This window comes from Nonomuraea sp. NPDC052116 (assembly GCF_040680035.1).
GTDB classification, from domain to species: Bacteria; Actinomycetota; Actinomycetes; order Streptosporangiales; family Streptosporangiaceae; genus Nonomuraea; species Nonomuraea angiospora_A.
This window is the reverse complement of sequence record NZ_JBFAWA010000010.1, coordinates 161032-216545: the sequence shown is the minus strand read 5'-3', so window position 1 is coordinate 216545 and position 55514 is coordinate 161032. Positions and strand designations below refer to the sequence as shown.

Below are 55514 nucleotides of genomic sequence, written 5' to 3'. Positions count from 1 at the left end.
GACCTGGTGCCGGACAACGTGTTCCGGCAGAGCGGCCGGATCAACTCGACCTGGGGCGGCGGCCTGGTGGACATGGTGCGCAGCCGGGGCATCCTGGAGATCGTCGAACGCGACGGCCTGATCGCCCGCGCCGGCGCCCTCGGCAACGTGCTGCTCGAAAGCCTCACCAAGCTGGAGGCCGAGCGCCCCGAGTCGATCTCGAACGTCCGCGGCCGGGGCCTCATGTGCGCGTTCGACCTGCCCGACCAGGCCGAGCGCGACGCGCTGGTGACCCGCCTCAGGGAGGAGCACGGGGTGCTGGTGCTGTCCTGCGGGCCCCGTTCGGTCCGCCTGAGGCCCGCGCTGAACATCCCGGAGGCCGACGTCGACCACGGCCTCCGGGCCCTGTCGGCGGCTCTTACTGCGTGACGCTGGTGGCCGCGCGGCGCGGCCCGAAGTAGCGCCAGAAGAAGTTCAGCAGAACGGTCATGCGGTTGCGCCCGCCCAGCAGGTACGCCACGTGGATGAAGATCCACGCCAGCCAGGCGGGCAGCCCGTACATGATCAGCCCGTTGGACAGCTGCAACACGGCCTCCGCCTTGCCGACGGTGGCCATGATGCCCGGATCGTGATACTTGAACGCCGCGGGTGACCGCCCCCGGTGCACCGCGACGATCTGCCGCCCCACGTGCTCGCCCATCTGGATCGCCGGCTGGGCGAGCTGGGGGAGCAGGTCGGGCGGCCCCGCCAGGTCGCCCGCCACGAAGATCTCGGGATGGTCCGGTACGTTCAGCGCCTGCGTGACCGTGATCCGCCCGCCCTTGCCCTGCGGCAGGCCCCAGTCGCCCGCCTGCGTGGGCGCGGTGACGCCGAGCGCCCACACGGTCACGTCGGACGGCAGCCGCGTGCCGTCGGACAGCACCACGGCGTCCGGCTCGACGGACGCCACCGTGGCGCCCAGCCGCAGGTTCACCCCTCGCTTGCGCAGCGCGGCCGCCGCTCTGTCGCGCAGCCGCGGCTTGTACGGCGCCAGCACGTAGTCGAACCGCTCCACCAGCGTCACGCTGGTCTGCTCCGGCTTGATCTCGGGATGCGTCAGCGGCAGCGTGCGCCGCCGCAGCTCGGCCAGCGTGCCCGCCATCTCGACCCCGGTCGCGCCCGCGCCGACCACCACGACGTGCACACTCTCGCGGCGGCCCGCCGCGGTGTCCTCCAGGTAGTGCTGGAACCGGCGGCGCAGCACCGCCGCGTCGCCGAGCGAGTAGATGGGCAGCGCGTTCTCCTGCGCGCCCTCGATGCCGAGCCAGTTGGTGGTGACGCCGGTGCCCAGCACGAGGTAGTCGTACTCGATCCCGCTGCCGTCGTCGAGCTCCACCCGCCGCTCGCCCGGCAGGATCTTGCTCAGTGCGGCCCGGCGCGTCCGCACGTTGGGCCACCTGGCGGCGAACGTGCGGATCGGGTACGACACGTCCGCGCTGCCCATGCTGGCGGTGGCCACCTGGTAGAGGAGGGGTTGGAAAGTCGCGTACGGGTTGCGGTCGATGAGCGTCACCAGCGCTCCGGCCTTGGCCAACTCCTTGGTGGCGGCCAGCCCGGCGAATCCGCCGCCCACCACCACGACTCGCGGTCTCTGAACCATGCCATGGGGTCTGCCCCTGAATGTGCTCACGGAACCGGCGGCTCAGGCCTGTAGGCGGCCCGCCGGATCGGGAGGCGGGTCGCTCGTGACGGGGTCGCGGAAAGCGGGCTACTCCTGGCGGGACCGCCACAGGCCGATGGCGGTGACCCGGGAGTCCACCCCTAGCTTGGCGTAGATGCGATTGACGTGGTTCTTGACCGTCTTCTCGCTGAGGAACAGCCGTTGAGCGATCTGCCCGTTGGACTGACCGGTGGCGATCAGGTCCATGACCTCGGCTTCACGCTTGCTCAGGGACGTGAACACGCTATCGAACGCTGCGTCGTCGACTCTCATCCGGCCTCCGGGTGGCGCGCAGACGGTCAGATCGCCGATGGCCCCCGTGCTTCCGGCGTTAGCGGTAGACAGCGAGCATAACTCGCAATGTCATGATTTGGGGCCGTTGTTGGGAGAAAACGACAACGGCCGGCCCCGAAGGACCGGCCGTGTCTCGTTGGGGTGAGTGAAGGGACTTGAACCCTCGACATCCAGGACCACAACCTGGCGCTCTGCCAACTGAGCTACACCCACCATGGCCACCGCTGTGTGGTGGCACAGGAAAAGTGTAGCGGGGTTCGGGAGTCTTTACGCCACTCCTTTAGCCGCTGACACGCTCAGCCAGGGATCTCGCGGTCGCCGAATCGGGCCCCGGCTGGGCGACGAAGATCGCCGCGCGGTAGTAGCGAAGCTCCCTGATGCTCTCCGTGATGTCCGCCAGAGCCCGGTGTCCGCCCTGCTTCTCGGGTGCCGCGAAGTAGACGCGGGGGTACCAGCGGCGCACCAGCTCCTTGATCGACGAGACGTCGACCATCCGGTAGTGCAGATAGCCATCGACCCCGGGCATGTCGCGCGCGATGAACGTGCGGTCGGTGCCGATCGAGTTGCCGCACAACGGCGCCTTCTTCGGCTCGGGGACGTGCCGCCGGATGTAGTCGAACACGACCGACTCGGCCTCCGCCAGCGTCACACCGCCCGCCAGCTCGGGCAGGAGCCCCGAGGCGGTGTGCATCTCGCGTACGACCTGCGACATCTGCTCCAGCGACTCCGGCGGCGGCTTGATGACCACGTCGACGCCCTCGTCCAGCTGATTGAGCTCGCTGTCGGTGATGACGCACGCCACCTCGATCAGCGCGTCGCGACCCAGGTCGAGCCCGGTCATCTCGCAGTCGATCCAGACCAGCAAGTCACTCATTCGATCTCCTCGCCCAGCGGCTCGGAGCAATCCGCCCGCTTGTTACCCCACCAGCCTAGTGCCACTGATTAGGCGGGCTTGAGCGAGCCGAGAACCTTGGCCAGCACGTCGGTGCCCAGATTGTCGGGAACGGAGGCGTACATGATGGCCGGACGCTGCCCGTCGCCACGGTCCATGAGCACGATCGCGCCGTTCTCCTTCTTCCATTTGTAGCCCTTCTCCTCGGAGACCTTGGAGAAGTCGAGCTGGAACTGCAGCACCCAGGCGTCCTTGTCGCCGATCTTCATCGCCTTGTCCTCCACCACCTTGGTCTCGTGAGCGACCTGGTAGAACCTGGTGGAGAAGTCGACGAAGACCGCCTTGGCCGTGTCGCCCATGCCGGAGGCGCCGGAATAGGGATAGAGCTCGTTGAGCAGGCCCGTGTAGATGTTGCCGATCCAGTCGCCCTCGCCGTCGTACTTCGCCTGCGAGACGGCCTGCACCCCGCCCGACCACAGCTGCTGGGTCGGGGTCGGGTTGGGGCCGTTGACCTCGGCGGGCTTGGGCACCGTCCAGCTGTCGGGCACCTGGAAGGACAGGCCGGCCTGCGGGTCGGTGATGCGGCCGCCGACCGGCTGGGGCAGCTCGGTGGCGCCCTGGGAGGGCGGCTCGTTGGACGGGGGCTCCTGGCTCGGCGGGTCCTCCTGCTCGAACGTGTCGGCCGGTGTCGGCAGCGACGCCGTCGGGCTGGTGCTCCGGTTGACGAAGAAGATGCCGGCCACCACGATCAGCGCGACCACCACCAGGGCCGCCAGCCCCCCGAACACCCAGGGCAGCGGGTTGGACTGCTTGGGCGGCGGGCCGTAGGTCACGCCGGGCAGGGGCGGGCCGCCCCACTGGGTGGGCGCCGTGGGCTGGCCGTAGGTCCCCTGGCCGTACGTCGGCTGGCCGAACTGGAGCGTGGGGTTCGCGGGCGTCGCCGACCAGTCGGGGCTCGACTGGGGCTGCGGCTGGGGTTGAGACGGGGGTTGTGACTGGGGCTGTGACTGGGGCTGGGGCTGCGACGGGGGCTGCGGCTGCGGCCCGGAGGGCTGCTGCGGGAGTCCGCCCGGCCCGGGCTGCTGCGCATGGAGGGCGTCGGTCCACTGGGTGCCGTCCCACCAGCGGAGCTGGGGCTCTCCGTACGGGTCCGGGTACCAGCCCGCGGGGGTCTGCGTGGTCATGTTCGCCAGATTAGTAAGAACCTCATTGATATGCATTGTCGCGAGGGCATCAGCACTTGTACGTGAAGCTCGCCTTGTCGCTGCGGACCGGGCCGGGCGTCAGGATCCGCAGCGTGGCGGTGGCCTTGACGTTGCTCCTGCCCTGGAGCGTCCACCGGAGCGGCACCTCGTACGTCGTCTGGTCCGCCTTCGTGCGCAGCGTCCCCTTGACGACCTCCTTGTCCAGGTTCTTGCGCCACTCGTAGGTGATCTCGCCAGGAGCCCCGTTGGTGACGACCGTCCCGGTGATCAGGACGGCCTTGTCGCAGCCCTGGGTCTTCTTCGGCGCCACCACGTCGATCGACTCGACCGCCAGCTCCGGCGTCTTCCCCACGTAGAACCAGGCCAGGACCGCCCCCGCCATGATCACCGCGAAGAGGGCAGCGGAGGTGATCGTGCGCCGCCGCCGCGCCCGCGAGGCCTTGGCCAGCCTGACGCCGGGACGATGCTCGGTGGCGGCCTGGTCGCGCCCGGCCCGCCAGATCCGCTCGGCCGTCGTCTCCGGCCGCTGCTCCTGCGTGCCGATCCCCGGCCCGAACTGCACCGGCCCCGACGACCGGCCCGGGACGTGCAGCAGCGTGACGATGTCGCCCTCGTCCCTGGGCGGCAGGACCGGCGGCGGCGCGTAGGCCCGCGCCTGGGCGAACGCCGACCTCCCGCGGGCGGCCTGCGCCAGCTCCTCCCGGCCGGTGGCCTGGCCGGCGAGCAGGTCGCGGGCGGCGGCCAGGCCCAGGGTCCCGGCCGTGGCCGCGGCGCGTTCGAACAGCTCGGCCTCCGGCCGGCCCTGCCCGAACGAGGCGGCCAGCCCGCGCGCCAGCGACGCCCACCCGGCCGCGTCCCGCTCGCGAGGCGCGACCCGGCCGCGGATGGCGTCGGACAGCCCGCGCTCGGACAGCAGCGGGGCGCCCTCCGCCGTGATCACCACGGTGCCCGGGTGCACGGACCCGTGCGTGACCCCGGCCGCGTGCAGCGCGATCAGCGTCTGGGCGGTCTCCACGAGTACGGACGCCGCACCCGCCGGGCCGATCGGCCCGGCGGCGAGCAGATCGGACAGAGTGGGGCTGACCGCCTGCGCGGTGAGCAGCCACACCTGGTCGCCCGCCGCCACCACGTCGGCCACCGGGATCAGCCCGGTCAGCCCGCCCAGCACCAGCCGCTGGTCGGTCATGACCGCGTGCACCACCCGGTCGCGCACGCCGGGCAGAGCGATGATCTTCGGGTCGAACAGCAGCGCCCCCGCCCTGCGGCCATCGGGTGAGATCGCGTCGATCCAGTTGCCGAGCTCGGTCATCCAGGTGTGTTCAGTGAGCCGGAAACCGGCGATCCCGTGTCCAGGGTTGTTCATCCGCCGTCCCCCCGGCGCGTCTCAGCGCTTCCTTCTGTGGCGTCCCGCCATACGGCGTCTCACCGCAAGTGTGACCGGAACCGCGCCGGACGTCATCAGGCCGAAGGCGATCAGCGCGGCCTGCGCGTCGCTCCCGCGATCGATCCGGGGCTGTTCCGGCGACGGCTCCCCTTCGCCTCCGCTTCCGCCCTCACCGCCCTCGCCGGGCGGCGAGCTGGGCGTCGGGGCGGGCCGGGTCGGCGGGGCCGTGGTGGCGGGAGGAGGCGTCGGGGTGGGCGCGGCCGTGGTCGGCGGGGTGTCGCCCTCGGGGTCGTGGGGCGTGCCGGTGATCTGGGGCTGCTCCGGAGACGGGGTCGGGGTCGGCTTCTTGATCTTGGGAGGCGTCTTGACGGGGGTGGCGACGGCCTTGGGCGTGGGCTTGCGCGTCGGCCGCCGCGTGGGGCGCGTGGTGGCGGTCGGCTGTACGGGCGGCGGCGCGGCGCTCTGCGTCGGCGTCGCCTCCGGGGTGGTCGCCTCGGCCGAAGGAGTGGGCGTCGGCTCCTCGTCGGTCTCCACGGGCTCCGGCGTCGCGGGCACGGCCGTGGTCGGGGAGACCGTACTGGTCTGCGCCCGCAGCACCGGCGTGTCCGACGAGGCGTTGGCGATGACCACGACCACCGCCACCAGCACGCCGACGGCGGTCGCGCCGATGGCGATCTTCGCGGGCAGCTTGCCGAGGAGGCGCGACGGGTCGCGGAACCGGGTCTCGGCCAGCGAGGTCTGCGTCTGGGCCGGCTCGTCGAGGGCGGTCGGGAAGAGCAGGACCAGCAGGCCGGCGAGCGCGGCCAGGCGGCGGCGTCCGCGCTCCTCCCAGTCGGGCCCGTACCCCTCGGCCGCGACCGCCTCCAGTTCGTTCAGGAACGCCTCCGCGGACGGCGGCCGCTGGGCCGGGTCCTTGGCCAGGCCGCGCTCGACGAGGCTCTGCAACGGCGCGGGCACCTCGTCCACCGGAGGCGGCGAGCTCTGGTGCTGGCGGGCCAGGGCGGCGACGTTGGGGGCGCGGAAGGGCCGGGTGCCGGTCAGGCACTCGAAGAACACGACGGTCGCCGCGTACACGTCGGTCGGGGGCCCGGAAGGACCGCCCGCCCACTGCTCGGGCGCCATGTACGGCGGCGTGCCCGCGGCGCTCGCGCCCTCGCCCGCCTTGACCGCGATGCCGAAGTCCACGAGCTTGCTGGTGCCGTCGCCCTGGACCATGACGTTCTCGGGCTTGAAGTCGCGGTGGACGACGCCGAGCGCGTGCGCCGAGGCCAGACCCTGGAGCGAGCCCTTGAGGACGGTCAGCGCCGCCTCAGGGCCGGTCGGGCCCTCGGACCTGAGGATCTCGCGCAGCGACACCCCGCTGATCAGCTCCATGACGATCGCCGCGCCCCGGCCGGACTCGACGTAGTCGATCAGCCGGGCGTGGTACTGGCTCTGGAGCGTGCCGAGCAGCCGGGCCTCGTGCCGGAAGCGCGCGACGAACCCCACGTCGTTCCTCAGTTCGTCGCTGAGGTACTTGATCGCGACCTCGACGCCGTCGAGGTCGCGCCTGGCCAGGACCACGCGCCCGGACGCACCCGAGCCCAGCTCGCGGATCTCGGTGTAGCCGGGGACCCCCCACTGGCCTTCACCGTGCATAACGGTCTCCTCTGGAGTCTGCCGGGCCCCCACCCTCATCAAACGGCCGTAGCTTAACCAGAGGGAACCGCTTTCCCGCTACCGATATCCCTATTAGTCAACAATGTCACCCAATGTTGTCGTCTGTGCCGGGGCTAGGTGTCTTGCTTGGCTCCTCCTCTTTGGGAGGTTCCTCCTCGCTTGGACACTCCTGTGTGGCCCCGCTCGCGCTGTCGCTCCCGTTGCCGGCCGCCGGGTCGGTGGAGGCCGTCACGGACCACTTCGTGCCGCAGGGGAGCTTCACGGAGTGGCTCAACGTCCTGGTGTACGACGTGTCGCCGGACAGGGTGACCGACTCCGTGCCCCCGCCCTCACCGGCCGAGAACGACACGACGAGGCGTACCGGCTCGGTGCTCGACGTGGTCACCGAGACGGTCGCGACGAGCCCGCCCTCACCTTGACCGGCCCTGACGATCGAGACCCGCTCCACCCGCGGCGGGCAGGGCACCGAGGCCCGCGCGGTGGCGGTCCGGTCACCGGCGCGCACCCGTACCGACAGGGTCGCGCCGCACGGGCGGGACCTGAAGGTGTGGGCGAACGAGCGCGCGTAGGAGGTCCGGCCGGACAGGGTCGCGGAACGGGTGCCGACCGGATCGCCGTTGACCGCGAACTGGGCCTCGACGGGGATCTCCCCGGTGCCGCTCGCGGTCACCCGCACCGCCGCTTCCGCGGTGCGGCCCGGCGCGTCCGGCAGGTCCAGGGAGACGCGCAGGCCGGTCACCCTCGTCGGGCAGGGCGGCACGGCCAGCGAGGCCGTCCTGGCGCCTCCTGGGGCCGCAGGGGAGGTGGCGACGGTCAGCGTCACCGTGCTGCCGCACGGGCGCTCGCCGATGGACCAGGAGAGCGTGCGGGTGTAGGACCTGGCGCCGGCCAGGCGCAGGCGCTGGGTGCGGCCGCCCGTGCCGGGGGCCGACCAGGTCGCGGTGGCGATGACGGCGTCGGTGCCGTCGGTGCGCACGGTGACCGTGGCGGTGGCGTCGCCGTCCTCGTCGACCGTGAGGCCGCCCACGTTCACCCCGAGCACCTCGGTCACGGGCTCCGGGGTGGGAGTGGGGGTGGGCGTCGGCGTCGGGGTGGGCGTCGGGGTGGGGGTCGGCGTGGGGGTCGGCGTCCGCTTGGGGGTGGGGGTCGGGGTGGCCTTCTTGGTGGGCTTGGGCGTCTTGACCGGTTTCGTCGCCGTCGGTGTGTTGACCGGGGTCTTTGCCGGGGTCTTCACAGGGGTCTTTATGGGGGTCTTTATGGGGGTCTTTATGGGGACGACCGCCTTGGGGGTGCTCGCGGGCGTCGCCTTCGGGGTGACCTCAGGTGTGGTTTCGGGCGTCGGCTCCGGCGTGGTCGGGGGATCGGCCGCCGGCTCCGTCGTGAACTGCGAGGGCGGGACGGCCGCTGCCGCGCCCAGTTCCTCCGTGGGCGGCGACTGGCGGTTGGCCAGCACGACCACCACCGCGACGGCGGTCGCCACGGCCACGGCGCCGGCCATGGCCATGCGGGCCGCGTTCGAGCGCAGGCCGCGGAAGACCGTCCGGGCCAGTGAGGTCGTCACCTCGGGGACGGGCGTCTGCGCCGTGGGCAGCAGCAGGGCCAGCAGGGCCACGAGCGCGGCCAGGCGGCGCTTTCCGCGCTCCTCCCAGTCCTCGCCGTACGCGGCCCTGGCCATGGCCTCCAGCTCCGCCACGAACGCGTGCGCGCTCGCCGGCCGCCGCGCCGGGTCCTTGGCCAGCCCGCGCCTGACCAGCTCGCGCACCGGCTGCGGCGCGTCGTGGAACGGCACAGGGGCGTGCACGTGCTGGTAGCCGAGCACGCTCGGCTCGGTGGAGCGGTAGGGCCGGTGCCCCGTCAGGCACTCGAAGAAGACGGCGGTGGCCGCGTACACGTCGGTCGCGGGCGAGGCGGGCAGCCCCTCCCACAGCTCGGGCGCCATGTACGGCGGCGTGCCCTCGGGGTGCGTGAGCGTGCCCTGCCGCACCGCGATGCCGAAGTCGACGAGCTTGCTGACGCCGTCGTCCCTGACGATCACGTTCTCGGGCTTGTAGTCCCTGTGCACCAGCCCGAGGTCGTGCGCCCTGGCCAGCCCGAGCAGCGACCCCTTCAGCACCACCAGCGCCGCCTCGGGCTCGGTCGCGCCGTTCTCGCGCAGCAGGGCCCGCAACGAGACGCCGTTGACCAGCTCCATCACGATGGCCGCGCCACCGGTGTCCTGGACGTACTCCCACATCGTGGCGATGTTCGGGTCGCGCAGGGTGGTCAGCAGCCGCGCCTCGGCCTGGAACCTGCCCAGCGCGGCGGGATCGCGCAGCAGTCCCTCGGAGAGGTACTTGATGGCGACCTTGACGCCGGTCTCGTCGTGGACGGCCATCGCCACGCGCCCGCTGGCGCCCGCGCCGAGTTGCTTGACTTCCGTATAGCCGGGAGCGCTCCACTCCATCGCCGTCTCCCATCACCATCAGGTGCAGGTGTTGCCTGCTCAATGGAACTACTCCCGATGGAGGATGTGAACAGGCGCGTCGATACCTTCTGGGAGCATCGGATCTGGCTCGGGTTCGCCCCAGGTGGTGACCAGGGGCAGCACCCCGGCCCAGACCGGCAGGTCGTAGTCCTCTTCCTCGTCCTTGGGCGCCCCGCGCCTGATCTTGACCGACGCCTCCTCCAGCGACAGGGCCAGCACGGCGGTGGCGGCGAGCTCCTTGCGGTTGGGCTGCCTGACGTAGTCCCACTGGCCGGGCGCGAGCTGCTCCGACAGGGCCCGCAGCCCCGCCATCCGCTCCTCCGGGTCCGTCACGAGCCTGGCGCGGCCGTAGATGACCGCCGAACGGTAGTTGACCGAGTGGTGGAAGACGGAGCGGGCCAGCACGATCCCGTCCACGTGCGTGACCGTGACGCACACCTCGCCTCCGTCGGCGGCGCGCAGCGTCGTGGCCCCGGTGGAGCCGTGCAGGTAGAGGGTCTCGCCGATGCGGCCGTAGCCCGTGGGGACGACCATGGGGTGGCCGTTCACGACCACGCCGAGGTGGCAGACCAGGCCGGTGTCGAGCACCTCGTGGAGATCGTTCCTGTCGGTGCTGCCCCGCTCCTTCGAGCGGCCGAGCGTGGTACGGGAAGTGGTGGAGAGCATGATTCGACCGTAACCAGGAAGTGGACCTATCCTGTAGGGCCACTATCGAGCCCTTCGCAGAGACCACTTCCGTGCGTACCCATGTTGACCTGCCCGTTTCCCTTTCCCGTGACTCGGACGCGCCGCTGACCGCGCAGCTCGCCGACTGGCTGCGGCGCGCCATGCTGGACGGCACGCTGGCGCCCGGCGAGCGGCTGCCGTCCACGCGTTCCCTGGCGACCCAGCTCGCGGTGAGCAGGACCGTGATCACGGAGGCGTACCAGCAGCTGTACGCGGAGGGGTGGCTGGACGGGCGGCACGGCTCCGGGACGTTCGTGGCCGACATGGAGGTGGCCCCGCCGCCGCGCGAGCAGACGCCGTACGTGCCCGCGCCGCCGCCCGCCCCCGCCGACTGGATCGACCTCACACCCGGCCAGCCCTGGGTGCGCGACTACGACCTGGCGGCGTGGAAGCGGGCCTGGCGCAAGGCCGCCGACCTGCCGCCGGGCGCCGATCCCACCCCGTACGGCCTGCCGCGCCTCAGGGAGCTGCTCGCCGACCACCTGAGACGGGCCAGAGGCATGGCCGTCGGCCCCGAGAACATCCTGGTCACCCGGGGCACCGGCAACGGGCTCGACCTGTGCGCGCTGGCCCTGCTCGGCAACGGCACGCGGGCCGGCGTCGAGGACCCGGGCTACCACGTGGCGCGGACGGTCTTCGAGGCCAGGGGCGCCCAGGTGGTGCCGTGCCCGGTGGACGAGGACGGCGTGATCGTGGACGGGCTGCCCGGCGACCTCCGCGTGCTCTACACCACGCCCGCGCACCAGTACCCCCTCGGCGGGCGGCTCCCGATCCCGCGCAGGGAGCGGCTGCTGGCCTGGGCCAGGAGCACAGGTGCGACGATCGTCGAGGACGACTACGACGCGGAGTTCCGTTACGACGTCGCCCCGCTGCCCGCCCTCTACGGCCTGGACCCCTCGCGGGTCGTGCTCCTCGGCACGCTCTCCAAGACGCTCGCGCCCGACGTGGGCGTCGGCTGGCTCGTCGGCGATCCCGAGCTGGTCGCCGCCATCGCCCGCCTGCGGCGCAGCGTCGGCGACCGTACCAGCGGGCCCGTCCAGCAGGCCGTGATCAACCTGCTGGAGTGCGGCGACCTCGACCGGCACCTGCGCAGGATGCGCCTGGAGTACGCCCGCCGCCGCGCCGCGGTCGTCGAGCTCCTCGGGCCCGTCTGCCGCCTGCGCGGCGACACGGCCGGGCTGCACGTGGTGGCCGAGCTGCCGTCGTCGGTCGAGCCGTACGTGGTCGAGCGGGCCAGGGAGCGCGGGGTCCTGCTCGACTCCATCGGCCGCCACCACCACGGGCGGGCGCGGCTGCACGGCGTGGTGATCGGCTACGGCTCCGCCTCGCTCGCGGACGTCCGCCGCGGCTGCCGCATCCTCGCCGACCTCATCCGCTCCACCCACCCCCACTGACCCCCGCCCACTCCTCAAGCGACCCGGAGTACGTCGGGTGCTCAGGGTGGATTTGAGTAGCCGAGCTCTCGCCCCCCACCCCACCCCCGAAGCATGCTGAACCCCATGAAATGGTGGCTACTCCTCGCGTCCTTGATCGTCACCCTGCTCACCGCCTGGCTGATCCTCTACGCGGGCGTGGCGCCGTCCACGCTCCTCTCGCTGGGCGCCGGCGCGATCAGCCTGCTCTGGCTGGTCGTCGTCCTGACCGTCCCGTGGAACCTGTGCCTGGCCGCCCGCCACGTCCTCCACGAGATCCAGGTGTCCAGGGAGGCCGGCATCGAGGTGGCCCGGCACCGCGAGGACGAGGCGCGGCGCATCGCCCGGCGCATGCTCGTGCTCGCGATCTCCGGCCACGTCGTCTCCGCCGCCGTGATCGCGGTCGTCACGTTCTTCGCGGGAGCCCAGCTCGGCTACTACTTCTCCGGGTTCTACCTGCTCGCCACCAGTTTCCGGCCGATCGCGGCGTACACGAAGCACCTGCGCGACCGGGTCAGGACGCTCGGGCAGGAGGTGCGCTACCCGCGCGCGGACGTGATCTCCCTGCGCGACCGGGTGTCGGAGCTGGAGACGGTCATGAAGGGCCTCAAAAGGGACATCGACGACCTGAACGCCGCCCGCCAGGGCCTGGAGCTGGCCGACCACGATCTGGGGCGCCGGATGACGCTCATGGCCCGCCGGTTCGACGAGACCGTGGACGGGCTGAACGACAATCAGGAGGTGATCACGGGGCTGAAGGCGTTCCTGCGGCTGATCAGGGCGGACCTTGCGTAGGGGGCTCGAGGTCGCGCAGGACGGGCAGGGCGCGGGCGGCGTACACGGGGTCCACGGGCAGCACGTGCCGCGCCCACCAGCGCGCGGGGCCGGGGTCGGGGGAGGGCTCGGTGAAGGCGGGGGCGTAGTCGTCGTACGGCGGGTCGTACAGGTAGCCCGTGGCCACCCCGCGCCGCTCCAGCTCGGCGATGGCCGCGTCCCTGTCGCGCACCAGGAGCGGCACGCGGAACAGCGGCCGGCGCACGTCGTCGCGCACGGCGGGCGCGACCGTGGGCAGCTCGGCCAGGGCCGCGACGCCCGCCAGCCGCCGTCCGCGGTCGGCGGAGACCTTGGCCAGGCGCCTGGACTGGTACCAGCGGGCCACCCGGCCGCGGCGGGCGCGGTAGTCGTGCAGGTCGGCGCGTACCCAGGGGTCGAAGGGCGGCAGCTCGGGGATCCGCTCGAGTGCCTGCTTCAGGGCCTCGGGCTCCAGGGCGATGCGGTAGCCCTCGCGGTCCTCCTGCATGCCGAGTGCTCGCATGAGCCTGAGCGCGGGGCGTACGAGGTCGAGCCTGAGCGCCACCTGGCGGGCCATCGAGGTCGCCACGCCGGTCAGGTCGGCCCGCAGGGAGCCGGGGGCCAGCAGGGCGTCACGGGCACGCTGGAGCGCGCGCAGGTCGGACTCGTGCTCGACGACCAGGACGCCGCCCGAGCCCGCCCCCGGATGCTTGGAGAGGCTGAACACCCCGGCCTGGCCGAAGGTCCCCAGCGGCCGGCCGCCGATGCTCGTCTCCATGGCGTGCGCCACATCCTCGATCAGGATTTTTCCGGACATTTCTCCGGACAAGGAAGGGGCGTCGTCGGGCAGGCCGTACAGGTTGGTCGTCAGGACGGCGTCCACCGCGGCGAGGTCGACGCGGGAGACGTCGATGTTGCCGTCGCGCGGGGACAGCGGCGCGATCACCGGGCGCAGGCCGGCAGCGAGCACCAGGAACAGGATCTCGTCGGCCGAGATCGGCGACATGAGCAGCCGCTGGCCCGGCTCGCACCAGTGGCGTAAGGCCAGGTAGAGGCCGAGGCGGTTGGAGGGGAGCGCCAGGCAGCGACGGCCTGTGCGCTCCTCGACGAGCCTCACCCCTGCAGGACGGTACGGAGCCGTCCGTAGGTCTTCAGCGCCCTGTCGGCGGTCTTGAGCAGGAACGGGTTGGCCATCACCGTGGCGCGCGTCTTGCGCACCGGCACCCGCATCATCCAGTGGACCCCGGCGGCGGCCCCGAGCCTGGCCACCCGCCCCTCGGCCACTTCGAGCTGGCCCGTCTTGAGCTTGTCCTTGTACTCCTTCTCGCCCCGGCCCATGTCGATCACCTCGATGCCGTTGGCCGCGGCCTGCTCGGCCATCGCCAGGTGGTGGATGAGGCCGGGGGAGTACTTGGCGAAGTGGGTGTCGTAGGCGGGGAACCAGCCGGCGAGCGTCGTACGCGTGCGGAGACCGAAATGCCCGGCCACCGGCCGCCCGTCCACGGAGACCATGTCGAGCACCCCGGCGAAGCTGTCCGACTGGGTGGCCAGCAGCCGCTCGACCAGCTCCACGATCCACCGGTGCGCGAACCTGTCGGTGCGCCCGGTGCGGCGATATTGGTCGGTCTTCCAGCCGAGCAGCGTGTGCAGGGGCGTCAGGTCGGTGGTCGCGTAGTCGTGACGCATCGTCCCGGCCTCGCGCTGCAGCTTGCGGGACTTGGCCAGGGTGGTCTTGTACGTCTTGCCGGAGTGCTCCCGGAGGATGTCGGTGTAGTGCTCGTAGCCTCCGCGCAGGTCGATGATCGGCGACGGATGCCTTTCGTGCCGCTCGTTCAGCAGCGGCTGGCCGGAGACCAGATGGTCGAACTCGTACACCGCCAGCCCGCACTCCTTGAGGAGGCGGCGCGGATCGATGGGGAGATCTTTGGCACGTACCATCCCCTGCGCGTCGGTCAGCCCCGCGGCGACCGGTTTGCCGATGCCCAGGGGATGTCGTTCGAAGGGGAAGAAACCGACGATGTCCGGGCCGTCGTAAAGGACCGCGACCCGTACGACATTTCGGAGTTCGCCTACCGCGATGGTGAATTCCGGGGACAAGAAGGGGCTGTCGAGCGCGGGGTCCGCCTCCTGCAGCTCTCTCCAGCGGCTCACTTCGGATTGTCCCAGCTCACGGGGCAGGGCAAGGGTGACGCGCATGGGCTCCTACCGTCGGCATGCCACTGTGTTTCAAGCTTGAGGGGGGACCTGTACAGCCAGGGTAAAGGTTATTACCAGAGCAGTCGTAACCGCAGGTCCCGAACGTTACCGAACTCTCAGGTGGTGTTCAGGACAGAGTGGCGTTCTAATGTGTGTTCATGACCGTACCTGGCATCGACTGGCCTGCACTGATCACGTGGATGGGCCGGAACGTGCCCGATGCGGGCGAGCCGCTGTCCGTCTCGCTGATCTCGGGCGGCAGGTCCAATCTCACCTACCTGATCGAGGCCCGCGACCGCCGCCTGGTGCTGCGCCGGCCGCCGCTCGGCCACGTGCTGCCCACCGCCCACGACATGCGGCGCGAGTGGCGGGTCATCTCGGCCCTGTCGGGCACGCCCGTGCCGGTGCCCTCGCCGATCGCGTTCTGTGCCGACGAGTCCGTCATCGGGGCGCCGTTCTATCTCATGGGGTACGTGGAGGGCGCCGCCGTACGGACCCGGGAGGAGCTCAGTTCGCCGTCGCCGGCGCAGACGCGGCGGCTGTCGGAGCGGCTGGCCGAGGTGCTGGCGGCCATCCACGCGGTGGACTACCGCGAGGTGGGGCTCGGGGACTTCGGGCGGCCCGAGGGCTACCTGGCCAGGCAGCTCGAACGGTGGGGGCAGCAGTGGGAGCGGTCGAAGACGGCCGACCTGCCCGAGTACGACCGGCTGGTGGAGCGGCTGCGGGAGCGGCTGCCCGCCGCCTCCGACAGCACGCTGGTGCACGGCGACTACCGGCTGGACAACACGTTGATCCGGTTCGGGGAGCCGATCGAGATCATGGCCGTGGTGGACTGGGAGATGTCCACGCTGGGCGATCCGCTGGCCGACCTGGGGCTGACGCTGACGTACTGGCACGATCAGGGGGACGAGGAACGGGCGCGGATCCCCGTGGCGGGGGACGTGACGGTGGCGCCGGGGTTCATGAACGCGGCGGAGTTCGCCGCGCACTACGCCAAGGTCTCCGGCCGGGATATTTCGGATCTTGGGTTTTATGTGGCTTTCGGCAACTTCAAGCTCGCTGTCATCGTGGAGGGTATCCACGCCCGGTTCCGGCAAGGTAAGACCGTTGGGGAGGGATTCGACCGCATCGGGTCCGCGGTGCCCACGCTGATCTCCCGTGCGCATCGCATGCTCGACCAGCCCTGACGGTCGGCCTTCGCGAGGACACCCCCGACGCAAGGAGCACGTCATGAGCACAGTTGCACTCATCACCGGAGCGGCCAGCGGCATCGGGGCGGCGGTGGCGCGGCGGCTGTCGGCGGGCGGCGTCAAGTGCGTCCTCGTCGACCTCGACGGTGAGGGCGCCGAGAGGCTGGCCAAGGAGGTGGACGGCGCGTGGCTGGCCGCCGACGTCAGCCGCGAGGAGGCCTCGCTGGAGGCGGTGGCGCTGGCCGAGCAGCGCTACGGACGGCTCGACCTGGTCCACCTGAACGCGGGGATCTCGGGCCGGGTGGACCTGGCGGACTTCGACCTGACGCGTTACCGCCAGGTGGTCGGGGTGAACGTGGACGGCGTCGTCTTCGGCGTGCGGGCCAGTGTCCCGCTGCTCCAGCGGTCGGGCGGGGGCGCCATCGTGGCCACCTCGTCGCTGGCCGGGCTCGTGGGCTTCGCCGGCGACCCGATCTACACGATGACCAAGCACGCCGTCGTCGGCCTGGTCAGGGCGCTCGCCGAGCCGCTGGCCGCCCAGAACATCCGCATCAGCGCCGTCTGTCCCGGATTCACGGACACGCCGCTGGTGGCGGAGTCGCGGGAGATGTTCGTCAACGCCGGGTTCCCCCTGCTCACAGCCGAGGACGTGGCCGCCGCCGTCGAGTCCGCCTTCTACGCCGACACCCCCGGCACGCTCCTGGTCGTGCAGCCCGGCCGGCCGCCGGTCCCGTACCGCTACGCAGGGGTTCCGGGCCCCGTGGGAGGCCAGCGTCCGCCTGTCTCCTGAACGGAAACGGCAAGTGCCTTGCAAGTGGGGCGATTAGCCTATTAAGGGTCAGGCTCTAGTACGTTTGCACTCTCTTGGAACGTTCGCAGCCCTCGCAGAATCCAGAGCCCTTGTAGGTTCGTGAGTCCTTGTACCTTTGCCGCAGCATGAGGAGCATTCGGTGATTCCGACTGACGGCCGGCACGCACGAAGACGATCACCGTGGCCGCTCGCGCTGGGAGCGGGCGTCCTCGCCGTCGTACTGGTGGCGGGCATCATGGTCTACGCGTCGATGCGCAGCCAGTCACGCAGCGTGTTCAAGGGTGAGGACGTCGCCACGACGCTCCCCAGCGAGCCCGCGCCGCAGTTGGAGCAGCCGCCCGCGCTCGACAACTGGCCGCGCTGGGGTGTCACCCACACCCAGTACAGCGCGGACAACGAGCCGCCGCAGGTCGTGGAGGAGGCCAGGGGTGTGCTCGGCCGGGTCCCGATGCTGCAGAACCAGCACATCATGGGCTGGGGCGTCGGCAACCCGGAGCCCAGCCCCGGGCAGTTCAACTTCCGTGACCTGGACCGGCGGCTGAAGTTCATGGCGTCGTCGCGGGCGGTGCCGGTCATCACGCTGTGCTGCGCGCCGGACTGGATGAAGGGCGGGCAGGCCGGGCGTACGGACTGGAGCAAGAACCACACGGTCGCGCCCAAGCGCGAGCATTTCGACGACTACGCCAAACTGGCCGCCACGGTCGCCAAGCAGTATCCGACGGTCAAGCACTACATGGTGTGGAACGAGTTCAAGGGCTTCTGGGACCCGTCCACGAACCGCTGGGACGCCGAGGGGTACACCGAGCTGTACAACAAGGTCTACGCGGCCTTGAAGAAGGTGAACAAGGACATCCAGGTCGGCGGCCCGTACATCCCCATCGAGAGCAACTCCAAGGGCGGCCCCTCGGAGTTGAGCGGCCCGTGGGGCACGGTGGACCAGCGGGCGCTGGACGCGATCACGTACTGGCTGGAGCACAATAAGGGCGCCGACTTCGTCGTGGTGGACGGCGCGTCCATGACGAACGACCGGGGCAACGTCCCCGACGATTTCGCCGCCCAGGCCAAGTTCGCCGCCATCACGACGTGGCTGCGGCAGAAGAGCAAGGACCTGCCCGTGTGGTGGGCCGAATGGTACGTCGAGCCGGAGAACTCCGGCTGGTCGGAGGAGAAGCGCACGGCGGTGCAGGCGACGGCGCTGATGGAATTCGCCAAGAGCGGCGTGACGACGGCCCTTTACTGGAACCCGCAGCAGAAGAGCCGAGGCGACTGCGCCGGCTGCCTCTGGAGCCCCAAGGTGGGCGGGGAGATGCCGATGGCGGGCCTGCTCAGCGGCTTCACCAAATGGTTTCCGGCCGGCGTACGCGTCGGACCCGTGACAACCTCGGACCCCAAGATCAAGGCGATCGGCCAGGAACGCCAGGTGGTCATGGTGAACACCTCGGACCGCGAGGTCACGGCCACGGTCGACGGCCGCCAGGTAACCCTGAAACCCCACGAAATCAAATGGTCGGGCCGCGGCGGCACCTAAAAGCACGGCCTTCCACAGCGGGGCGCTTCGCACACGGGATTCCAGGCTGCGCTGCCCAAGGGGGGCTTCGCCCCCCCCTTTCGATCCCCCCAACCCCTCGCTCGCTTCGCTCGCCAGTGCCCGCCCGTTGCCCTGTTACCGGGTTGGCCTGCTGGAGCCCACCCCGAAACCCCCGCTCGCTTCGCTCGCTTTAGGCCCCGCCGGTTGCCCTGTTACCCAGTTGGCCTCTGGAGCCCGCCCCGAGCGATCCCGTGCTGGTCGGCCTGGGTCGGCTCGCGAGCTAGCGAGGGTCGTGCTCGGCGAGGAACCGCAGGCTTTCCCGCAGATTCCGCGATATCTGGGCACCGTCGGGCTGCTCCGTCGATGGCCCTCGCCGCCCTGGCTGACGCGCGCGGCCATCGTCTTCCCGATTCGGCGCCTGAGGTTCGCCGGGGTGGGGTTTCTCTTCGGGGTGCGACGGGCGATTCTTTGAAGCGCCCTCTTCTTTGATTGCTGAAACTCTCACGACAGAGACCTTTCTACGTCTTCCCACCTGCGACGTTACGGTCATCCGTCGTAGTCGCACATCCCTCGGGGCGTGTGTGGAGGCTTCCGTCATCTCGGTGTAGGGATCTCGGCACGCAGCAGAAAGAGGGGCTCGGAACGGATCGAGCCCCTCTTTCGGGTCTTTCCCGGCTAGAAGTCGAATTCGCCCTTGCCCATGCCGTCCTTGAAGGCGGCCCACTCTGGTGCGGTGAAGATCAGGGCGGGGCCGCTGCGGTCCTTGCTGTCTCTCACGGCGACGCGTCCGCCGCTGAGTGGAGCCACTTCGACGCAGCTCCCGCCGTTACCGCCGGACGCCTTGGCCTTGCGCCATGCGGCGGTTGCCAGTTCGTTGTCAGTCTCCATGCCTCTCCATCACCTCGCGAATGATCTTCTCGCTCACGTTTACTGGATGCGCCATGCTGCTCAAGGCATCCCAGCGCACGCCGAGGGCCCGGACCTTGTCGATGTTTGTGATCACCTCTCCCGTCAGGGAGCTTTCGAGATAAGCGGTGTCGGGCGAGCCGTCCGACTGCGCGATCTCGAAAGCGCCCAATAGTCCGGTGGTGAGCCCTGCGGCCAAGGGCACGATCCGGACTGTGATGCACGAATGCTTCATAACGGCGAGGAGGTGCGCGAGTTGCTCCCTCATCACCCCTGCCCCGCCGACTGGTCGGGAAAGGACGGTTTCGTCGATGAGAGTCGAATACATGGGTGGCTTCGGCTGGTCGAACACCGCCTGACGCTTGAGCCGAATCTGGACGCTCTTCTGTATCTGATCAGGAGGGACACCGGGCTCTCCGAGAAAGATCTGCTCGGCGTACCTCTCCGTCTGGAGGAGCCCAGGAATCAGGGATGGTTCGGACGTGCGAATGGTGTGGGCGGTGGCCTCGATGCCGGGCCAGGGTCTGAACCACTTGGGGCCGAAGTCGTTGTGGATTTCGGGCAGCAGTTCCTTCAGCTCCCCATTCAGTCCGAGAACGCGCTCGACTTCCTCCGTGAAAGCTTCGCTCGGCGTGCGCTTACCGCGTTCGACGGCCCCTATCTGGCTCTCGCTGTAGGTGACCCCGGGAGCCGTCGCAAGGCGTTCCTGCGACAGCCCTTGACGTGTCCTAAACTTCCGCATCCGCGCGCCATACTCCGCTCGTGCGCGTAGGCCAGGTTCTTCCCCGTTTACGGTCATATCACGACCCTTCGCCTCTGTCTCCGCACGTCCCTACAAGACCCACACACACTTGGCCGGTGGTTGGCGGAAAGTGAAGCCGCCTTTTGGCAACACAACGTAACTGCCTGACGCCATTCTGTGCAGTGGCTACGGAGTTTTAGGCCTGTGTAGCCCTCCACCTTCCGACCGCTCTTGTGTGCTTCGAGGTGATTTCCATGCGGCAAGGCGCGGCAGTGCCTCGGCGATTGCGGTGTACCACGCTGCGGCAGGATCAGCACGCACCCCACCGCGCCAGGCTGGCCGTGAGGTCCTGGCTGGGATCGGCGCATCCCGCGCTGCACGACACCGAGCTCGTCGCCTCCGAGCTGGTCACCAACGCTGTCCGGCACGCGCTCAAGGGTCCTGGTCGCGACTGGGTGCGCCTCCGTCTGGACGAAGGTCTGGACGAGCCGGTGTCTTGCGTCCGCCTCGTCGTCACCGATCCCGGCAACCCCATGTCGGAGCCGGAATGCCTGCCGCTCCCGGCTGACTGGAACGACTGGATCCCGCATATGAGGCGGCCCGGAGGAATGGGTATCGCCACCGTCGCCGCGATCTGCGAAGGAAGGTGGGGCACGTACCTCACCGAGCGAGAGGAACGCGTGGTCTGGTGCCACGTCCCCATTCGGTGATCCGTGAGCCCTTCATCCTGAGTGGCGGTCTGGCGCCGATGCGATCGCAGCATCCACGATATCCTGTAAGTCAGGATATCGTGGACGGGTGAACATCACGGAGTCCATGTTTCTTGCGATGACCGCGCTGGCGGATGAGCCTCGGCACGGCTACGGGATCGTCCAGGAGGTCGATCGGCTGTCCGAGGGGAAAGTGCAACTCAAGATCGGCACCTTGTACGGCGTGCTCGACCGGCTCTCGGCCGCCGGCCTGGTCGAACTCGACCGGGAAGAGGCCCAGCACGGACGGCTGCGGCGCTACTACCGGCTGACCGATGATGGCGCCAAGGCGCTCCGGGAAGAGGCCGCCAAGATGGCCGCCACCGCCGAGGCCGCCACCGCCCGCCTGCGGGCCAGAATGGCCGGAGGCGCCGCATGAGCCTGCTCGAACAGCGCTACCGCTCCGTCCTGCGCCTGCTGCCGGCCTCCTACCGCGCCGAGCGCGAGGAGGAGATGGTGGACGCGTTCATGGAGCTGTCGGGCGAGGCGCCCGACGAGGCGAACCCGCGGCCCCGGTGGGGCGAGATCGCCAGCGTGCTCTCTCTATCCTTACGGGTGCGCCTCGGCGGCCCGGGCGCTTCTCCTCGCTTCGTCGCCTGGGGTGAGGCCGTCCGGCTCGTGGCGCTGCTCGGACTGGGCTATCAGGCCGTGGGCAGCGTCTACCAGTTTCTGTACTGGAGGCACGCGCTGGCGTTCGGCACGGACGTCGCGTGGACGGGCTCGCCAGGCTCCGTCGAACGGCTGGTGTCGATCGCCGTCTCCGCGGCTGACCTGTGCTCGGCCGTCGCGTTCGTGGCGATCATGCGCGGCCACGTCAGGACGGCGAAGGTCACGGCCGTGATCGGGGTGACAGCCCCACTGGTCTACACGCTGATCCCGATGATCCTGGCCGGGCCCCTGACCGACCGGCCGCTGTCGGAACCCGCGACCCTGGTGTTCACCGCGGCGCCGGTGATCGCGCTCCTGATGGGCTTCCACAGCGATATCACGCCGCGACGCCGGTCGTGGGCGGCCACCCTGTCACCGGCGGCCGCCGGCCTGGCGGTGCTGTGCGGCACCTGGCTGCTCGTCGCCCTGCGACCGTACAACCCGGACTGGCCCTACCTGTGGCTGGGCTTCGGCACGACGATCCTCGTATGGGCGGCGGGTGCCGTGGTCGTCCTCGCCCGGCGGAGCTCCCCGTCATGGGCGCTGGCCATGACGGCCACCGGGCTGCTCCTGCTGATGGTGCGGCTGCCCCTGCTCGAAAACCTTCCCGAGGGCGCCTCGTGGACGATGGTCTGCGCCCAATGCGCGGTGCTCTGGGTTCTGTCCACCGCGCTCGCCTGGATGGGCGCGCGGGGCCTGCTGGGCGCCTCCGGGACCGCACCCGTGACTTCCAAGGTCGGGAAAAGATCGGGGTAGGTGTCGTCTGTAGCTCGGGTCCCCGGTGACGGTGACGGTGACGTGTGGTGGTAGAGGGTGCCAGGACTGACGCCGCTCGATCCTCAGGTCTCGCCACCATCGAGAGGCGGTTCACCACGCGGCTGTTCATCGGCGCGGCCCCGCCCCCGCAGGTCGGGTCACAGCCGGATCAGGTCGGCGACCTCCTCGGGCAGGCCGGGTGAAGTCATGACATGGCCCATCCCGGGCACGACGTGCAGTACCGCGCCCGGAATCGCGGCAGCCAGGGCCTCGCCGTGACCGAGCGGAAAGACCGGATCCTGGTCGCCGTGCACGATCGAGGTCGGCGCAGTGATCGACGACAGCGGGGCGAGCAGGTCAGGGGCATCCATCCACGCGGCCTGGTCATGGTTGGCAGCGGCCGCCGGGTCGGTAGCCCGCGACAGCGCCAACTCCAGCATCGCCCGGGCGGCCCGCTCGTCGAACAGCCGAACCGGCCCGTTGAAGACCCGGAACAAGGCCACGTCGGACTCCACACCCGGCGGCAGCCCGGCGGCCCTATGCGCGAGAAATGCCGGCGACGGCGGCGGCAGATCATCCGGGTCGGCCGGCTCCCCGGCCCTTGCCCGTGCCCACACCGGCCTCAGATCATGACCCATCGGCGAGCTGGACATCACGGTCAAAGACCGGACCCGGTCCGGCGCGTGCACACCCAGCCACTGCGCGATCATGCCGCCCAAGGAAGTCCCAGCCACATGAGCGGAGCTCAGTCCATAACCGTCCAGCACAGCCAGGCAGTCGCGAGCCATGTCCCCGATCGTGTACGGGTGGGCATCGAAGTCGACAACGCTGGACCGACCGGTGTCCCGATGATCGAACCGGATCACCTGAACCCCACGCTCAACCAGCCGACCAACCAGTGCATCAGGGCAACTGACACCCTGAGCAGCCGACCCCATGACCATCAAAACAGCGGGAAGCCCAGGATCCCCGACCCGCTCAGTCCAAATCCGCAGCGGCCCGGAGGCCACAAATCGCTCGTGCGCATCCAACATGGAGGCACGGTAGCGGCTATCTGCTGCCGAACGCCGACATTTACCGATGGCCCGGCCGAGAACAGCGCGCCGCGATCGATAGAACCGGTCGTACCTCAGTAACTGCCCTTCGCGCCCCAGCTGCCCAACGTCTGCTGCCGCCTGCCTCAACTCCAGTGGCACGGTGGCGCCGAGGCCTCAACTCTTCTGGCAGTGCCTCGACTTAACTGGCAGACGACAGTAGGCGGCAGGGCCATCGGGTCTCCACCGAGCGCCAACAACGAGATCCACGCTGTCGCAAATAGCGCACCCCTATCTGCGATAGTGCGCAAGATCGTCGGCCGCCTCTGCCTACCGCCAAAATCAGGTCCCATCACGCCCTCCCCGAAGGTCGACCGCATGGAGATGAAAGGGTTCCGTGAACGTCGCGTAATCGGGCCGGTGAACGGCTTCTGACCTTTGTTTATACATTTTCAGCTTCGTTGAACAGGAGCCTCGTCCGGGTATCCGCGCGTTATGGTTCCGGCGGCGGTGACGGACGAGCGACGGGGAGCCGACGTGGGGCGCGAGTGGCGGATTCGGCCGGCCGCTCTGGAGGACGGGGCACGCCGGGTGGAGGAGGCCGCGGGGATCATGACGGGGGCGGCCGCTGCGCTGCGGGCCGAAACCGAAGGGCTGGAGCCGTGGGGTTCGGGGGCGGTCGGCGCGGCGATGGCCGCCGTACGGGACCTCATGGGGGAGGCGTGCGCACACCTGGGGGACAACCTGGCGGGGACGGGCGCGGCCATGCGGGCGATGGTGGTGGAGGCCGTCGATGCCGACGCCGCTGCGGTTCCCAAGCGTGACCTGTAGCGGGCTTCCGGGCACGGCCTTGGCAGGGCGGTCCCGGTGGTGCTGACGGCTGGGCCGGGGCTTGAGGCCGGGCTTCGGTTGCTCGGCGTGCCCTGGCCGGACGAGGACGAGCATGCCTTGCGCGAGGTCGCCGCCGCGTACCGGGCGTTCGCCGACACGCTCGACACGCAGGCCATCCCCACCATGACGGCGGGTGTGGCGACGGCCGCCGCGGCCGGTGACGGCGACGACGTCGCGGCGATGCGGGCCTACACGGCCGACTATCACCGCGAGGGCGGGCACCTCACCACGCTCGCCTCCCTGCCGCGCCTGCTCGCGGACGGCCACGAGCAGGCCGCCACAGTCGTCGAGCACCTGAAGGTCTTCCTGGCCGCCTCCGCCGCGTACGTGGTGGCCGCCGTGGCAGCGGCTGCGATCGTGGGCGGCGCGGCGATGGTGGCCGCGTACCGGCAGGTGGCCGAGCGCCGGGTCATCGTGCGACGGGCCGTCGCTGCCTTCCGCCGCACGCTCGAACGCCTCTTCGGCCGTACGCTCGCCCAGAAGGTGCGCGACCGGCTGCGACCGCTTCTCGAGGCTCGCGCGCCCCGGGAGGCCGGGGCGGTGCGGCGCGGCAAGTCGCCCGCGGCGCCGAACGCGACCGTGCGCCAGCTGAAGGACCTCATCTGCCCCGACCTCGACCGCAGCGCGCTGAGCCGGGGGAAGACCGACCACTACGCGCGCCTGCCGGACCACAAGCTGCTCGATGCGGTGTTCAAGCCGGGCGAGGGCATGTACATCACGGTCAGGGGCCGGGTCGTGCTCGACGGCAACCACCGTACGGAGGCGCTGCTGCGCCGGGCGTACCTGAGCGACCGGCACCCGGGGGACACCTCGATCACGTGGGACACCCCGATCCACATCCGCCGCCTGGACGACGAGGCGTGACGGTCAGTGCGAGCCCCGGTTGTCCGGGCCCAGAACGGCTTGGTCCTGGGTGACGGCCATCATCGACTCGTGGACACGAAGGGCCTCATGACGAGCACAGAGCGCGAGTTGAGCTCGTTCATGACGGTTTCGGGCAGGTCGGGGCAGCCGGAGATCTCGACGCGCTCCAGCGTCGGAAGGTCGATCAGCGTGTCCAGGTCGCGTAGCTGGGGGCAGCCGTCGACCTCCAGCGAACGCAGGGCGGGCAGGTGCGTGAACCCGTTGAGCGTGCGCAGGTCAGTGATGTTGCGCAGGTGCAGCGACTCCACCTGGGGGAGCGGGGAGGGCAGGAGAAGGTCGTCGAAGTCGGTCATGGAGCCGAGCGTGAGCGTTCGCAGCGCGGGCAGCCGGGTCAGCGCGGACAGGTTCTTCACGGCCAGGGGCCCGAACAGTTCGACCGTCGCGATCGACGGGTGGTTCTCCAGGCCGTCCAGGCAGGTCAGTTCGTGCTCGGGGAAGAGCGAAATCTTGCTGAGGGATGGGAAGTGCGCCAGGAAGCGCAGGTCGGTGAGCGGATAGCCGGGAAGGTGCAGGGCGGTGAGATCGGGATGGCCGACCTGCTCCAGGCCCGTCAGCGCAGCCTCGGCGCTGATGGTGCGCAGGGCGGGCAGTCCTTCGATGCCCGCGAGGTTGATCGGCTGGTCGGAGTTGAGGTGTAGTTCGGTGAGCGCGTCGAGTCCGTGCAGGTCGGACAGGGACGTCAGCGGGAGGTCGAGGTGGAGTTCCTTGAGGCCGCGAAGCCGGACCAGTCGGCGTGGGTCCTTGAGTGAGCGGCACTGGAGGATGTCGAGGTGTTCGAGCTGATCGCCCAGCGCGTCCAGATCCGTCAGTTCGCCGCAGTTCCACAGTCTCAGCAAGCGCACTTCGGGGATGCCCCGCAGGGTGGTGAGCCGGTCGAGGTGATACAGGTCGAGCTCGTCAAGCCGCCGCAGGTCCGTCAGCAGGCTGAGGTCGCGGCTCCGCAGCATCACCAGATGGAGCGCGCGAAGGGCGGGCAGTTCGGCCAAGGCGGACAGTTCCTGAGGCTGGGTGGTCCCGCTCAGCGTCACTTCGGCGATCGATGGATGTCCTGCCAGTCCCTTCAGCGAGGGTCTTGCGTGCTCGTCGTGGATCCTGATCGTGGCCAGGTCCGGGAAACGGGAGACGAAGCGCAGATCGGGCAGCGGGATGCTCGGAAGACGAAGGTCGGGCAGGCGGGGGTACGGTCCGCCGGTGTTCAGCATCTCCAGGCTTGCGCATGGCTCCAGGGAGAGTGTCTTCAGCGAGGGCAGAGCGTCGATGCCGTCGATCGAGGTGATCGGGGTGTCGGGGGAGCCGACGATGAGCTCCTGGAGTGCGCCGAGATCGCGTAGGCCGGTGAGAGCGCTGACCTTGGTGTAACCGAGGTCAAGGCTGTGCAACTCGGGCAGCCCGGACAGGGGGCGCACGTCGCCGAGTGACCGGCAGTGGGACAGGTCGAGCCAGTAGAGCAGGGGAAAGGCGTCGGCGAATCCGTCGAGCCTGGTCACCTCGGTGCGGGAGAGGTTCAGCCCCTGCAGGTGGTGCATGCCCAGCAAAGGGGTGAGGTCGGTGATCTGGGTGGCGGAGAGGTTGAGGTGTTCCAGCCGTGTCAGGGCGGCCAGAGGCGAGAAGTCGGTCACGAGCCTGGCTGAGCTGAGATCGAGCTCGACCAGGCTGGTGAGGCCGGCGAGTTCGGCGATGTCGGCGTAGGAGCTGCATTTGCGCAGGTCCACCGTACGCAGGTTGCTGAGGTGGCGAAGGCCGGGGGTGAGGGATCTTTCGTTGACCCGGAGGTGGGTGCGCTCCTCGCGCACGAAGGCGGGCGCGAGGAGGAACTCGGCGAACCCCTCCGGATCCGGCGTTGCAGGCCAGAACTTGAGCAGCCGTTCCGTGGGCGGCAATGCGATCTCGGCGAACTCGGCGGCCAGTTCGAGTGCCGGCCGCGAGACCGTGGGGGCGGTGATGGCGAGTTCGCGGATCGCTTTCCAGGCCCGTGTCGGGGTGGCCTTCGGCAGGAGGGTGCGTAAGGCCGCGAGGTTCGGTGCTGCGGAGCTGGTGGTCATGCCGCCGCACCCTACTGGCGTTCGCCGACAAGATCAGCCCCGCGGGGTTAGGGGGCCTGCTCCCCGTCCCGGACGCACACCATGACCTTCGTACGTTGGGTGAAATGTCCGTGGATAGGGTGTGCTGGTGGTGTCCTCTGATGCGCGGGTGCAGTATTCCGTCTCGACCTGGCAGCAGCCCTGCCCGGCCCCGGCCTCGCCGGAACGCTCCGCGCTCGTGAGGCGGGTCGCCGAGCAAGCGCTGGCCTGCGGTGGTGGACGGGTACTGGTGGGGATCGACGGGTTCACCGCCTCCGGCAAGACGAGCTTCGGGCATGAGCTGGCCGCGGAGATCGTCAAGGCGGGACGGCCCGCGCTCCGCGCCACCCTGGACGACTTCAAGAAGCCGTGGAAGGACCGGCACCTTTACGACCGCGAGTCGGGTGAGGGCTACTACCGGAACGCCTACGACTATGAGGCGGTCAAGAGGCTGCTGCTGGAGCCCGGCCGGTCCGCCGGGGCGGTGTCGTGCGCGCTGTGCGGCATCGATCCGCTGACGCAGATCGATCATTCCGGGACGACGACGCCGCTGGCGGCGGACTCGGTGGTGGTCGTGGACGGGGTGTTCGCGTTCCGGCCGGAGATCGACAAGTACTGGGATCTCCGGATCTGGATGGACGTGGACGCCGAGCTGTCGGTACGCAGAGGGGCCGAACGCGACCAGGATTGGGCCGGGTCGGAGGCCGAGTCGATCCATCGGAACCGGTACCTGGTCGCCGAGCGTATCTACCTCGAGGAGACCGACCCGCTGAGCCGGATGGACGTCGTCATCGACAACACCGTCTTCGACCGGCCTCGCATCAGGTGAGCCCGAAGAGCGGCAGGCAGGGCTCCAGGTTGTCGATCCGCACGGGGACGGGGTCGGTGAAGTCGTCCCGGCCGAGGCGGAGGCGCTGCTGGACCGCCCGCTTGCCGCGTACCTCGTCCACCATCAGCCCGTCCGGCCGGTAGCCGAGCTTGCCGGAGACGCCCAGTGAGGCCGGGTTGTCCAGGTACGCGCTGGAGACCGCCGTCAGGGCCCCGAGCCCCGTGAAGGCCAGGTGGAGGACGGCGGCGCGCATCTCCGTGCCGAGGCCCTTGCCCTGATGGGCGCGGCCCAGCCACGAGCCCGTGTGCACCTCGCGGGTGACCCGGAAGCCGTGCCCGGACAGATCCTGGGTGCCGATCACCCGTCCCTCGTGGACGACGACGAAGTTGCAGCACCACCGCTCGGGCTGCCACCGCGAGATGAGGCCGAGCTGGAACCGGACGACGTTCGCCGGCAGCTCGTCGGCGGGGACGTCCGTCCACGGCACGCCGAACGGCATCACGTCCGGGTCGTGCACGCCTTCCACGGCCCGGTCGGCCAGCTCGTCGAGATCGTCCAGAGAGGGCATGCGAAGCTCGAGGCGGGGCGTGGTGAGGCGGAGGTTGAGCACGGGCCAGTGGCGCATGGTCCGTCATTTCTCCAAAGAGTGGCGCGCCTGGTGCGGGCGGCTGGGGCCTGGTTTGCGCCAGTACGTGAGGAAGCGCAGGAGCCACTCCACGGGCCCGTACCGGTGCCTCTTGAGCCACCAGTGGCTGTAGAAGACCTGGCAGACGAAGACGCCGAGCGCGATCAGCACCTCCAGCGGCGGGCTGACCCGGTCCACGAGCGCCAGCCCGTACCCGGTGAAGATCAGCGAGCAGATCAGCGACTGCGCCAGGTAGTTGGACAGCGCCATCCGGCCCGGCGCCGCGAGCGCCCGGGCGATGCGCGGCATGTACGGCAGCACCCGCAGGAACGTCGCCGCGTACGCCGCCGCCAGCAGCGGGGCTGTCACCAGGTCCACGGCCTCGCCCCAGAACTTGTGCATCGTGCCGTGCCAGGCCGACGTCGTGTAGATGAACGCGCCCGCGAGCCCGACCGTGAACCCGGTCCACTGCAGCTTGCGCAGCGTGGCCGTGTGGGCCGACAGGTCGCGCATGGCGCCCAGCTTGCCGACCGCCAGGCCGATCAGGCACGCCGCCAGCACCGCCGGGCCCTGGAACAGCACCCGGAAGACGATGATCAGCGACAGCTTCCTGAGGTGCTCGGAGATGATCTGCAGGGCGGAGGCCGCCAGCGCCGTGTCCGCCTTGGTGGCCTCCGCGGCCGAGTCCGCCACGGTGCCGCCCATGTCCAGTCCGAACGTGGCGAGCAGGGCCAGCAGCACGAAGCCGAGCGCGAGCATCGCGGTCAACATGACGGCCAGCACCACGGCGGCCTTGGGCCGGAGCTTGCGGAAGATCAGCAGGGCCAGGCCCACGGCCGCGTACGTCGTCAGGATGTCCCCCGGGAACAGCAGCACGGCGTGCGCCAGCCCGATCAGCAGCAGCCCGGCCAGGCGGCGCAGGAACATCGGCCCGAACGGGCGCCCCTGCCGCGCCGCCGAGTCGACCTGGAGGGTGAAGCTGTAGCCGAACAGGAAGGAGAACAGCAGGTAGAACTTGTTCTCCACGAGCAGCGTCACCGTGAACCGCACGGTCCAGTCCAGCGGAGACTGGAAGGCGGGTTCGGCCATCCCGGCCATCCGGTAGCCGGAGGCCAGGAAGGCGATGTTGACTACGAGGATGCCCAGGAGTGCGAAGCCTCGTAAGGCGTCCACAGAAGCGATCCTCGCAGCCGCGAGTCGTGCGTTCGGCATGGCGGGGAGCGTCTCCTGTGTCCTCATATGGAGAACATCATCCCGCACAAGCTGAGCGTTTCCTGTGAATTCAGTTATTTTGTGCGATATAGATGAATCGCTCGATGATCACTGCTAGCGCGACCACGAAAGCGGGCACGGCGAGGAAGAGCAGACGCTTCCTGGCCTTGCGTGCCCGGTTGGGGCCGTTCAGCCGGATGACCTCGTACGCGAAGAGTGAGACCCATGTCACGGCCAGCGCGCCGATGCCCACGGGCGTCCACGGGGTGGTGGGGTCGCCGCGTCCCTTGTAGGGCTGCGGTTCGGGGATCTCGGTGCCCCGGACGAACTTCTTCCAGGTGTAGAGGGCCGCGTCCTCGTTGGAGAACACCCGTTTCAGGTCCGGCGAGGCGTCCAGCGCCGCGCGGAACTTCGTCCCCCAGTCATCCGGGAAGCCCTCGTTGAGCTGCAGGTAGCTCACCTGCCCGCGACTCACGATCAGGTACGAGTTACGCGGTTGCTCCTTGAGCGCCGCGACCGCGTCCGCGATCTGCTTCGGGTCCTTGTGCACGAGGGCCTGCACGCCGAAGTTGACCAGCTCGACGTCCTTCTCGCCCCACGGCAGGGTCGGCGTGACCTCCGGCCCCGTCTTGGGGACCAGGTAGAGCACCTTGGCGCTCGGCTTGTCGTGCTGGTAGACGTAGTGCAGCGCGGCCACCTCACCCACGGTTACCCGCTCGAACTTCTCGTTGCCGTACCTGGCCAGCAGGAACGCGAACGCGAACAGCACCGCGAAGCACGCCGCGAGCACGACCGAGAGCTTCTTGGTGAGCTGCGGGTTGAAGCGCACGTTCCGCTTGCGCAGCGGCACGGTCTCCTCGCGCACGTCCGCGCTGTCTGCCGGAAGGTTGGGGAAGAACGCGTACGCGGCCAGCAGACAGGCCCCGGGCAGCGCGAACATGTAGATCCGCAGCCCGATCTCGCCGCCGTAGCTCTGCAGCCCCAGCGCCAGCACCGGCACGCAGAGCAGGATCAGCGCCGACCGGTCGAACACCCCGCGCCGGAACCGCCGGAACAGCCCCGTGGCCGCCAGGCTGAGGATCACCACGAGGATGCCGAGCCGCGCCTGCAACACCAGCGCGTGCGCGGGGTCGCTGCCCTCGATCCGGTCGCCGGTGCTGTTGCCGATGTTCTGCAGGATCCGGCCGAAGCCGCCGAAGATGGCGCCGATCTGGCTGGACCAGAAGCCCACCGTCATGTAGCTGATCCAGGCCAGCACGAGCAGCCCGAGGAAGAACGGCAGCCCCCAGGTCAGCGACGTCCGCTTGAAGATGAGGAACGCCGTCACGACCCCGAGCATCATGAACGGGGTGATCTGGTGCGAGGCCACCGACGCGACGAACAGCGCCAGCAGCATCATCAGCATGAGCAGCTTGTCGGCCCGGTACGTGCCGGTGTTGGCCAGCTCGCCCGGGGTCATCGCGTCCAGCTTGCCGAGCAGCTTGCGCAGGCCCTTGGGCGGGATCGGCTTCGTCCGCTGTTCGACCCGTCCGAACCATCTGAGCAGGATCGCGATGAACGCCAGATACAAGGCGAACGTGAAGCCCTGCGGCGAGAAGTAGTCCTGCCCGATCCACTGCACCAGCACGAACAGCAGCGCCGCGAACCACCGCGCCCGCGTGGTGGCCACGACCTGGCGCAGGATCAGCACGAACGGGAGCAGGTAGAGCAGGTTCGAGACGAGTGGCGTCCACTGCAGGATCGGCGTCAGGTCGGTGATCCCGGCGGCCTTCGTCACGAAGGCGAACAGCGCGAAGAAGCCCGGCCAGCCCATACGGGCGTCGATGCTGATGGCCGACTCGCCGGTCCTGCTGATGAACTCCACGAAACCGGCGTGGATGTACGCCGTGGGGAAGCGCGGCGCCGTGGCCACCAGAGCTCCCGCGCCGTGCAGGGCGAAGGTGATGGCGGCGATCTGGAACAGCAGGAGGAACTTGCGGTCGGTGCTCTGGGCGACCGTGACGAAGAACGACACGATCATGATGAGGATGGCGATGAACGCCGTCGTCGGGAGGGCCGAGATCAGGCCCAGGCCGTCGATCTTGTTGGGGTCCACGCCGCGCAGGGGTCCTGGCGCGACCTTGAGGGCCAGGATGTACATGGCCAGGCCCTCGAGGACCAGCAGCACGGGCAGCCACTTGGGCGCACTGGCGACCAGCGCGCCGATCCGACCGCCGAGCGTGCGCGGCTTGCCGGGGGCCGCCTGGGGGGCCGGTTGGGGGGTCGCCTGCTGGGGCGGTGCCTGCTTCGTGGCGACCTGGGGGGCGGCGGGCTGCGGGGGTGCCGTGGGCGGGGCGGCGGCGGGCATGGGCGAGGCTTGCGGCGCCTCCACAGGCGCAGCAGCAGCCGACCCACTCGCGGCCGACGCGCCGGCGGCCGGTCCACTCGCGGCCGATCCACTCGTGGGTGACGCGCTCGGGGCCGAGCCATCGGCGGGCGTCGTTCCGGCCGGTGCTCCTCCTCCGGCGGAGGGCGCCGAGGCGGGACGGACTATCGGCACGGGCACGGGCACGGTCCCGGCGGCCGCAGTCTCGGTGACGGGCCGCTTGGCAGGCGCCCCACCCTTGGCGGGCGCCTTCCCGGACGCGGCGTCCTTGGAGGCAGCGCCGCCGGGCGTGGTGGTGCCCGACTTGCCGTCCGACCCCTTGGCGGGCGCTTCGGCAGGCGACGCGCTCTTGGCGGGCGTCTTCCCGGGCGCAGCGTTCTTGGAGGTGCCAGGCGCGGCGGGGCTGGAGGTGGTGGCGCTGGGCGTGGCGGTGCCGGGCTTCCCGTCACCGGTCGGCTGCGGCCCGCTCGCCGGCTGCGACCGCAGTCCAGGCTTGGTCGCGGAGGTGTCAGCGGGTGGGGCGGTCTGCGCCGGGGTGGTCACCGTGCCCGTCGCGTCCGGGTCGGCGGCCTCCTCCACCGTGGGCGGGTGCCCGATGTGCAAGGGGGCCGGCAGCCGGATCATCGTCGTCGTGTCCGAATCCGGCTCGGCGTCCTCCGAAGGAGAGTCCTCCGCAGGCGGGCCCTCCGGGGGAGCGGTGTCGAACGTCAGCTTCGGGATGACCCCGGTCGCCTCCGGATCGAAGGGCACGTCTGACTCCTCCTTGTCTTCGCGCACGTCCCCGCGCACCTCCGAGGAGCCTGCAATGCCATCGCCGTCCCGTTGCTTCACGTTGACCATCATGCGGCCCCGGACGACCCCTGGGTGACAACCGGCGTACGGGTTTCGCCGAACTTGAGAATTTTACGTAGATTCCCGAAGATCAAAACTGCCACGAGAAGCTCGCTGAAGAGCAGCCCGTACCCCACCGCGTTCACACCCGCGTACGGGAACAGCGCGACGGTGGACACCAGCACGAGCACGGCCAGCCCGATCTGCACGGTCGCCAGCGTACGGGCCCGGCTCTGCGCCCGCAGCGCGCTCAGGTAGACCTCGATCAGCACCCGCGGCAGCACGGCCAGCGACATCAGCCGCAGCAGCGTCGTGCCCTCGGCCGCGAAGGCCGAGCCGAAGATGGTCAGGATCAGCGGCGCCGCCAGGATCGCCACCGCGATGATCGGGGTGACGATCATGAAGGCCCGCCGCAGCGCCCGCCGGCAGTTCTCGGCCAGTTTGGCACGGTCGAAAGAGCCCTCGACGGTCAGCGAGACCGCCATGTTCATGGCCAGCAGCTCGATCATGCTCGCGAGCGTGTGCGCCATCGAGAAGCGGCCGAACGTGGCCTCGCCCACCTGCGTGGCGACCACCACGGGCACCAGGTAGACGATGCCGAGAATGGACAGCGTCCCGGGGAAGTCCCCAGCTAGGAACCTTCCAATTTCGCGCAGCCGAGGAGGCTCCTGCTCGGCGTCGCTCTTCTCCACGTGCCTGGGCACCACGACGGCGAAGATCAGCCAGTTGACGGGGATCAGCGCGAGGGCGGTCGGGATGACCCACGAGACGAAGATCCCGCCCGACGGCAGCGCGCCGGCCAGCGCGACCAGCAGCCCCATCTTGACGATGCCGAAGACCAGGTTGTTCAGGGGCACGAACGTGGCCCGCCGCAGCCCGGTCAGCACCACATCCTGGAGCGTGAAGACGGCCCACACCAGCACGGACGCCAGGAAGAACAGCCCGGGCCAGAAGCCGCTCAGCACCGAGTACGTCTTGCCCCACATCGGCAGCGTCAGCAGGAAGCCGAGCGCCGCGACCCCGCCCGTGGCGGCGGCCAGGCCGTACCCGCGCAGGGCCAGCTCGGGGGTGCGGCGCCCGGCGACCGGCAGGAAGCGGGCCAGCGCGCCCACGAACCCCAGCGCCGTCAGCGACGCGAACAGCCGCATCGCCGTGATCACCGCCTGGCCGCGGCCGAACTCCTCCGGGGAGTAGAGGCGGGCGGCCAGCAGCCAGTAGCCCATGCCGAGCACGCCGGTGACCACGGTGTTCGCCATGAGCGCGTAGCCCTGGCGGAACAGCGGGTTGCGGAGGTCGTGGAGGATCTTCCCCCAGACGCTAGACATTTCCGCGCACCCGCTGGAGCCCGTACCTCGTCCTGCGCACGACCGCGTACCCCTTGGTGAGGATGCGTTCGCGCAGATAGATGAGGGGGACGGCGTTGCCTTCGACGGCGCGCTTGAACATGCTGATGGTCGTGTGCTTGCCGACCGTCAGCCGGGGGATGGCGAGCATGTCGTGCCGGTCGGCGGCGATCGTGTTGCTCACGGCGCAGGCGGCGAAATAGCCGGCCTTGCGCACCTCGCGGCGGACGCGGGCGCTGGAGTAGCCGTAGGGGTAGGCCATGGTGGCGACCGGCGCGCCGATCTTCTCCTCCAGCAGGCCCTTGTTCTTGCGCAGCTCCTGCCGCAGGTCCTCGATGCGGAGCTGGTCGAGCTGCGGGTGACTGTGGCTGTGGCCGCCGATCTCGATGCCGGTCTGGGCGATCTCGCGGGCCTGGCCCCAGGACAGCATGTCGTCCAGCGGCCGGCCCGCCGCGTCCTTGCCCGCGTCGGACACCCAGCCGCTGGTCAGGAAGACCGTGGCCGGGAAGTTGTAGCGCTCGAGCAGGGGCAGGGCGTGGCCGTGGAAGTCGGCGTAGCCGTCGTCGAACGTCACCACGATCGGCTTGTCCGGCATCGAGCGGCCGTTGTTCTGGTTGAGGGAGGCCACGAGGTCGCCCAGGGTGAGCGGGGTGAAGCCGCTCTCCGACAGGTACGCGAGCTGCTCGGCCAGGTCCGAGGGCCGCACGGAATGCGGCTTGGTCTCGTCGTTGGGCGTGTCGGTGACCGAGTGGTACATCAGGATCGGGATGCGGGTCATGATCGTGCCGCCTTCAGCCGTACGGAGCCCACCACGTAACCCCAGGTCGTCCAGGCCAGCCCGATCACGATCGCGGCGGCCCGGCCGAGCCCGCCCACGTCGCCGCGCACGGCCTCACCGACCCCGCGCAGCGCGCCGAGCGGCAGCGTCTTGAGCGCGTGCGCCCGCTCGCTGGCCAGCCCGTCCTGGGTGCCGACCTCCTTCGTCACCAGGGCCTTCGACAGCCCCTCCGCGTAGCACCTGGATCTGAAGTAGGCGAACCGTTCGCGCTGCTTCGACACCTTGTGCCCGATCACGGCACGCGGCTCGAACAGCATGACCGAGCCGGGCTTGCGCTGGCTCAGCCGGATGCAGAACTCCGTCTCCTCGCACCCCAGCGGACGCGACTTGCGCCCCTGCACGCTGCGCCCGATGCCGCTGTGGAAACCGCCCACCTCGGACACGACGTCGCGCAGGAACGCGGCGTTGCCGCCCATGACGTTGCGGATCGGCGCGCGTACCGCGGGCATGCCGCGGTACGTGCAGCCGACCGTCCAGTCGAACTCGTACGGGAACCACCGCGGGCGTCGCTCGGACGCCCACAGCGGATCCGTGCGACCCCCGACGCCCACCACACCGGATTCCTGGAAGCCCTCCTCCAAAGCCTCCAGCCATCCGGCGTCGGCGACCGCGTCGTCGTCGAGGAACGCGACAATCTCACCGTTGGCCGTGGCCACTCCGGTGTTCTTGCCCCCCGACAGCCCTTTCTCATGCGTGTTCTCCACCACAATGGCCTGCGGATACGTGCGCTTGAGCTTGAGGTGCAGGTCGGTGTTGTGGTCGACCACCAGGATCAGCTCGTGTGCCGGGCTGGTCTGGTTCTCGACCGACTCGATTGCCTGCCTGATGTCCTCCCACCGCTCGTCGGTGTAGACGCAGATGACAACAGACGTGTTCACAGCGTTCCTTCTTAAGCGACGCCTCGGTCAGCGGCAGGAGTGGCGGTCGGCTCAGGCTGAGCGGGAGCGGGCTGGCGACGCCACTCCCTCAGGATGGTCTTGAGCACGCGGAAGCCATCTCGTACGGCGTGCAGGTTGCTCTCGCCGTGAATGCGGTTGCGCTCGTGGCTGGGCACCTCGTGCACCTTCAACCCGGCCTTGGCCGCGCGCACGTTCATCAGCGTCTCCACCTCGAAGCCGTCGCAGTCGAGGTTGAGCGCGTCGAGGTGACGGGCCCAGAAGGCGTTGTAGCCGTAGCACAGGTCGGTGTACTTGGTGTTGTACATGACGTTGACCATGCCGGTGAGGACCTTGTTGCCCAGCCGGCGGTTCAGCGTCAGGTCGTCGCTGCCGCCGCCGGAGGCGTAGCGCGAGCCCTTGACGAAGTCGGCGCCCGTCACCAGCGCGCCCACGAAGTTGATGATCTCGCGGCCGTCGGTGGAGCCGTCGGCGTCGATCATGACGATGATGTCGCTCGTGCACGCGGCGAAGCCGGCGGACAGGGCGTCACCCTTGCCCTTGCCGGTCTGCGTGACGATCTTCACGTTCGGCCGCAGCTTCTTGGCCACGGCGACCGTGTCATCGACGGAGTTGCCGTCGACGAGCACGATCTCGTCCACCCACTGGGGGATGGTGGCGAAGACGTGCGGCAGGTTCTCGGCCTCGTTCATCGCCGGCACGACCACACTGACCGTCGGCGAAATGGCCAGGTGCGGGGTGACGGGCGTGAAGCTCGAAGGGGGCGGCATCGACCGCAAGGGCGAGGCTTGCAGCTTGCCGTTGTGCTTGGCTATCTCGGGACTCATGGCGAGGGAAATCCTTCCGGGACCCCGCCCTGCTGCGGGCCGGTCGCGGCCACCCCCGGGTGCTGCGGGAATGGCGAAGCCGGTGAACGGTGCATTGAAGGGTCCTGTGCTGTGAGGGTGTCTGCCGGGACTTGGGAGCGCTCAGCGCGCTCCCGTTGGTTCTTTGACTACTCCGTTGGGTGACTCCTGCTGCTGCATCGAGGTGCGCACCCGACCGAAGCCCTTGAGGACACGGTCGGCCGCCCTATAAAGAGACGGCCGGTCCATGACAATTGTTCGGGCTTTGTTGAAAGGAGTTCGGCCCATCCAGTGAACGGCCGCGGCGGCGGACGGTCGCGAGATGCGGCCTTCGGCAACGTACAGGACCCCGCTCTTCAGCCAGTCTTTGTACTCCTTGCCGCCCTTGCCCATGTCCACCATGTGCAGGCCGGCGTTCGCGGCGGCCTCGGCCATCTGTAGATGATGGACGATGCCCGGCGAGTAGCGGCCGAACTCGGTGTCGTAGGCGGGGAACCACCCTACAAGCGTGGTGGCCGTGCGGAGGCCGAAATGTCCGGCTACCGGGACGTCCCCGGCATAAAGCATGGTCAGGACGCCCCCGAAGTCCGATGACTTTTCGGCATGCATCATGTCCGTCAATTCGACGATCCACGGCTGGGCGAACCTGTCCACGCGGCCAGTTCTTCGATACTGGTCCGACTTCCAGTTCAGCAGCGTGCGGAGCACCTCGGGGTCGGCCGAGGCCCACTCGAAGCGCAGTTCGCCCTGCTCCCTGCCGAGCTTGCGCTCCTTGTAGCGGACGGTCTTGAGGTTCTTGGGGGAGTTGGTCTTCACCTGTTCGATCCAGGCGTCGTACCCGGCAGTGAAGTCCATGACCGGCGCGGGTCGGACATCCTGCTCATACGGGGCGAAAGTGGGCTGCCCCGCCACCAGGTGGTCGAAGTCGAACACGCTGAGCTTGCAGGCCCGCAGCAGGGCCTTGGCGTCGAGCTTCAGGTCCGGGCCGGCGATCAGGCCATGGCACGTGGTGAGGAAGCCGCCGAGCGGCTTGCCGATGCCGAAGCTGTGCCGCTCGTACGGGAAGAACCCCACGATGCCGCTCGCGTCGGAGATGACCGCCACCCTCACGTAATCGCGCAAGCGGTCCATCGCCACGGCGAACTCGACAGACAGGAACGGGTTGTCCAGACTCGGGTCGGCCTTCTGCAGCTCCCGCCATCGTGCCCGCTCGGAGTCCCCGAGCTCTCTGGGCCGAACTACCTGGATGTTCACCTGGCCCCCTGTTGGGTCTGCATGCTCTTCCCCCGGTACAACACGCGAAGCACGTACATGAACCCTCCGAGCACGGCGACCGTCGCGACGCCCGCCCGGGGCGACCATGCGCCGAAGAGCAGCATGGCCTGAGCGAGGAGCACGTTCAGCACGAGACTTGCCGCGGCTCCTACTGATAGTGCGGCAAGGGGGTCACGATCACGCAACAGTCCCACCACTGCCGCCCCTGGGACGACGAGAAGGAACAGAGAGATCAAGAACGGGCGCAGCGGTGTCTCTATGTCGAACAGCGCGACGACCGCTCCCGCTATGCAGGCGAGCGCCACCAGCCAGGCCAGCGCTCTCCGGTGCTTGAGCATCTCCCTTTTCTCTCCTGCTTCTGCTGGTTAAAGCACGATTGATCGCAGTTCATGGGACCAATCTGCGCCAGGACACGTCAATGCCGACGCTTGAGGACGCATCCCGGTTTACCGGCAGGCAGAGATTTCTCGTGTGATGTTCAACACACGGTCAAGTGACTCCGGCCCGGACGTGGCCCCCAAGCACACCAGAATGCCCTATGTGACCGAGGTTCTTCGAGCCAGGGTCCGATTTATCCGGGTTTGTTGGCAAGAAAAGTTGATCTACTCGGGGATGGCGTCCGTTTTACCCCTCCAGCGTCTCCGTATTCTCGGCCGACGCGGTTACGGAGGGCGACGGAGTCGGTTCGCTGGAGTTCGTCGGCTCGTCGGTCGGGTCGGACGTCTCGGGACCGTCGCCGTCCCAGGACAGCGAGCAGCTCGCGCTCCCGCCGTTCGACGTGAACGCGACGCGGCCGCGGCCGGCGGCGTTCGGGTCGACGATCGTGACCCAGATCGCCACCGACCCGCCCGCCTTGATCGACCCGCTCGCGGGGAACACGTCCAGCCCCTGCGAGGCGGTCGCCACCCACGAGACCGTGGCGTTGCGGGCGCCGAGGCCGATCTTGGCGGCGCCGTCGATCGCCTTCGGGCAGGAGGTGCGGAGCCGGGCGCCGGGAGCGGGCCTGCGGCGGGTGGGCGTCGGCCCGGCGGCGTGCCGGGCGCTGGGCCGCTCGACCGGCGTGGCGCGGGTGCCGGGAGTGCGGCTCGGGGTCGGGGTGGGGGTGGGAGCCGGCGTGAGCTCGTCCTCTTCCGGTGAGGGATCGGGCGACGGGCTCTCCTCGCCCGGGTCGAGCGAGGCGGCGGGGGAGGAGGGGGAGGGCGCCGACCGCAGGGGAGTGCCGGTCGAGGCGTCGCGGCCGTTGATCACGACCATGGCCCCCGTCGCGGCCAGCACGCACGCGCCCGCCAGCAGCACCGGCGCCAGGCGGCGCGGCCTGCGCCGCCGCGAGCGGTTCTCGACGGCCACGGGGAACCCGGTCCGGTCGAAGCTGTCGCCGCGATCGGTGATCAGGGTACGGGTCTGGTCGCGCTCGGGGTTGACGCACGTGTCGATCACCCGGCGGCGCAGCGAGATGGGCGGGTACGCGACCGGGACCAGGTCCAGGAGCCTGGCCGCCGAGACCTGGCGGTGCCGGCCCTCGGTGCACACCTCGCACCCGCCGATGTGGCCCGACAACCTCCGCCGCAGCAGCGGGGTGAGCGGGCCCTCGCACCCGTCCAGCATCGCCGACAGGTCGGGGCAGTGCGCCCGGCCCGTCCTGGCCAGCACCACGGCCGCGGCGGCGTTCTCCAGCTGGTCGCGGGCCCTGGTGAGCCTGCCGGTCGCCTGCCGCGAGGTCAGCCCGAGCACCGCGCCGACCTCGGCCGGGGTCAGCCCGTGGCGCAGCGACAGCTCCAGGACCTCGCGCTCGTTCCTGCTCAGCTCGCCCAGCGTCTCGTGGACGAGGTCGGTCAGCTCGGGGTCCCCCTGCGCCTCGAGCTCCGGCAGCGGCACGCCGTCCACGGGGGTCCGGCGGGACATCCTGGCCCGCACCTGGAACCTGGTCAGCGCGTACAGCCAGGCCCGCATCCTGGCCGGCTCCTTCAGCCGGTGCACGCACCCCTGCGCGGTGACCAGGGCGTCGTGCACGGCCTCGGCGGCCAGGTCCTGGGCGAAGGAGGCGGCGTAGTCGTGCAGCCGCTCGCCGTAGCAGTCGTACAGCTTGGCGGGAGCGTCGGTGTCCGCGCGCCGCAGAGCCTCGAACAGCTCATGATCCTCGGCGCGACCGACGGACGGCCATCCAGGCACGAATTCCTCCCCCGCGGGTAGAACGGGCTCTCAAGCCCCACGCGGAGAGGACGCGGCCCCTTTCTGGCCGGTTCGCCCCCTATGCCCATAAGGCATGGGGGTGATCCTTCGGCGGTTCTCAGCCGTCGCAGGCCGGCATGCAGAGGCGGCGTTCCATGCCCTGGAGGAAGAAGTCGCGCACCTGAAGGACGTTCTTGGCGATGTACGCCTCGCCGCCCGCGGCCTTGGCCAGGGCGTCCATCTGCTGCTTGCCCTTCTCGGCCTCCGGGCCGAAGGCGATGAGCAGGATGCTGATGGGCCGCTTCGGGTTGTAGGTCTTCTTCAGGAACTGCAGGATCTCGCTGTTCTTGACGCCGCCGTCCGGGTCGTCGTTGCCGGCGCCGTCCGTGAGGACCAGCAGCGTGTTGATCTTGTCTTCCTGGTACGTCTTCGTCAGCTGCGTGTACGCGGCCTTGATCGTGTCGTTCAGCCCGGTGTCGCCCGTGGGCTTGGCCTGGATCGAGGCGAACGCCTTGCCCAGCATGTCCTTGCGCAGCGTGCCGTTGACCGACTCGCTGACCGGTCCGATGGAGACGAGCTCCTTCCAGTCCTTGTCCTGTCCGTCCAGATGCGTGGAGAACGTCCACAGACCCAGCTCGGAGTCGGCGGGGAACAGGCCCAGGCCCTCGGTCGCGATCTTGTTGATGGCCTGCATGCGGGTCATGCCCGTGCCGGGGACCGGCAGCGCCATCGTGCCCGAGACGTCGAGCAGCGTGAGCAGGCGGCTGCCGAGGTTCAGCCGGGACCAGGTCTGCACCATCCTGGCCACGGTCTTGCCGTCCGGCGGCTCCAGCGCGGTCGGGGTCTCCTGCTTGAAGCCCTTGTCCGTCGCGAGCGCGTCGCCCGCCTTGCCGTCCGTGCTGCGGAAGCCCGCCTCGCGCAGGGTCTTCTTGGCCGACTCCGTGGCGAGGTCCTGCTTGAAGTCCGCCGCCGCCTTGAGCACCGCCGGGTCCTTGGTCAGGACCGTGACCGGGTAGTCGAGGTTGAGCGTGCCTTCCTTGGGATAGAGCGCGACCACCGGCGCTTCCGGCTTCTTCGCGTTGTGGGCGTAGATGGCCTGCTCGGAGGTGACGCCGATGGGCACCCTGCTGCCGGACTTCACGGTGAGGCTGGCCAGCAGCGCCGTGGGGTCGGAGGCGAGCTGGCCCGACAGCTCCTTCATCGCGCCCACCAGCGCCTTGTCCAGCCCGGCCTCCTTCGCCGTGCCGGCGGCGGCCAGCAGCGCGGCCAGCCCGGCGGAGTTCTTCTGCGGGTCGAGCGCGAGGACGCGGACCTTCTTGCCCGGCCCGTCCACGTTGGCCACGTTCGCGGCCGAGATCATGGCGGCCCAGCTCGGCTGGAGGGCGCCGCTCAGCTTCGACGCGAACGACTTGGCCGTCGCCAGCACCACGGGCGAGGTCGCGATCGACCCCTCGATCTGCGGCAGGGCCTGGCCGGCCGGGGTGTTGCGCAGGCTCTCCATGAGGAGGCTGGAGTCCGCCACCCAGAAGTCCGCCTTGGCCTTGCCGGCGGCCACCGCGTTCGCGGTCCTGGCCGCGGCCTCCTTGGCCACCGTCACCTCGACGCACTTGCTGTCGATCGAGTGCATGGCCTTGTTGTAGTTGCCGGCGACCTTGTTCAGCGCGGGCTGGATGTCGGGCGTCGCGACGACCCGCAGCGCCAGCTTGCCGCCCGAGCAGTCGTGGTCGCGGTTGAAGATCACGAACGCGGCGACGCCGAGGAGCACGGCCAGCGCGACGGCACCGGCCAGCGGTACGAGAACCCTGCCGCGGCCGTTCGACCTTCTGCGGGCTGGGGGTGGTTCGTGCGCTCTGTATCCGCCATCAAGCTCGTCTGTGCGGTGTCGCCCCACGATGTCCTCTTAGGTGTGCTTGAGACCTTCCGGAGACCCTAGCGGGAGATGCTCCGCAATACTCCGGGAACGATACTCGGTGTGGCGAGTGCGGGAAAACAGCCCTTTTGGTGCGGTGATTACCCTGTGTGGGTGGTGTTGGCCGCGTGCGTGACGGTTTCTGAGAGATATGCATGATCGGCGAATCGGGGGCTAATGGCAGCACTGATGGCCGCGCCACGCCCGGCTTCCCTCCCGTACGGCGACCGCCGCCAGCACCACCGCCACGACCGGATCGACCCACCACCATCCCAGCGTGTTGAGCCACAGGCTCGCCAGCACTCCCGCCGCCATGGCCGCGCAGATGAGGTTCTGCGTCCCCTCGCCGGACGTCGCCTCGGACGCCAGGCGCGCGCCGAGTCGCCGCTTGGCGATCCCCAGCGCCGGCATGCTGACCAGGCTGAACGTCGTCACCACGATCCCCAGCACGCTCGGCGTGGCCCGGTGCCCCGCGTCCAGGTCGTGCGCCACATGCAGGGCGAGGTACGGCGCGAGCAGCCAGAAGCTCACCGCGACCGCCTTCCTGGCGGTGTTCTCCGCGTGCGGCGAGAGCGTGCGGGCGCCGGTGAAGCGCCACACCACGATCAGGCTGGCCGCCGCCTCCACGAACGCCGACAGCCCCCAGCCGATCAACGCCAGTGAGTGGGCCGCGAAGCCGGCGGCCAGGCCGAGCGTGCTTTCCACGCTCAGCCAGACCAGAGTGGCGACGGAGAGCGACCGGGCGGCGCGGGCTGCGCGCAGCCAATCGGCTGACGCGGCCGGACGCTCATGAATCCGCTGGTCAGGCACCATGACCCCCCGCACTCCCGGCTATCCGGCCGTCGACAGCGATACGTACCGTACCCATTACAGACAGTAGCGTAGTTTCGTCCGGGCAAAGGATGGTCAAGCTTGCCCGCATAATGAGCGTTGATCGCCAGGTCGCGAAGGTTGCCCGGAACACCGAGGGAGGGCCGGTTGCCGTTCACGCCCAGTCATATGGCCGCGATGGTGCCGCTGATTTCGTCACAGCGCGTACGCAGGTTCGCCGATCCATGGGCGATGGCGCTGGGGGCGATGGTGCCCGATCTGCCGATCTTCCTGCCGTTCCTGCCCGACTACGGCAACTGGCACTCCTGGCTCGGTGTCGTCACCATCGACCTGGCCGCCGTGCTGGTGCTGCTGCCGCTCTTCCACGGCGTCTTCAGGGACCCGCTGATCTCGCTGCTCCCGCCCTCGCTGGCCGGCCGCGCCGCGCTCCTGGCGCCGTCCCGGCTCCGACTGCTCCCCATGGCGGTCGGGGGCGTGATCGGCGCGGCCAGCCACGTCCTGTGGGACTCCTTCACCCACTCCACCGGCCCGGTGGAGTGGGGCGGCTGGCTGGCGGTCTCGGTCATGGGCGTGATCAGGCTCTTCCGGCTGCTGCAGTACGTCTCGTCCGTGATCGGCCTGGCCGTCGTGGTGTGGTGGGGCTGGCGCGGTCTGTCCCGGATGCCCGCGGCCCCCGTACCGGAACGCCTGCGGATCGCCCCGCGCGTGCGTGCGGTCGTCATGACGCTGTGCTCGATCGGAACGGTGGCTGGAGCGTTCCTCTGGCCCCTCGTGGACGAGCCCGTCCCGCACCTGGGCCTGCCCAGCGTGATCACCAAGACGGGCGCCGGCACGTTGATCGGCCTGTGCCTGGTGCTCGCCGGCTACGCGGCGGTCTGGCAGGTCAGGCGGCGCATGGCAGTATCGGAAGGTGCTTGAGTACGTAACCGACGCCGACGACCCCCGCCTGTCCGACTACACCCGGCTTCGGGACGTGGAGCTGCGCAAGAGCCTGGAGGCGTCGCGCGGCCTGTTCCTGGCCGAGGGGGAGAAGGTGATCAGGCGGGCCATCGGCACCGGCTACCCGATCCGCTCGGTCCTGACGACGCCTCGCTGGCTGGCCTCGCTCGAGGACGTCCTGGGCGACGCGACGGTCTATGTGGTGAGCGACGAGATCATGTCGGGCATCGCCGGCTTCCCGGTGCACCGCGGCGCCCTCGCCTCGATGGAACGCCTCCCGCTCCCCGCCGTCGAGACCCTGCTGAAGGGCGGCGCCCGGCGGCTGCTCGTGCTGGAGGACCTGGTCGACCACGCCAACATCGGCGCCATCTTCCGCAGCGCCGCCGCCCTGGGGGTGGACGGGGTCGTGCTGTCGCCCCGGTGCGCGGATCCGCTCTACCGGCGGGCGGTGAAGGTGTCGATGGGAGCGGTGTTCTCGATCCCGTACGCGCGGATGGACGACTGGTTCGGCGGGCTGGCGCAGCTGAGGGAGGCGGGCTTCCAGACCCTGGCCCTGACCCCGGACCAGGCGGCCACGCCCCTGGACACCGTCGAGCCGGCGGAGCGGGTCGCGCTGCTGCTCGGCGCCGAGGGCGACGGGCTCTCCTCCCACTGGCTGCACGAGGCCGACCGGGCGGTGTGCATCCCGATGAGCCGGTCGGCGATGGCGGCGGGCGTCGACTCGCTCAACGTGGTGGCCGCCGCGGCCATCGCCTGTCATGGGTTGATGCGGTCGGCGGGCTGATTGAGCCGGTTTTGTCCGTCTTGTGTACTGTCGAGACGCTGTTTTCATGATCGGAACATAAGGAGAGCCGTCCGAGATGTCCTTGTGGAAGGCGCTGGAAGGGGCGCGTGTCCTTGATCTCGCGCAGCCGATGCGCAAAGGCATGCCGCAGTCACCGAACCACCCCCCGTTCCGGATGGCGCTGGAGCGCAGGCACGGCGACATGGTCAGGCCCGACGGCGGCTCCGCCGCCAACGAGATCATCGTCACGGGCGGCCACGTCGGCACGCACGTCGACGCGCTCGCGCACGTCTCGCAGGAAGGGCTCCTGTACGGCGGGCGGCCCGCGTCCGAGGTGATGTCGCACGAGGGGTTCGGCGCGCTCGGCATCGACACCTTCGAGCCGTACGTGGGCCGGTGCGTCCTGCTCGACGTGGCCGCCGTGCACGGCGTGGACACGCTGCCGGCCGGCTACGAGATCACCGCCGACGACCTGTCGCGGGCCGCCGGCGACCTGGAGATCCGCGCTGGCGACGCCGTGCTCATCGGCACCGGCTGGTCGCGGCTGTGGTCGTCGGCGGAGGAGTTCGTCGGTCAGCGGGGCGGCGTCCCCGGGCCGGGCGTCGAGGCGGCGCGCTGGCTGGCCGAGCGCCGGCCGCGCGTGGTGGGCGGCGAGTCCATCGCCTTCGAGCACATCGCGCCCGGTCGCGGGCATGCCACGCTGCCCGTGCACCGGATCATGCTGGTGGAGTCGGGCATCAACATCGTGGAGACCATGCGGTTGTCCGAATTGCTGGACTCGGGGGCACGCGAGTTCGTGCTGGTGCTGAACCCGCTGCCGGTCGTCGGCGCCACCGGCGCCCCCGTCCGTCCGCTCGCCGTGATCGACTGACCTGAGAGGGACCATGATAACCCATGTCCAGCGGCTGGCCGAGTTCGCAGTCGCCTGCCGTGACAAGGGCGTTCCCGACCGGGTGCGCGACGATGTGACCGGACGGGTGCTCGACGTGCTGGGCAACTGCCTGGCCGCCTACGCCGAGCCGGAGGGCGACGCGGGACCGGCCGTGCTGCGGGCCGTACGCAGGTGGGGCGGCGTCGAGGAGTCGAGCGCGCTCGGCAGCGGCGACCGGCTCCCCGCGCCGGCGGCGGCGCTGGTCAACGGCACGCTGGCGCACGCGCTCGACTACGACGACACGCACCTGCCGTCGGTGCTGCACCCGAGCGCTTCCGTGGTGCCGGCCGCGCTGGCCGTCGCCGAGGCGACCGGGGCGAGCGGGGCCGCGCTGGCCGCGGCGATCGCGGCGGGCGTCGAGGTGTGCAACCGCCTCGGAATGGCCTCCTACCTGCCTGAGGCGCGCAATTCGCTCTTCTTCGAGAAGGGCCAGCACGCGACGTCCATCTGCGGCACGCTGGGCGCCGCGGTCGCGGCGGGGCTGCTGCTCGACCTGACGGCGGACGGCATCGCGCACGCGGTCGGCGTGGCGGCCAGCATGGGCGCGGGCGTGATCGAGGCCAACCGCACGGGCGGGACGATCAAGCGGGTCCACTGCGGCTGGGCCGCGCACGCGGGCGTCTCGGCCGCGGTGCTCGCCCTGGAGGGCGTGACCGGGCCGCCGACCGTGCTGGAGGGGCGGTTCGGGTTCTTCCAGGCCTGGCTCGACGGCCGGTACGACGACGCCGCGCTGCTGTCCGGCCTGGGCGAGCGGTGGGAGCTCCTGCGCACGGTCTACAAGCCCTACCCGACGAACCATTTCACCCACCCGGCCATCGACTGCGCCCTGGCGCTGCGGGCCGGCGGCCTGTCCCCGGACGACGTCGAGGACATCGAGCTGGGGGTGCCCGCCCCGGTGCTGCGCACGATCGCGGAGCCCCGGGAGGAGAAGACCGCGCCCAGGTCGCCGTACCACGCGAAGTTCTCCGGCCCGTACACGGTCGCGGCGGCGCTGCACGGCGGCGGCGGGCTCGGGCTCTCCCTGGACGACTTCGCCGCCCTGTCCCCGGAGCGGCTGGAGCTGGCCAAGCGGGTGCGTTGCGTGGCGGACGAGCGGGCCTCGGAGATCTTCCCGCGCGCGTTCGCGGCGGTGATGCGGGTACGGCTGCGTGACGGCTCGACGCTGGAACACCGCGTGGACTCCTCGCGGGGCGGGCCGGAGCACCCGTTGACGGCGGACGAGCTGGGGGTCAAGTTCCGCGCCAACGCGGGACGGGCGCTGCCGTCGGACAAGGTGGACGCCCTCCTGGCGGCGGTAGCGGACCTTCCCTCGGCGCCTTCGGTGGCACCGCTGCTCCGGCTGACCGTCCGGTGATCGGACTGCTTCAGAGCCAGTCGGGGTAGCCGTCGGCGTCGCGCGTGACCGGCCGGCTGGTGACGGAGCAGCCGTCGGCGGTCTCCCTGATGCGCCGTTCGAGCGTCGTGACCTGACCGTCCGTCGTGATGAGCGTGAGCTCCCAGACGGTCGTGTCGCGGCGCGGGGACGGCACTTCGGCGATGTCGATCGAGGCCGCCAAGCCGGCGCTGAAGATGCCCTTCGCCAGGGCGGCCGCCCTCTCGTGGCCCTCGACCGTCGCTCGGACCTCGATGAATTGCGCCATGGGGCTGTCCTTCGGGAGAGGTGTGAGGGCAACCTTACCTACGTGACTCCCGGTCGGTAACCGGTTTCCCGCGGCCGGGCCGGACTCGACCCGAGGAGTGCGGCATGCGCTCGCCCCGCCGGCGTCAGCCTCGCCGCCGGCCACGACCGCGTCGTGGTCATCGCGCCGATCACGCGGGGCGGGGGGATCATGCCCGGGGTGGAGCGGCAGATCGCGGAGCTGGGCGACGGCGTGCGGGCCGCTGTCCTGGTGGCGCCGGATCCGCGGGGCTGGCGACAGGTCGTGGGGAGCTCCATGGGCAACCTGCTCGGTCCGGCCCGCCGTGCGCCGGCCGCCGAACTGTCCTCGATCGTCCACTCGCCGGTGACGTCCCGGCCGCGGAGGGTCGGGTTCGCGATCCGCCTGTCGATGTCGATCAGCCGGGCGTGCGGCATTCGGGAGGCCGACAAGCGCAGCGCCGCCGAACCCGCCGAGCCGAACGTGTGCTTGCCCGCGGCCAGCCGTTCGACCAAAGCGTAGAAGGCCGAGCGGCCCGGCAGCGGAACGACGCCGGGCCCGTGGACCTGCTCGACGCGCTTGACCGCCCGGCGCATCAGCCGCGACCGGGTGCCGGTGGAGGTGCCGGTCTCCTCGGCAATAACTCCCGTCGCATCGGAGCAGCCGCCAGCCCTGCTGCGGAATCGCTTCGCGAGGTCAGGACCGCCGCTCTGTCAGGCGCAGAGCGAGCTGGGTGCGATCACGCAGCCCCAGCTTGCGCAGCACGCTCGAGACGTGGTTCTTCACCGTGCCCTCGGTGATGTGCAGCCGAGCGGCGATCTCCCTGTTGGCGGCCCCGGCGGCCACCATCCGCGCCACTTCGAGCTCCCTGCCGGACAGCAGTTCCTCGCCAGAGAACGCGCCGTGCGCCGGTGTCCCGCGCAGGTTGGCGACCAGCCGGGCGGCGACCGGGCTGCTCAGCACGGTCTCGCCGCGACTGGCGCGCAGGACGGCCGCGACCAGTTCGTCGGGTGAGCAGTCCTTGAGCAGGTAGCCGACGGCGCCGCCGCGCAGCGCCCCGAAGATGTAGTCGTCCTCGTCGAAGGTGCTGAGCACGATCGCCGCCACCCCGGGGTGCTCGGCCGACAGCCGGATGATCAGCTCCACGCCGTCCATGCGCGGCATCCGGGCGTCCACGAGCGCCACGTCAGGGCAGGTCTCGTCGATCGCCGCCAGTGCGGCCACCCCGTCGGGGGCCTCGCCCACGACCTCGATGCCCTCCTCGATCTCCAGCAGCTTGCGCAGCCCTTGCCGCATCAGTTCCTGGTCGTCGACCAGCAGCACCCGGACCGCCCTCACGACGGCAGCTCCGCACGCAGCTCGAAGCCCACCGCCTTGTTGCCGCTGACGAGCCTGCCACCAAGCGCCCTGACCCGGTCGCTCAGCGAGCTCAGGCCGAACCCATGGCCCTGGCCAAACCCCTTGCCGTCGTCGGTGACCACAAGCACGATCCTCCTCTTCTCGAACGTCAGCGTGCCGCGCACGGACGTCGCCTCCGCGTGCCGTACGGCGTTGGTGAGCCCTTCCTGCAGCACCCGGTAGAGCACCAGTTCGGTGTCGGGTTCCAACGGGTGTTCCGTCCCCTCCACCTCGAAGGTGACCGTGACGCCTGTACCGGAGAAGGAGTCGGCCAGTTTCTGGAGCGCGGCACTGCCCAGGTCGCCGTTGAGCGCCAGAGGGCGCAGCGCGCGCACCCACCGGCGGGTGTCGGCCAGCGCCGCCTGGGTGAGTTCCTTGGCCTGACGCACCTCTTCCCACGCCGCCTCGGGCCGGCGTTCGCGGAAACGCTCGGCGTTCTCCAAGCCTAATTTGATCACGGTCAGGTGGTGGCCGATCGAGTCGTGCATCTCCGCCGCGAGCCTGGCGCGCTCCTCGGCGACGGTCAGCTCCCGCACCCGCTCGGTGAGTTTCCTGGCCCGCAACACCGCCGACGCCATGCCCACGGAGAAGACACCGAGCACCGCGATCACCGCCAGATCGGCCAGCGTCTGGACGAGCGTCCTGCCGTAGAACACGAGAGGGGTGATGACCAAGATCGCGCCGAAGGCAGCCAGGATGGCGGCGGCAGTCCGCGTGCCGTACACCAAGGCGAGGTTGGCCACACCCATGAGCGTCAAGGGCGCGTGCGTGCCCGCCGCCCCGATCAGCCCCAGCGCGAAGGTGCCCGCCAGGAAAACGGGGGTCGCCAGGAGACGGCCGCGTCCGGGCCGCCATGGCATCACCATCCACAGCCCGCACAGCAACACGACATCAGCGAAGAACAGGACCCGGTTCGGCACGGTGCTGGGCAGCATCAGGTTGACCGCGACCGTGGCCCCGAGCACCAGCCAGAAAACCAAGCTCAGGAGAGCGGGCCGATCGGGGTCACGTAGCCATGCCATACGACAAACTTACGATTCCGCCGGGCACCTGTGATCCACCGAAGGTCATCATGACGTTGGTCATGGTGAGTTCTATCTCTGGCTCGATGCGCCGCGCGTCCGCGTTTCCCTAGCGTTCCCGGCATGAAAACTCTCTGGACCGTCCTCCTCGCCATGGTCCTCATGCTCGCCCAGGCAACCATCGGCTCCACCCTCCCGTTACTGTTCATCGACCGGACGAGCCCGCTGGTGAATCTTCTCGGCCCACTCGGTATCACGCTCACCGCGCTGCTGTTCGTCTATTTGATCCGGCGATTCCTGGACCGGCGGCCATGGTCGTCACTGGGCTGGGGGAAACCGTGGCACCTCCTGCTCGGCGTCTTCGCGGGTGCGCTGCCGATGCTCGCCGCCTGTGGGATGACCATGGCCGTGGGCGCCGGAACCTGGGTGTCGATGGACGCCTCCGTCCTGCTGGGTTCACTGCCGCTGGGCGCCGTCATGCTTCTGCTCAATCAGGCATTCCCGGAAGAACTGCTCTGGCGCGGCCACGTCTTCGACAGCCTGTCGCAACGGCTGTCGCCACGAGCGGTCCTGATCATCACGTCGGCCGCATTCGGTTCCATGCACATCTTCTCCCAAGGCTCGGGAACCACCATCGGGGAAAAGCTGCTCTACGTGCTCATGGCCACGGCGCTCGGCTTCGCGGCAGGCGCGGCGCGGGTGCGTGGCGGCGGGCTGTGGATGGCGGCCGGCGTGCACTTGGGCTTCCACATGGGCATGCGCAGCGTGCCCATGAAGCCGGAGAGCCTCAGCGTCCTGCTCGTGCTGATGGCCATCGGGCTCGCGCTGGCGGGAGTCGTCCTGCTCAGGGGGCAGGGCGTCCTCAAACCGAGTCCGCGGGCAAGCGAGCAGGTAGGGGCCTGAGAACGCGCAGCCGAGTTCCTCAGCCAGGGCGCGCTCAGCACGTTACTGCGCTCCAGGGCGTAGCCGTCGGCCAGAAGGCGTGGGTCAGGGGGCCGCTCATCGCTCTCCTCCGGCCATGCCGTTCCGTCGCGCGGGGGCGCGGCGGGCAGGTCCTTGGGGGACTGGCCGTCTCAGTCGCGGTGAACGTCTGGTCACCATATTTCAGACCGCGAGTCGGGCTGTGGTTCTTGAGTGGCCGACGATGAGTTGATCTTTCCCAACGTCGCCGAGATCTATGAGCGTGCCACCGGCACTGCGCCACCTCTGCATATCTGCGCGTACCTGCCTCTGCACAATCACCTGTACGCCGACAGGCGCGGCCCCGGCGCCGATGACCGCGAAGTCCGCCGCGGCCATCAGATACCCGGCCGGCACCACCTGCTCGCCCGCCTCCGACCGCAGTCGGACCGACGTGCCAGCCAGCCCGACGACCTGGTGCTCACCGCCGTCGAAGCAGACCCAGTCGCCCGGGCGCAGCACCGCCCGTTCCATCATGGCCGCCGCCCGCTCGGCGTGGGAAAGCCGTGGCCTGGTGGTCGCCGGGGCCGCGACTGCCGCGGTGGCCGCCGTCTGGCAGGACTAGGCGACCAGTTTTCTAGCACTGCTAGACATTGAGTCATCGCTAGGTTAGCGTTGCTAGCACTTCTACCGATGACTCTCGCTTGGAGTGCACCAAATGGTCACCACCGCTTATGTGATCGCAGCCCTGGTCGGCATCGGCCTCGTTGTGGTCGGCCTGCGTTTCCTCCTCGTCCCCGAGGCCGCGGCCAAGGCGTACGGCGTGCCGGGCTCGGCCTCGGGCATGGACACGGGCGCGTACTTCTCCGTGAAGGCCGTTCGTGACCTCGGCACCGCCCTGGCCATCTTCGTCATGATCGCCGTGGCGGACGCGCACACGCTGGGGTGGGTCATCCTGGTCATGTGCATCATCCCCCTCGGCGACGCGCTCATCGTGGCCAGGCGCGGCGGCCACCCCAGCATCTCGTGGGGCATACACGGCGCCACCGCCCTGGTCAGCGCCGCGGCGGGCGTGCTGCTCCTCCTGGCGTGACCTGCTTTGTCAGGCGTGCGCCGGGGGAGCGGTCGAGGTGCGGACGATCAGCTCGTGCGGGAACACCAGCCGCTCCGGCTCCGCCGCGGCCCCCGACAGCAGCAGCCGCCCCGCCGCCGCTCCCATCTCCTGCTTGGCCTGCCGGATCGTGGTGAGCCCCGCCTCCTCGGCCGCGCTGTCGGAGAACCCCACCACCGACAGCTCCCCGGGCACCGCCAGCCCCAGGTCGGCGGCGGCGTCGAGGACCCCCAGCGCCAGCACGTCCGTGTTGGTGAGGATCGCCGTGGGACGCGGGTCCCGCCCCAGCAGCGCGTGCCCCGCCTTCCTGCCGGCCTCGCGGGAGTTGCGCGCCACCTCGTAGAACGGCACCCCTGACCAGTCGATCCCGGCCTCCTCGCACGCCTGCCGGTATCCGCCGGCACGCCGCCGCATGGCCTCGAACACCGCGCCTTCCTGGCGCTCACGGGAGGCCCAGCCGGTGTGGCCGTCGTCGTGCAGCCCGACCATGGCCACCCCGATCCGCCGGTGCCCGAGCTCGAGCACGTGCCGCGCCGCCGCCGCGGCGGCCGCCGGCTCGTCGGTCCCCACGAACGGATGCCCCGGCACGTACGGCTCGTCCACCACGACGACGGGCAGCTTCCTGGCCAGCACCTCCGCCAGCGCCGGATGCCCGTCGGGCAGCGACATCACGCAGAACGCGTCGACCACCGCGTCCCTGACCGTCTCGCTGCGCCGGTCGCCGTGCGGCAGCGGCAGGATGAGCAGCCCCACCCCCGCGTCCTCGGCCGCCGTCGCCAGTCCCTGGAAGAAGCCGATCGCGTACGGGTCGGCGAACGCGTACGCCAGCGTCTCGCTGAACAGCAGCCCGAGCGCCCCCGCCCGCCCCAGCCGGAGCGATCGCGCCGTCGGGTTGGGCCCCGCGTAGCCGAGCTCGTCGGCCACCTCCATGATCCGCTGCCGCAGCCCGTCGCTGAGCTGGTCGGGCCGGGAGAACGCGTAGGACACGGTGGCCCGGGACACGCCCAGCCGGTCGGCGATCGTCTGCAGTGTCACCCTGGCCATCGTCCCACCGTACCGAAGAGCTTGCCCGGCCGATCTTAATCGATTAAGGTCTTAATTGATTAAGGAGGGTTTATGGACGCCATGCAAGTCATCGCTCACCAGACCGCGATGGGCTACCGGGAGTCGCTCGGCGAAGCCCTGCCGGGCGCGCCCCGGCGGCCGCACCGCGCGAGGGCCAAGGTGCGCGTACGGGTGGCGCACTCGCTCAGGTGGACCGCGGATCGGCTGGATCCGGCGTGCCGTACCGCGTGATGCAGCACAATGTGAGGCGTTGATTACGTACAGCAGCCAACGGGGAAGGCTCATGTACCTGGACTGGATCATCGCGATCGCCACCTCGGCCCCGGCGGGCCTCCCGGACCCGGCCCTGACCTGCGCCGTCGCCACGCCGTCCGAGCGGCCGCTGGCGTTCACGCCGCAGGTCGGCCTCACGCCGCGGCGCGTCGCCGCCCGGGGGAACCTCCAGCTCACCGGCTGCACCTCACCCGACGGCTCGGCCGCGTCCCTGCGCTCCGGCTGGGTCGCCGTCAAGGCCACCGCGGAGGCCTCGTGCACCAGTGCCCGCGATGTGCGCGGGGGTGCCGTCATCACCTGGTTCGGCGGGGACGGCCGGCCCGTCGGCACTTCGAGGTTGCGTATCAAGGCCGACCGGCTCGCCACCCAGCACCCGGCCGACGCCCTGCTCACCGGCACCATCGCCGCCGGCGCGCTCAAGGGGGAGCGCGTTCGTGGCGGCCTGTCACCGGCGGCGGCCCTCCTCGGTTGCGCCGCTCGGGGGATGAGCACGCTTCCTGGGAGCGGCAAGATCACCTTCGGGTGAGCCCTGTCCCCTGGCCTCTGACTCGTCCGCAGGGTGCCGCCCGTGGACCGTTCCGCGGCGTGATCGCGGAGCGACCTCGTCCGCCGGGATCCCGCGCTCGCCCGGCGCAGGCCGTACGAGCTGTCCGGCGGGCAGTGCCAGGTGTTCATCGGTCACGACCTGGCCCTGATCCGGCACGTGGCGGTGCTGCGCCACGGCCGGATCGTCGAGACCGGTCCGGCCGGTCAGGTGTGGGCCGCCCCCGCCGACCCGTACACCCGCGAGCCGCTAGCCGCCGGCGATCTGCTCGCCCGCGTAGTCCAGCAGCCGCTCGGCCGTCTCGAAGCGGCGCTCGTTCTGGTCCCCGAGCAGCACGCCGACCACGCGCTTGCCGCCCCGCTCCCCGGCGAAGAGCAGGCAGTAGCCGGCGGCGCGCGTGTAGCCGGTCTTCACGCCGAGCACGCCGTCGGCGCGCGAGAGCAGCTTGTTCGAGTTGCGCCAGGTGTGCGCCCGGTGCAGGGCGGTCTTGGCCACCTTGTGCACCTTGGTGCCCGTCACGGCCGCGAAGGTGCTGTTGTCCAGCGCCTGCTCCGCCAGCTTGACCTGGTCGACGGCCGTCGAGTAGCCGCCGTTCCCGGGGGTGGGCAGGCCGTCGGGGTTGGTGTAGCGGGTGTCGGACAGCCCGAGGGCTCGGGCGGTGCGGTTCATCTTGGCGACGAACGCCGTCTTGCCCGGGCCGTAGCGCCGCGCCAGGGCGTTGGCCGCGTCGGCCCCCGACGGCAGCATGAGACCGTACAGCAGATCGTTGACCGTGAGCCGCTCACCCTTCTTCAGCGCCGCCGTGGTCGCGCCGTTGCTGGTCGCGTGCTTGACGTCGGTCGCCGTGATCGTGATCGTGTCGTTCAGCCTGGCCTCGCGCAGCACGACGTACGCCGTCATGACCTTGACCAGGCTGGCCACGGGCACCCGGCGAGTCTCGCGCTTGCCGAAGTGGATCGTTCCCGCAGAGTCGACCAGGTACGCCGACTTTGCCCCGACCTCCGGCGCGTCCGCCGCCGCGGCCGGGGAGGCGAGTCCCGCAACCAGCGCGAGTACGGCGGAGCCAATGAAACCCCCAATACGCATGGCAATCATGTTGACAGGAGATCAAGGGTCCGTTTGCCTAACTACGCCATAAAGCCCGATCAGATGGGGGTAAATCAATGCCAGGTTAGAGAGGAGCGGCCGTGGCGGGCAGGTTCGTGATCAGTGAGGACGGGCAGGGCGGATTCCGGTTCGCCCTCGTGGCGAACAACGGGCAGACGCTCGCGGTCGGCGAGGGCTACCCGAGCAAGGCCGCCTGCGTGAACGGCATCGAGACGGTGCGCAGGAACGCTCCCGAGGCCGTCATCGACGACCGGACCAGGCGGGGCCTAGGAGACCAGAGCCTCCTCTGACGCGGCCGCGCGCCGCTTCCTCCGGCGCCGCACCACCAGCCAGAACGCCGCCGCGACGGCCAGCACGGCCACGACCCCCGCCGTGACGGGCGAGCGCGCGGCCAGCTCCAGCCAGCCCCACACGAGCGCCGTGAGGCCGAACCACCAGATGGGCGCCCAGGTCAGGCAGCCCAGCGCGCTCGCGACCACGTACCAGGGGTAGGACACCCGCAGCGCTCCCGCCACCCACGGCAGCGTGTGCCGGAGCATGGGCACCCAGAAGCAGCCGTAGACGGCCAGCGCGCCCCACTTCTCGACGACGTGCTCGATCTTCGCGATGCGCTCGGGCCCCACCCGGACGCCGACGCGCGAGTCGTAGAGCTTCACGCCGAGTTTGCGTCCGACCCAGTAGTAGACCTGGAACGCGCCGAACAGGGCCAGGATCAGGATGGCGCCCACCAGCCAGTAAGGCAGATCAAACCAATAAGGCCTCGTGGGATCGGCGATGCCGGTCATGCTCTCCCACCCTCCCAAGCCTTAGGTCAGGCTTACCTTAGTTCAAGTTGCAAGCTTTCGCCATATCGGCTTGCAAGCCGCCGCAACCAGCCGACAAGCAGGCCTCAAC

Annotated in this window: 55 protein-coding genes and 1 tRNA gene (1 of these 56 running past the window's edge); 22 read left to right on the top strand and 34 right to left on the bottom strand. The window is 70.0% G+C overall.

The genetic code is table 11. From position 1 onward, the window contains the following. A protein-coding gene (lat, locus tag AB0L65_RS21615) for an L-lysine 6-transaminase (RefSeq protein ID WP_364248079.1) crosses the window boundary here: on the top strand, window positions 1-408 show its 3' end. 867 nt of this gene lie to the left of the window's left edge; 408 of the gene's 1275 nt are visible here — the last part of the coding sequence; the start codon falls outside the window, past its left edge; the stop codon is at window positions 406-408. Here lat and AB0L65_RS21610 read toward each other — a convergent pair. The 9 genes from AB0L65_RS21610 to AB0L65_RS21570 form a co-directional block, all read right to left on the bottom strand. Beyond that, the gene (locus tag AB0L65_RS21610; RefSeq protein ID WP_364248077.1) at window positions 398-1618 is read right to left on the bottom strand and encodes an NAD(P)/FAD-dependent oxidoreductase; all 1221 of its coding nucleotides are present in this window, start codon (window positions 1616-1618) and stop codon (window positions 398-400) included. The two genes, lat and AB0L65_RS21610, sit on opposite strands and share 11 nt — an antisense overlap. Before the next feature lie 108 nt (window positions 1619-1726). After that, complete coding sequence (locus AB0L65_RS21605) at window positions 1727-1921, bottom strand: LuxR C-terminal-related transcriptional regulator (protein ID WP_235030925.1); 195 nt, start codon at window positions 1919-1921, stop codon at window positions 1727-1729. Window positions 1922-2109: 188 nt separating this feature from the next. Beyond that, window positions 2110-2185: transfer RNA gene (locus AB0L65_RS21600), tRNA-His, on the bottom strand. A gap of 67 nt (window positions 2186-2252) precedes the next feature. Next, window positions 2253-2846: an oligoribonuclease gene (gene orn / locus AB0L65_RS21595; RefSeq protein ID WP_364248076.1), complete on the bottom strand. Its 594-nt coding sequence runs from the start codon at window positions 2844-2846 to the stop codon at window positions 2253-2255. 68 nt (window positions 2847-2914) lie between these two features. Next, window positions 2915-4048 (bottom strand): DUF2510 domain-containing protein, encoded by a 1134-nt coding sequence (locus tag AB0L65_RS21590; protein WP_364248075.1) that lies wholly within the window; start codon window positions 4046-4048, stop codon window positions 2915-2917. 49 nt (window positions 4049-4097) lie between these two features. Further along, complete coding sequence (locus AB0L65_RS21585; RefSeq protein ID WP_364248074.1) at window positions 4098-5432, bottom strand: hypothetical protein; 1335 nt, start codon at window positions 5430-5432, stop codon at window positions 4098-4100. A gap of 21 nt (window positions 5433-5453) precedes the next feature. Continuing rightward, the gene (locus AB0L65_RS21580; protein WP_364248072.1) at window positions 5454-7091 is read right to left on the bottom strand and encodes a protein kinase; all 1638 of its coding nucleotides are present in this window, start codon (window positions 7089-7091) and stop codon (window positions 5454-5456) included. Between the two features lie 106 nt (window positions 7092-7197). Then, window positions 7198-9555, bottom strand: coding sequence for a protein kinase (locus AB0L65_RS21575; protein WP_364248070.1), 2358 nt, complete (start codon window positions 9553-9555; stop codon window positions 7198-7200). 48 nt (window positions 9556-9603) lie between these two features. Further along, window positions 9604-10242 carry a pyridoxamine 5'-phosphate oxidase family protein gene (locus AB0L65_RS21570; RefSeq protein WP_364248068.1) on the bottom strand — a complete coding sequence of 213 codons (639 nt, stop codon included), beginning with the start codon at window positions 10240-10242 and terminating at the stop codon, window positions 9604-9606. Between the two features lie 71 nt (window positions 10243-10313). On the opposite strand from AB0L65_RS21570, the gene AB0L65_RS21565 reads away from it, so the two are divergent. Together AB0L65_RS21565 and AB0L65_RS21560 are read left to right on the top strand one after the other, a co-directional pair. After that, window positions 10314-11696: a PLP-dependent aminotransferase family protein gene (locus AB0L65_RS21565; protein ID WP_364248066.1), complete on the top strand. Its 1383-nt coding sequence runs from the start codon at window positions 10314-10316 to the stop codon at window positions 11694-11696. A 105-nt stretch (window positions 11697-11801) separates the two neighbouring features. Further along, window positions 11802-12509, top strand: a complete 708-nt coding sequence (locus tag AB0L65_RS21560) for a hypothetical protein (RefSeq protein ID WP_364248064.1) — start codon at window positions 11802-11804, stop codon at window positions 12507-12509. On the opposite strand, the gene AB0L65_RS21555 is transcribed toward AB0L65_RS21560, so the two are convergent. Together AB0L65_RS21555 and AB0L65_RS21550 are read right to left on the bottom strand one after the other, a co-directional pair. Continuing rightward, window positions 12490-13623: a DegT/DnrJ/EryC1/StrS family aminotransferase gene (locus AB0L65_RS21555; RefSeq protein ID WP_364248063.1), complete on the bottom strand. Its 1134-nt coding sequence runs from the start codon at window positions 13621-13623 to the stop codon at window positions 12490-12492. The two genes, AB0L65_RS21560 and AB0L65_RS21555, sit on opposite strands and share 20 nt — an antisense overlap. Beyond that, window positions 13620-14702: a GNAT family N-acetyltransferase gene (locus tag AB0L65_RS21550; RefSeq protein ID WP_364248061.1), complete on the bottom strand. Its 1083-nt coding sequence runs from the start codon at window positions 14700-14702 to the stop codon at window positions 13620-13622. Before AB0L65_RS21550 ends, AB0L65_RS21555 begins: the two co-directional genes overlap by 4 nt. A gap of 158 nt (window positions 14703-14860) precedes the next feature. On the opposite strand from AB0L65_RS21550, the gene AB0L65_RS21545 reads away from it, so the two are divergent. From AB0L65_RS21545 to AB0L65_RS21535, 3 genes are all read left to right on the top strand, one after another. Next, window positions 14861-15889, top strand: a complete 1029-nt coding sequence (locus AB0L65_RS21545; RefSeq protein WP_364248060.1) for a phosphotransferase family protein — start codon at window positions 14861-14863, stop codon at window positions 15887-15889. A gap of 43 nt (window positions 15890-15932) precedes the next feature. Next, window positions 15933-16682, top strand: a complete 750-nt coding sequence (locus AB0L65_RS21540; RefSeq protein ID WP_364248058.1) for an SDR family NAD(P)-dependent oxidoreductase — start codon at window positions 15933-15935, stop codon at window positions 16680-16682. A gap of 160 nt (window positions 16683-16842) precedes the next feature. Continuing rightward, window positions 16843-18231: a xylan 1,4-beta-xylosidase gene (locus tag AB0L65_RS21535; RefSeq protein WP_364248056.1), complete on the top strand. Its 1389-nt coding sequence runs from the start codon at window positions 16843-16845 to the stop codon at window positions 18229-18231. A gap of 675 nt (window positions 18232-18906) precedes the next feature. Here the strand turns inward: AB0L65_RS21535 and AB0L65_RS21530 are convergent. After that, complete coding sequence (locus AB0L65_RS21530) at window positions 18907-19119, bottom strand: DUF397 domain-containing protein (protein ID WP_364248054.1); 213 nt, start codon at window positions 19117-19119, stop codon at window positions 18907-18909. Next, window positions 19109-19936 (bottom strand): helix-turn-helix transcriptional regulator, encoded by an 828-nt coding sequence (locus AB0L65_RS21525; protein ID WP_364248052.1) that lies wholly within the window; start codon window positions 19934-19936, stop codon window positions 19109-19111. Before AB0L65_RS21525 ends, AB0L65_RS21530 begins: the two co-directional genes overlap by 11 nt. Before the next feature lie 197 nt (window positions 19937-20133). On the opposite strand from AB0L65_RS21525, the gene AB0L65_RS21520 reads away from it, so the two are divergent. From AB0L65_RS21520 to AB0L65_RS21510, 3 genes are all read left to right on the top strand, one after another. After that, window positions 20134-20589 carry an ATP-binding protein gene (locus AB0L65_RS21520; protein ID WP_364248050.1) on the top strand — a complete coding sequence of 152 codons (456 nt, stop codon included), beginning with the start codon at window positions 20134-20136 and terminating at the stop codon, window positions 20587-20589. An 88-nt stretch (window positions 20590-20677) separates the two neighbouring features. Further along, a complete protein-coding gene (locus AB0L65_RS21515) occupies window positions 20678-21007 on the top strand; it encodes a PadR family transcriptional regulator (protein WP_364248048.1) in 330 nt (109 codons plus the stop codon). After that, complete coding sequence (locus tag AB0L65_RS21510; protein ID WP_364248046.1) at window positions 21004-22032, top strand: hypothetical protein; 1029 nt, start codon at window positions 21004-21006, stop codon at window positions 22030-22032. Before AB0L65_RS21515 ends, AB0L65_RS21510 begins: the two co-directional genes overlap by 4 nt. Before the next feature lie 158 nt (window positions 22033-22190). Here the strand turns inward: AB0L65_RS21510 and AB0L65_RS21505 are convergent, their stop codons facing one another. Further along, window positions 22191-23066, bottom strand: a complete 876-nt coding sequence (locus AB0L65_RS21505; RefSeq protein ID WP_364248044.1) for an alpha/beta fold hydrolase — start codon at window positions 23064-23066, stop codon at window positions 22191-22193. A gap of 510 nt (window positions 23067-23576) precedes the next feature. Between AB0L65_RS21505 and AB0L65_RS21500 the strand changes: the two genes are divergently transcribed. Both AB0L65_RS21500 and AB0L65_RS21495 read left to right on the top strand, forming a co-directional pair. Beyond that, complete coding sequence (locus AB0L65_RS21500; RefSeq protein ID WP_364248042.1) at window positions 23577-23897, top strand: hypothetical protein; 321 nt, start codon at window positions 23577-23579, stop codon at window positions 23895-23897. Window positions 23898-23933: 36 nt separating this feature from the next. Then, on the top strand, window positions 23934-24821 hold the full coding sequence (locus AB0L65_RS21495) for a hypothetical protein (RefSeq protein WP_364248040.1): 888 nt from the start codon (window positions 23934-23936) through the stop codon (window positions 24819-24821). Window positions 24822-24880: 59 nt separating this feature from the next. Here AB0L65_RS21495 and AB0L65_RS21490 read toward each other — a convergent pair whose 3' ends face one another. Continuing rightward, on the bottom strand, window positions 24881-26923 hold the full coding sequence (locus AB0L65_RS21490; protein ID WP_364248038.1) for a hypothetical protein: 2043 nt from the start codon (window positions 26921-26923) through the stop codon (window positions 24881-24883). 127 nt (window positions 26924-27050) lie between these two features. On the opposite strand from AB0L65_RS21490, the gene AB0L65_RS21485 reads away from it, so the two are divergent. Beyond that, window positions 27051-27770: a uridine kinase gene (locus AB0L65_RS21485; RefSeq protein ID WP_364248036.1), complete on the top strand. Its 720-nt coding sequence runs from the start codon at window positions 27051-27053 to the stop codon at window positions 27768-27770. Here AB0L65_RS21485 and AB0L65_RS21480 read toward each other — a convergent pair. The 12 genes from AB0L65_RS21480 to AB0L65_RS21425 form a co-directional block, all read right to left on the bottom strand. Beyond that, entirely contained in the window at window positions 27763-28395 is a 633-nt protein-coding gene (locus AB0L65_RS21480) for a GNAT family N-acetyltransferase (RefSeq protein ID WP_364248034.1), read from the bottom strand. The genes AB0L65_RS21485 and AB0L65_RS21480 overlap by 8 nt on opposite strands. 6 nt (window positions 28396-28401) lie before the next feature. Continuing rightward, window positions 28402-29568: a DUF418 domain-containing protein gene (locus AB0L65_RS21475; protein ID WP_364248032.1), complete on the bottom strand. Its 1167-nt coding sequence runs from the start codon at window positions 29566-29568 to the stop codon at window positions 28402-28404. 109 nt (window positions 29569-29677) lie between these two features. Further along, window positions 29678-32803 carry a hypothetical protein gene (locus AB0L65_RS21470; RefSeq protein ID WP_364248030.1) on the bottom strand — a complete coding sequence of 1042 codons (3126 nt, stop codon included), beginning with the start codon at window positions 32801-32803 and terminating at the stop codon, window positions 29678-29680. A gap of 8 nt (window positions 32804-32811) precedes the next feature. Next, entirely contained in the window at window positions 32812-34128 is a 1317-nt protein-coding gene (locus AB0L65_RS21465; RefSeq protein ID WP_350728141.1) for an oligosaccharide flippase family protein, read from the bottom strand. Continuing rightward, window positions 34121-34924: a polysaccharide deacetylase family protein gene (locus AB0L65_RS21460; protein WP_363981833.1), complete on the bottom strand. Its 804-nt coding sequence runs from the start codon at window positions 34922-34924 to the stop codon at window positions 34121-34123. Before AB0L65_RS21460 ends, AB0L65_RS21465 begins: the two co-directional genes overlap by 8 nt. Continuing rightward, window positions 34921-35862 carry a glycosyltransferase family 2 protein gene (locus AB0L65_RS21455; RefSeq protein ID WP_364248028.1) on the bottom strand — a complete coding sequence of 314 codons (942 nt, stop codon included), beginning with the start codon at window positions 35860-35862 and terminating at the stop codon, window positions 34921-34923. The genes AB0L65_RS21460 and AB0L65_RS21455 overlap by 4 nt, the downstream gene beginning before the upstream one ends. An 11-nt stretch (window positions 35863-35873) precedes the next feature. Then, window positions 35874-36707: a glycosyltransferase family 2 protein gene (locus tag AB0L65_RS21450; protein WP_364248026.1), complete on the bottom strand. Its 834-nt coding sequence runs from the start codon at window positions 36705-36707 to the stop codon at window positions 35874-35876. A gap of 141 nt (window positions 36708-36848) precedes the next feature. Further along, window positions 36849-37856 (bottom strand): GNAT family N-acetyltransferase, encoded by a 1008-nt coding sequence (locus tag AB0L65_RS21445; RefSeq protein ID WP_364248274.1) that lies wholly within the window; start codon window positions 37854-37856, stop codon window positions 36849-36851. A gap of 119 nt (window positions 37857-37975) precedes the next feature. Beyond that, window positions 37976-38338 (bottom strand): hypothetical protein, encoded by a 363-nt coding sequence (locus AB0L65_RS21440; RefSeq protein ID WP_364248025.1) that lies wholly within the window; start codon window positions 38336-38338, stop codon window positions 37976-37978. Between the two features lie 286 nt (window positions 38339-38624). Further along, a complete protein-coding gene (locus AB0L65_RS21435) occupies window positions 38625-40169 on the bottom strand; it encodes a sigma-70 family RNA polymerase sigma factor (protein WP_364248023.1) in 1545 nt (514 codons plus the stop codon). A gap of 118 nt (window positions 40170-40287) precedes the next feature. Further along, complete coding sequence (locus AB0L65_RS21430; protein ID WP_364248021.1) at window positions 40288-42060, bottom strand: substrate-binding domain-containing protein; 1773 nt, start codon at window positions 42058-42060, stop codon at window positions 40288-40290. Between the two features lie 192 nt (window positions 42061-42252). Beyond that, the gene (locus AB0L65_RS21425) at window positions 42253-42891 is read right to left on the bottom strand and encodes a hypothetical protein (RefSeq protein ID WP_364248019.1); all 639 of its coding nucleotides are present in this window, start codon (window positions 42889-42891) and stop codon (window positions 42253-42255) included. Between the two features lie 165 nt (window positions 42892-43056). On the opposite strand from AB0L65_RS21425, the gene AB0L65_RS21420 reads away from it, so the two are divergent. The 4 genes from AB0L65_RS21420 (at window position 43057) to AB0L65_RS21405 (ending at window position 46917) form a co-directional block, all read left to right on the top strand. Further along, complete coding sequence (locus AB0L65_RS21420) at window positions 43057-43827, top strand: DUF4184 family protein (RefSeq protein ID WP_364248017.1); 771 nt, start codon at window positions 43057-43059, stop codon at window positions 43825-43827. Beyond that, window positions 43820-44632, top strand: coding sequence for an RNA methyltransferase (locus AB0L65_RS21415; RefSeq protein ID WP_364248015.1), 813 nt, complete (start codon window positions 43820-43822; stop codon window positions 44630-44632). The genes AB0L65_RS21420 and AB0L65_RS21415 overlap by 8 nt, the downstream gene beginning before the upstream one ends. A gap of 76 nt (window positions 44633-44708) precedes the next feature. Continuing rightward, window positions 44709-45503 (top strand): cyclase family protein, encoded by a 795-nt coding sequence (locus tag AB0L65_RS21410; RefSeq protein ID WP_363981856.1) that lies wholly within the window; start codon window positions 44709-44711, stop codon window positions 45501-45503. Between the two features lie 13 nt (window positions 45504-45516). Further along, window positions 45517-46917 (top strand): MmgE/PrpD family protein, encoded by a 1401-nt coding sequence (locus tag AB0L65_RS21405; RefSeq protein ID WP_364248013.1) that lies wholly within the window; start codon window positions 45517-45519, stop codon window positions 46915-46917. Between the two features lie 10 nt (window positions 46918-46927). Here the strand turns inward: AB0L65_RS21405 and AB0L65_RS21400 are convergent, their stop codons facing one another. Continuing rightward, window positions 46928-47203, bottom strand: a complete 276-nt coding sequence (locus AB0L65_RS21400) for a hypothetical protein (protein ID WP_364248011.1) — start codon at window positions 47201-47203, stop codon at window positions 46928-46930. 153 nt (window positions 47204-47356) lie between these two features. On the opposite strand from AB0L65_RS21400, the gene AB0L65_RS21395 reads away from it, so the two are divergent. Next, entirely contained in the window at window positions 47357-47722 is a 366-nt protein-coding gene (locus AB0L65_RS21395; RefSeq protein ID WP_364248009.1) for a hypothetical protein, read from the top strand. A 174-nt stretch (window positions 47723-47896) separates the two neighbouring features. Here the strand turns inward: AB0L65_RS21395 and AB0L65_RS21390 are convergent, their stop codons facing one another. Next, complete coding sequence (locus AB0L65_RS21390; protein WP_364248007.1) at window positions 47897-48538, bottom strand: response regulator transcription factor; 642 nt, start codon at window positions 48536-48538, stop codon at window positions 47897-47899. Then, window positions 48535-49620: a sensor histidine kinase gene (locus AB0L65_RS21385; protein ID WP_364248005.1), complete on the bottom strand. Its 1086-nt coding sequence runs from the start codon at window positions 49618-49620 to the stop codon at window positions 48535-48537. The genes AB0L65_RS21390 and AB0L65_RS21385 overlap by 4 nt, the downstream gene beginning before the upstream one ends. A 153-nt stretch (window positions 49621-49773) precedes the next feature. Between AB0L65_RS21385 and AB0L65_RS21380 the strand changes: the two genes are divergently transcribed. Then, on the top strand, window positions 49774-50523 hold the full coding sequence (locus AB0L65_RS21380; protein ID WP_364248003.1) for a type II CAAX endopeptidase family protein: 750 nt from the start codon (window positions 49774-49776) through the stop codon (window positions 50521-50523). 201 nt (window positions 50524-50724) lie between these two features. On the opposite strand, the gene AB0L65_RS21375 is transcribed toward AB0L65_RS21380, so the two are convergent. Beyond that, window positions 50725-51057, bottom strand: coding sequence for a hypothetical protein (locus AB0L65_RS21375; protein ID WP_364248001.1), 333 nt, complete (start codon window positions 51055-51057; stop codon window positions 50725-50727). 181 nt (window positions 51058-51238) lie between these two features. Between AB0L65_RS21375 and AB0L65_RS21370 the strand changes: the two genes are divergently transcribed. Then, a complete protein-coding gene (locus AB0L65_RS21370; protein WP_364247999.1) occupies window positions 51239-51613 on the top strand; it encodes a DUF4267 domain-containing protein in 375 nt (124 codons plus the stop codon). 9 nt (window positions 51614-51622) lie between these two features. On the opposite strand, the gene AB0L65_RS21365 is transcribed toward AB0L65_RS21370, so the two are convergent. Continuing rightward, window positions 51623-52675 (bottom strand): LacI family DNA-binding transcriptional regulator, encoded by a 1053-nt coding sequence (locus tag AB0L65_RS21365; RefSeq protein WP_364247997.1) that lies wholly within the window; start codon window positions 52673-52675, stop codon window positions 51623-51625. Window positions 52676-52747: 72 nt separating this feature from the next. On the opposite strand from AB0L65_RS21365, the gene AB0L65_RS21360 reads away from it, so the two are divergent. Together AB0L65_RS21360 and AB0L65_RS21355 are read left to right on the top strand one after the other, a co-directional pair. Then, complete coding sequence (locus AB0L65_RS21360; protein WP_364247995.1) at window positions 52748-52927, top strand: hypothetical protein; 180 nt, start codon at window positions 52748-52750, stop codon at window positions 52925-52927. Window positions 52928-52979: 52 nt separating this feature from the next. Continuing rightward, complete coding sequence (locus tag AB0L65_RS21355) at window positions 52980-53495, top strand: hypothetical protein (protein ID WP_364247993.1); 516 nt, start codon at window positions 52980-52982, stop codon at window positions 53493-53495. A gap of 267 nt (window positions 53496-53762) precedes the next feature. On the opposite strand, the gene AB0L65_RS21350 is transcribed toward AB0L65_RS21355, so the two are convergent. Then, a complete protein-coding gene (locus AB0L65_RS21350) occupies window positions 53763-54599 on the bottom strand; it encodes a serine hydrolase (protein ID WP_364247991.1) in 837 nt (278 codons plus the stop codon). Between the two features lie 101 nt (window positions 54600-54700). Here AB0L65_RS21350 and AB0L65_RS21345 point away from each other — a divergent pair, with 101 nt between their 5' ends. Further along, window positions 54701-54910: a DUF1508 domain-containing protein gene (locus AB0L65_RS21345; protein ID WP_364247989.1), complete on the top strand. Its 210-nt coding sequence runs from the start codon at window positions 54701-54703 to the stop codon at window positions 54908-54910. Here the strand turns inward: AB0L65_RS21345 and AB0L65_RS21340 are convergent. Beyond that, window positions 54887-55405 carry a VTT domain-containing protein gene (locus AB0L65_RS21340; RefSeq protein WP_364247987.1) on the bottom strand — a complete coding sequence of 173 codons (519 nt, stop codon included), beginning with the start codon at window positions 55403-55405 and terminating at the stop codon, window positions 54887-54889. The two genes, AB0L65_RS21345 and AB0L65_RS21340, sit on opposite strands and share 24 nt — an antisense overlap. Between the last annotated feature and the right edge of the window lie 109 nt (window positions 55406-55514).

Excerpts from the sequence above, each read along its gene's own strand:
- AB0L65_RS21405 (WP_364248013.1), top strand. The coding sequence starts at position 45,517 with ATGATAACCCATGTCCAGCGGCTGGCCGAGTTCGCAGTCGCCTGCCGT.
- AB0L65_RS21355 (WP_364247993.1), top strand. The coding sequence starts at position 52,980 with ATGTACCTGGACTGGATCATCGCGATCGCCACCTCGGCCCCGGCGGGC.
- AB0L65_RS21550 (WP_364248061.1), bottom strand. The coding sequence starts at position 14,702 with ATGCGCGTCACCCTTGCCCTGCCCCGTGAGCTGGGACAATCCGAAGTG.
- AB0L65_RS21365 (WP_364247997.1), bottom strand. The coding sequence starts at position 52,675 with ATGGCCAGGGTGACACTGCAGACGATCGCCGACCGGCTGGGCGTGTCC.
- AB0L65_RS21545 (WP_364248060.1), top strand. The coding sequence starts at position 14,861 with ATGACCGTACCTGGCATCGACTGGCCTGCACTGATCACGTGGATGGGC.
- AB0L65_RS21490 (WP_364248038.1), bottom strand. The coding sequence starts at position 26,923 with ATGACCACCAGCTCCGCAGCACCGAACCTCGCGGCCTTACGCACCCTC.
- AB0L65_RS21380 (WP_364248003.1), top strand. The coding sequence starts at position 49,774 with ATGGTCCTCATGCTCGCCCAGGCAACCATCGGCTCCACCCTCCCGTTA.
- AB0L65_RS21560 (WP_364248064.1), top strand. The coding sequence starts at position 11,802 with ATGAAATGGTGGCTACTCCTCGCGTCCTTGATCGTCACCCTGCTCACC.
- AB0L65_RS21370 (WP_364247999.1), top strand. The coding sequence starts at position 51,239 with ATGGTCACCACCGCTTATGTGATCGCAGCCCTGGTCGGCATCGGCCTC.
- AB0L65_RS21610 (WP_364248077.1), bottom strand. The coding sequence starts at position 1,618 with ATGGTTCAGAGACCGCGAGTCGTGGTGGTGGGCGGCGGATTCGCCGGG.
- AB0L65_RS21440 (WP_364248025.1), bottom strand. The coding sequence starts at position 38,338 with ATGCTCAAGCACCGGAGAGCGCTGGCCTGGCTGGTGGCGCTCGCCTGC.
- AB0L65_RS21410 (WP_363981856.1), top strand. The coding sequence starts at position 44,709 with ATGTCCTTGTGGAAGGCGCTGGAAGGGGCGCGTGTCCTTGATCTCGCG.
- AB0L65_RS21375 (WP_364248001.1), bottom strand. The coding sequence starts at position 51,057 with ATGATGGAACGGGCGGTGCTGCGCCCGGGCGACTGGGTCTGCTTCGAC.
- AB0L65_RS21465 (WP_350728141.1), bottom strand. The coding sequence starts at position 34,128 with ATGTCTAGCGTCTGGGGGAAGATCCTCCACGACCTCCGCAACCCGCTG.
- AB0L65_RS21360 (WP_364247995.1), top strand. The coding sequence starts at position 52,748 with ATGGACGCCATGCAAGTCATCGCTCACCAGACCGCGATGGGCTACCGG.
- orn (WP_364248076.1), bottom strand. The coding sequence starts at position 2,846 with ATGAGTGACTTGCTGGTCTGGATCGACTGCGAGATGACCGGGCTCGAC.
- AB0L65_RS21575 (WP_364248070.1), bottom strand. The coding sequence starts at position 9,555 with ATGGAGTGGAGCGCTCCCGGCTATACGGAAGTCAAGCAACTCGGCGCG.
- AB0L65_RS21590 (WP_364248075.1), bottom strand. The coding sequence starts at position 4,048 with ATGACCACGCAGACCCCCGCGGGCTGGTACCCGGACCCGTACGGAGAG.
- AB0L65_RS21400 (WP_364248011.1), bottom strand. The coding sequence starts at position 47,203 with ATGGCGCAATTCATCGAGGTCCGAGCGACGGTCGAGGGCCACGAGAGG.
- AB0L65_RS21525 (WP_364248052.1), bottom strand. The coding sequence starts at position 19,936 with ATGACCGTAAACGGGGAAGAACCTGGCCTACGCGCACGAGCGGAGTAT.
- AB0L65_RS21480 (WP_364248034.1), bottom strand. The coding sequence starts at position 28,395 with ATGCGCCACTGGCCCGTGCTCAACCTCCGCCTCACCACGCCCCGCCTC.
- AB0L65_RS21530 (WP_364248054.1), bottom strand. The coding sequence starts at position 19,119 with ATGGAGACTGACAACGAACTGGCAACCGCCGCATGGCGCAAGGCCAAG.
- AB0L65_RS21425 (WP_364248019.1), bottom strand. The coding sequence starts at position 42,891 with ATGGTGCCTGACCAGCGGATTCATGAGCGTCCGGCCGCGTCAGCCGAT.
- AB0L65_RS21540 (WP_364248058.1), top strand. The coding sequence starts at position 15,933 with ATGAGCACAGTTGCACTCATCACCGGAGCGGCCAGCGGCATCGGGGCG.
- AB0L65_RS21340 (WP_364247987.1), bottom strand. The coding sequence starts at position 55,405 with ATGACCGGCATCGCCGATCCCACGAGGCCTTATTGGTTTGATCTGCCT.
- AB0L65_RS21350 (WP_364247991.1), bottom strand. The coding sequence starts at position 54,599 with ATGCGTATTGGGGGTTTCATTGGCTCCGCCGTACTCGCGCTGGTTGCG.
- AB0L65_RS21585 (WP_364248074.1), bottom strand. The coding sequence starts at position 5,432 with ATGAACAACCCTGGACACGGGATCGCCGGTTTCCGGCTCACTGAACAC.
- AB0L65_RS21570 (WP_364248068.1), bottom strand. The coding sequence starts at position 10,242 with ATGCTCTCCACCACTTCCCGTACCACGCTCGGCCGCTCGAAGGAGCGG.
- AB0L65_RS21520 (WP_364248050.1), top strand. The coding sequence starts at position 20,134 with ATGCGGCAAGGCGCGGCAGTGCCTCGGCGATTGCGGTGTACCACGCTG.
- AB0L65_RS21445 (WP_364248274.1), bottom strand. The coding sequence starts at position 37,856 with ATGGACCGCTTGCGCGATTACGTGAGGGTGGCGGTCATCTCCGACGCG.
- AB0L65_RS21385 (WP_364248005.1), bottom strand. The coding sequence starts at position 49,620 with ATGGCATGGCTACGTGACCCCGATCGGCCCGCTCTCCTGAGCTTGGTT.
- AB0L65_RS21505 (WP_364248044.1), bottom strand. The coding sequence starts at position 23,066 with ATGTTGGATGCGCACGAGCGATTTGTGGCCTCCGGGCCGCTGCGGATT.
- AB0L65_RS21580 (WP_364248072.1), bottom strand. The coding sequence starts at position 7,091 with ATGCACGGTGAAGGCCAGTGGGGGGTCCCCGGCTACACCGAGATCCGC.
- AB0L65_RS21510 (WP_364248046.1), top strand. The coding sequence starts at position 21,004 with ATGAGCCTGCTCGAACAGCGCTACCGCTCCGTCCTGCGCCTGCTGCCG.
- AB0L65_RS21460 (WP_363981833.1), bottom strand. The coding sequence starts at position 34,924 with ATGACCCGCATCCCGATCCTGATGTACCACTCGGTCACCGACACGCCC.
- AB0L65_RS21450 (WP_364248026.1), bottom strand. The coding sequence starts at position 36,707 with ATGAGTCCCGAGATAGCCAAGCACAACGGCAAGCTGCAAGCCTCGCCC.